Origin of the sequence: Acetobacter tropicalis, from assembly GCF_001580915.1 — a bacterium.
Classification (GTDB): Bacteria; Pseudomonadota; Alphaproteobacteria; order Acetobacterales; family Acetobacteraceae; genus Acetobacter; species Acetobacter tropicalis.
Map to the genome: position 1 here is coordinate 1 of NZ_LHZQ01000214.1, position 57671 is coordinate 57671.

Below are 57671 nucleotides of genomic sequence, written 5' to 3' on the forward strand. Positions count from 1 at the left end.
GCCCCTCCGCACTGGCTCGGTGGGAAAAAGCGGCGGCTGCCTCAGATGATCCGCTGCTGTTCATGGAGCTGATTCCGAACACGGAAACACGGGATTACGTGCACCGTGCCCTGTCCTATCTGTGGATTTATGCTGCAAAACTCAAACTACCCACGCCTTCCCTGACGGCGTTGACACTCAACAAATGGCCTGACTTTGCGGATGAACAGGCGCTGGCACAAACACTAAACCTGCGCGTCCTGCACTGAAGGCTGACGGATATCAGTTCGCCTCCTTGCCACAGCCTTTGCCCCGCTCTCCCCATCATCTCGCTTACCGCGCAGGCTGACCAGCCAGCGCGGTTTTGCATCCAGACTTCAGGAGCGAAGGGCCTGCACTTCTCTTATAAGAGTGTGGATGTAAGAAAGCTTTCTCACCACGCCATCCGTCAGCACAAACGGGTAGAAATCCGGCAGCCCCATTGAGCGATTCAGGCTGTTGACGGCATAGGTCAAAGGAAGCCAGGACTGAATGATGTCTTCAAATGAGGCATCCGTGTAAGGATTGCCGCGCTTGTCGGGCCAGGATGCCTGCCCTCCGGCAACACCCGGACTGATGGTCACGCCATAAGCCCATGCGGTTTCAAGCGTGGAGACAATATGCAGGTAGTGCGCCCATGTCTCGGCAAAATCCTCCCAGGGGTGAGAGGTCGCATACAGGCTGACATGCTGCTCCCGCCATCCCTCCGGCGGAGGACGATGGTAATGCCGCAGGAGGGCTTCCTGATAATCCTCCCGGTCATCTCCAAACACGGCGCGACACGAATCCAGCCGGCCACCATCGCGCACCAGCAGATTCCAGTAGTAATGTCCGCTTTCGTGCCGGAAGTGCCCTAGCAGCGTGCGGTAATACTCCCCCATTTCCACACGCATACGCTCGCGCTGATCATCATCCGCTTCTTTCAGGGCAATGGTGATAACGCCGTTACTATGGCCGGTCATGACATTGTCCGCCCCATCAGGCGGGTCATCCAGAAAATCAAACGCCAGTCCGTTCTGCGGATCCTCCCGCCGGGTCTTCATGGGAAGCTTGAGGCGCAGCAACGTATAGAACAGCCGGTGTTTGGCGACCTCCAGCTTGCGCCAGCGCTCCAGATTTTCCGCCTTTTCCAGATTGGGAATAATACGGTTGAACTGACAGGCAACGCAGAAGCTGGCCTGATGCGTCTGCGGGGCCGCCGTCAACCAGTTGCACACCCCATGCGCATGATTGGCGCAAAAAGCCAGTTCGGCCTTGCGCACCTGCCGCGCAAGCGGACGCCACAATCCGTTATCCAGCCGGTCCAGCGCTGTAAGCGTGAACAGACCGGGCAGATAGCCCAGCGTATGGTGGCACCCCTCACAAACTGTATTTTCAAAAAAGACAATCTGTTGGCAGGACTGGCAGGTAAAAAGCCTCATAAGACAGTACTCTCTGCGCCTGCATGGAAAAGAGCAACATATTTCAACAGTGTTTACACTGAGGCTTCAGACCTCGACCTGCCCATACAGCCGCTGTGCCTGCATGGAGACATCAAAAACTGCCTGACAATGATCAAGCAGGCCGGATACCGGCGCAGCATGTTCGGGTGAAGGCGTTGCCGCCAGAGGCACATGACCCTGCGCCGTCAACAGGCCAGACGTGGTATCAAACCCAATCCAGCCTGCACCGGGCAAAAATGCCTCGGCCCAGGCATGCAGATCGCAGGTAAGGATTTCCTCTCCTTCCCCGTTGCGGGTAGCCTGAATGAGATAGCCGGACACAAAGCGCGCCGCGAACCCCAGATTCCGCAACAGGGCAATCAGCAGCCATGCACTGTCCCGGCAGGAGCCACTGGCCTGCGCAAGAGTTTCTTCCGGTGTCCAGACACCGGGCTCAAGCCGAACTTGATAACCGACATGCGCCGCAACAGCCCGGTTAAGCCCAACCAGCATTTCCAGCGTCTCAACCGGCGCTTTCTGCACCCAGTCCTGTAGAAACGCCTGCTGGCGTGGCCCCGGCGCGGATGCCTGCCGGTAAGGCGCAAGGGCCGCATACTCCTGCGCCGCGCCATAAAAAGGTTGGTGCGGGACAGACCATTGAGATTGAGACTGAGACTGAGACTGAGACTGAGCCAGACTGCCATGTGGGTCTGCCGCAACCCATTGCCTCTGCCCTGCCATGGCAGGGGCTGACTGCACACGCCAGGAAGGCGGAACCCAGCGCGTCACATCCGGGCGGAGCACGAAGTCGAACGGGTTCCGTGGACTGATATCCGCTTCCATCTGCACGCTGATATCAAAATGGGTCACACGTTCCGCAAACGTCACGCATGCAACATCATTTCCGTATGCATCTCGCTGCCATGTCTGCTGTTTACACGGTGGGCCGATGCGGAGCGTATAGGACCGCACAGGCGTTTTTGCCGTGGCCACCGGGCGCAGACGAATGGTTTGTGGGCCGAGACATACCGGGCGATCATACTGATACCGGGTGTGATGACTCAGCATGACATGTGAACTCATGATGTCTGGTCTGAAAGTCCTCTGCACACGCTGATCTCTGCTTTCTTCCGCTCCGGCCTCCTTGCTCTGGGACGGGGAACCGGAAAAGCATGAAGCCCATTACGGTAACAGGATTATTCAGGACAGCAACAGCCTGCAATCATCTGATTCGAAAAAACAACAAATATGGGTTTTGCGACTTGGCAAAGCCGTGAATTCTTGCTCCGTTAGTAATTAATCGTAATGAACTGGCGTGCAGCCTGCGTGGTCTCTCTTCCACACAAGCCACCTGCCAGAAACAGGATCGGGAGGCAGGGGATGACTGACTCGCTAACACATGCACCCGCTCAGAAAGCTGGCATTTTTGCGGATTATTCCGTTCCGGATTTTTTCTGCGAACTCCTCAACCGCAAGGACGCGCCACCGCCTGACCTCACCCGTATCTACAACCGGCTGGCCAAATTTGATCTGGCGGAACTGCGGCACCGGGCCGCAGCAGTTGAAGCGCAGCTTTACCGCCTTGGCATTACCTTTACCGTCTATTCAGACAAGGAAGCCATAGACCGCATTCTGCCCTTTGATGTGATCCCCCGCGTGCTGACGGCACAGGAATGGGACCATGTGGAACGCGGCGTGCAACAGCGTGTCAAAGCCATCAATCTGTTCCTGCATGATATCTATCATGACCAGGCCATTCTGCGGGATGGGATCATCCCGGCGGATCTTGTGCTTAAAAACCCCAATTACTGTTCCGCCATGGTGGAGATAGACGTGCCGGGCGGCGTATATGTGCATATCAACGGCACAGATTTGATCCGCGATCAGGAAGGGCGCTTTCTGGTGCTGGAAGATAACGCCCGCACCCCGTCTGGCGTGTCCTACGTGATTGAAAACCGGCATATGATGCTGCGCCTCATGCCGGATCTTGCCTCCGGCCTTCCGCTGCGGTCTGTGGAGGAATATGGCCTGCGCCTGCACCAGAGCCTGTGTGACGTGGCCCCGGAGGGGGTAAGTGATCCGCAGGTGGTTCTGCTTTCTCCGGGCATTTATAATTCAGCCTATTTTGAACACGTCTTTCTGGCCCGTGAAATGGGCGTTCCCTTGGTGGAGGGGAAAGATCTGGTGGTGGAAAACCACCGTGTTTACATGCGTACGGTTGTTGGACTTCGGCCCGTTCATTCCATTTACCGCCGCCTGAATGATGAATTTCTCGACCCTCTGGCTTTCAACCCGGAAAGCCTGCTGGGTGTGCCGGGCCTGGTGGAGGCTTACAGGCGCGGTAATGTCACCATTGCCAATGCGCTGGGGACCGGCGTTGCCGATGACAAGGCCGTTTATGCCTACATGCCCCGTATCATCCGTTATTATCTGAACGAAGACCCTATTCTGGACAGTGTGCAAACGCACATCTGTGCTGAACCGGAAGGACTGGCCTATACGCTCGCCAACATGAACAAGCTGGTGATCAAACCCGTGGGAGAATCCGGCGGGTATGGCCTGCTGATCGGCCCGCAGGCCAGCGCGGCAGAACTTGAGGATTTTCGCAACCGGTTGCTGGAAAACCCCACAAATTACATCAGCCAGCCGGTGATCAATCTCTCTGTCTCCCCCACCTTGTGCGAGGACGGCGTGGAAGCCCGCCATGTTGATCTGCGCCCCTTTGCGCTGACAGGACGCTCCACCTGGGTTCTGCCCGGAGGGCTTTCCCGCGTAGCGTTGCGCAAGGGATCACTTGTGGTCAATTCCTCTCAGGGGGGTGGCTCCAAAGATACATGGGTGCTGGCATCATGACACAAATTGCCTTTGGTCTTTCCTCCGTTCTGCCGGGCCTGAATCATCTTCTTTCACGCTATGCGGAAAGCATGATGTGGCTGGCACGCTACATGGAGCGTATTGAAAACCTGGCACGCCTTCTGGAAGTTACAGAAGCCTTTGTGCGTGGACCGGATGGCCATACCGGCTGGGATTCCATTATCCAGTTGAATTCGGACGAAGACCGTTTTTTCAGCCTGCATGACAGCGCCACGGAAGAGGACGTTCTTGTCTTTTACGTGACGGAGCGCGCCAACCCCAATTCCATCAAGGCCATGGCACATTCCGTCCGGGAAAACGCTCGTGCCGTGCGCCCGCTGATTTCCACCGAGATGTGGATGCAGCTCAATATTTTTACACGCTGGGTTCTGGATCTTGAATTCTCAGATATCCGTCTGAATAGCCTCTCCAGTATCTGCAACCGGCTGAAGCAGGAATGTCAGACCCATTTTGGCGTTACAGAAGGCACACTCTACCGGGATCAAGCGTGGCTGTTCTATTTGCTGGGCAAGCATCTGGAGCGGAGTGACCAGATCACGCGCCTGATTGATATCCGTTACCATACGCTGCTTCCGCAAGACGAGAAAATTGGATCGGACATTGATATTACCCAATGGGCGTCCGTTCTTCGGTCGGCTGCCGCCTATCATGCGTTCCGGCGCTTGCAGCCTGTTACCACCACTCCGGCGAACGTCGTGGGTTTCCTGCTGAAAAATGAAGGTTTTCCACGGTCTCTGGCCACCAATCTCAGCCAGCTTGATTCAACGCTGGCGGCTCTGGCGGGCCATAGAAGCCTGCGCAAGCGATGCAGCTCTCTACAGGAACGGGTGGCCGATTTGCGGGTGACACTTCTGGATCAGACAGCGGATGACATTATTATTCGCGGTCTCCACGAATACATGACCTGGGTACAAAGCCAGCTTTCTCTCTTACAGGCTGAGGTGGCGGACGCTTTCTGGCCAGCTATGCCCGAAAAACCCTACGCACTGGAAATGCAGTCCCAGTCATAAGACACAGAAAGCGTGACATCTCTCCTTCTCGGAATGGTGTCACGCATGCTGGTCGACTCCTGCAAGATCGGGGCAGTACGTTACAGGCCGATCACTGGATAGGTTCTGTATGGTTAGAAAAATGTTTTGCTAGTTTTCAGCAAGCACCTGACGGCTGGCCCGCACACGGGAGACACGACGCCCTTCCATATCCACCACTTCAAACAGCCAGCCAGAGTAAGCCACCTTGTCCCCCACCGCAGGCACACGCCGCAAAAGGGCAAGCAGCAGCCCACCAAGCGTATGATAGCTACCTTCATCCGGCAGAGTACGCAGTCCCAGACGATCTTTCACTTCATCCGCTGAATCCGTGCCATCCAGCAGCAGCACATCGTCCTGCGTGGCTTCATGGTGGGTATGCGTTGCCTGTTGGGTTTCATGCACGCCTTCCCCAACAATGGCGTCAAACAGGTCCGAGGCCGTGACTATTCCCTCAAAAGACCCGTATTCATCAAATACGAAAGCAATGCCCAAAGGTATGCTGCGCATGCGTTCAAGCATGTCAAAGGCAGAGATACTGTCTGGCACCACAACCATCTGGCGCAACCCGGCTTCTATCGAAACAGGCATGCCATCAAGCGTGCGGTCCAGCATATCCTTGGCCAACACCACACCCACGGGATTATCCACGCCGCCTTCACACACCACCAGCCGCGCATAAGTTGTCTGTTTCAGCGCCTTGATCAGCGCCTCACGCCCCGCATGGCGATCAATCCAGTACAGTTCATTCCGGGGGGTCATGATCGCGCGCACAGGGCGGTCCGCCAGACGCAGAAGCCGTTCGATCATGGTGCGCTCTTCATGTTCCAGCACACCAGTTCTGGCCCCTTCAGCAATGTAAGCCTTGAGTTCTTCTTCCGTCAGCGTCTGGCTGACAGCATCGGCGGCTCCCATCAGCTTGAGCACCAGATTGGAAGACTGCCGCAACAGCCCCACAACGGGGCGGGTGGCGTAGGCCAGCATTTCCAGCGGCAGGGCCAGACGCGCCGCCATGATCTCGGGCTCCCGCAAGGCGAGCTGCTTTGGCACAAGTTCACCCAACACCAGCATGAGGGCTGTGATGATCAACACCACCAGCACCATGGAAACCTGACCGGCTATGGGGCGGATGACGTCAATTTTTTCCAGCAGCGGAGTCAGATGGGCTTCCACCTGCACACCGCCAAACGTGCCTTCCAGAATGGACACCAGAGTCATGCCAATCTGCACGGTCGGCAGGAAAATCTGCGGATCTTCAGCAAGCCTCATGGCACGGTCAGCACCCCGTAGCCCCTGTTCCCGCAAAATGGCGAGGCGCGGTGTCCTGACAGAAATAAGCGCCAGTTCCCCCATGGCGAACACCGCGTTCAGAAAAATCAGGAGGAAAATGACAAGTATGGAAACAGTCATGAAAAACGGAAGTCCTGCGTGACGGAATGTCTGGGACGCACGATAGGGGAACCTGCGCCGAGAAACCAGTTCGGGGCCAAAGAAACCCATCGGGCTTCATTTAGCTGCACAGCGTTTATACGCACATCAATACACTCAGGCTTTCTTATGCGGCGGCTGTATATCTGGCAGACCAATAAAACAACCTGATCTGGTCCTTTTTCACCCTGCGGACAAAAAGAAAGGGCGGTCCGTTACCGAACCGCCCTTTCTCCTCATGGAGTCGGAAAACCCGAAATCAGTCAGCCGCAGTTGCTTCAACCGGTGCCGCGTCCGTTTTAGCCGGGGCAGGCGCATCCGTTTTGGCTTCTGTGCGGATAACCTTCACACGCGGGGCTTTTGCGGGCTTGCGGGCCGCAATTTCCGCCATCTGTTCTTCAACCTGTTTGGAGAACACATACTGCGCCGGGCGCTGGTTGGCCAACGAGATTTCCGGAGCCATCGGCTTTTCTGTTTCCGGTCCGAACAGGGCAACCTTGGCAATGTGCCAGGGCCGACGAACGGCATCCATCACAGCGGTCGATTCGTAACCGGAGTGCACCATGCAGTCGGCGCATTTTTCGTAGTTACCGGTGCCGTAATCGTCCCACTTGGTGTCTTCCATCAGTTCCTTGAAAGACTTGGCATAGCCTTCACCCAGCAGGTAGCACGGGCGCTGCCAGCCAAACACGTTACGCAGGGGCTTGCCCCACGGCGTGCAGTGGTACTGCTCATTCCCGGCCAGGAAGTTCAGGAACAGCGGAGACTGCGTAAACCGCCACTTCTTGCCTTTACCCAGACGGAAGATGTCACGGAACAGCTGCTTGGTCTTCTGACGGTTCAGGAAGTGTTCCTGATCCGGCGCACGTTCATACGCATAGCCCGGAGCGGTCATGATTCCGTCCACGCCCATGGCCATCACTTCATCAAAGAAGGAGGCCACACGCTTGGGGTCTGCGCCATCAAACAGGGTGCAGTTGATGGACAGACGGAACCCGCGAGCCTTGGCCTTCTTGATGGCGGCAACCGCGCGTTCATACACCCCGTCCTGACAGACGGAGGAATCGTGCATGGACTTGTCACCATCCAGATGCACGTCCCACGAGAAGAAGGGTGAGGGTTCGTACTCATCCATCTTCTTTTCAAGCAGAAGGGCGTTCGTGCACAGATAGACGTATTTTTTCCGGGCGATCAGACCCCGGATAATTTCCGGCATTTCCTTGTGCAGCAGCGGCTCGCCCCCTGCCACGGCAATAACCGGTGCGCCTGCTTCCGCATCCGCATCCAGACATTCCTGCAGCGTCATGCGCTGGTTCAGGATAGCCGCCGGGTAATCAATCTTGCCACACCCGGCACATGCCAGATTGCAGCGGAAAAGCGGCTCAAGCATCAGCACCAGCGGGTAGCGCTTACGCTTCTTGAGATGCTGTGTGACGACATATTTGCCGACCCTGACGGCCTGCATTATCGGTACGGCCATAAACCCCCGCTTCCGGCGCTTCTCTTACGCCCGCATCATAAACTGGATGAGACTAGTAACGTGTCAAAAAACGTGGCCCTGCCAAGCACCGGTCTAGCCCGCTTGCCTTACGGCAGCCGTTCAGGACGGCGGGCACAGCCACGTAGGTTCTGTTGGCCTGCATATAGGTCGGCCCATTTGTCAAGCTCAAGCCTTTTTCAAATCATGTGACAAAAAAGACACATTCACAAGTTAGTTTTTTAGGAAGCCTTGCGTTCAGGCGAGAAACATTAAACCAAAATGGCGGATCGCAGTGTCCGCTAGACATTTTGCGCGACGTAAGACACGCAAAGGGCAGCAAGTTCCGACCACGACTCAGGACGGCATTCTGCTTGCCGCAAGCAAGAAGATGGAAACGATCGCATGGACAGTTCTCCTGACAAGAAACCGGCGCTTTCTGCCGTGACATCGCATTCTTCCGCCCCCCTCGCCACTGGCGGTGCGACCATTCCGACGCTGGGCCGTTTTCCTGCGCTGGACCGTGTAACGTATCCGTCTGACATGCGGAACTTCTCGGTTGAGCAGCTCAAGCAGGTTGCCGATGAACTGCGGGCCGAGACGATTGATGCCGTCTCCACCACCGGCGGGCATCTGGGGGCGTCTCTGGGGGTTGTGGAACTGACCGTGGCCCTGCATGCCGTGTTCGACACGCCTGAGGACAAGGTAATCTGGGATGTGGGCCATCAGGCCTACCCGCACAAGATCCTCACCGGCCGGCGTGACCGCATCCGCACCCTGCGCCAGCCCGGTGGCCTGTCTGGCTTTACCCGCCGGTCTGAAAGCACCTACGATCCGTTTGGCGCAGCCCACTCCTCCACGTCCATCTCCGCCGGGCTGGGCATGGCCGTGGCCCATCATCTGCGCGCCGAGGAAGACCCGTCCTACCGCGAACGCAGCGTGATCGCCGTGATCGGCGATGGCTCCATTTCCGCCGGCATGGCCTACGAGGCCATGAACAACGCCGCCGTGGCCGGCCCCGGTGCGGAACGGCTGATCGTCATCCTCAACGATAACGAGATGTCCATCGCCCCGCCTGTGGGCGCGATGTCCAACTACCTCTCCCGCCTGATGTCCTCGCGCAAGTTCATGGGCCTGCGCGAACTGGCCGGAAAAGTGGTGAAGAAGCTGCCCGCCCCGGTGGAACGCACGGCCCGCAAGGCCGATGAATATGCCCGCGGCATGATCACCGGCGGCACCCTGTTCGAGGAACTGGGCTTCTATTACGTCGGCCCCGTGGATGGGCATGATCTGCCGCAACTGGTGGCCATCCTGCGCAACCTGCGCGATACGGATAACGGCCCTATCCTGCTGCATGTCATCACCGAAAAAGGCCACGGCTACCGCCCGGCTGAAAAAGCGGGAGACAAGTATCACGCCGTGGCCAAGTTCAACGTGGTCACCGGCGAGCAGAAAAAAGGCCCCTCCGGCCCGCCCTCCTACACCTCCGTCTTTGCCCGTGAACTGGTGCGCCGCGCCGCCACGGATGACCGGATCACCGCTGTCACCGCCGCCATGCCTTCAGGCACGGGGCTGGATGCATTCGCCAAATCCTACCCTGACCGCTTTTTTGACGTGGGCATTGCCGAACAGCATGCCGTGACCTTTGCTGCGGGCATGGCCACGGAAGGGCTGCGGCCATTCTGCGCCATCTACTCCACCTTCCTGCAGCGCGCCTATGATCAGGTGATGCATGACGTGGTGCTGCAGAAGCTGCCCGTGCGCTTCGCCATTGACCGTGCCGGTCTGGTGGGGGCGGATGGCGCGACCCATGCTGGCGCGTTTGACCTCGCCTATCTGGGCTGCCTGCCGGGCATGACGCTGATGGCCCCCTCGGATGAGGTGGAACTGCTGCACATGACGGCCACCGCCACCGAATTTGATGAAGGCCCCATTGGTCTGCGCTACCCGCGTGGCGGCGGTCTGGGCCTTGATCTGCCCGCCGAAGGGCAGGTTCTGGAGATCGGCAAGGGCCGGATCATCCGGGAGATGGGCCGTCAGGCCGGCGGCGAGAAAGGCGGCATTGCCATTCTCTCGCTTGGCCCGCGTCTGGCTGAAGCCCTGAAGGCTGCGGACATGCTGGCCGCCCATGGCCTGCCGCCCACGGTGGCCGATGCCCGCTTTGCCAAGCCGATTGATGTGGAACTGGTGGAAAATCTGGCCCGCAACCATGCCGTGCTGATCACGCTGGAAGAAGGTTCGATTGGCGGATTCGGCACACAGGTCGGCCATCATCTGGCCCGCACCGGGTTGCTTGATAACGTCCGCTTCCGTCCCCTCACCCTGCCCGATATCTTCATCGATCATAATTCGCAGGACGCTCAATACGAGCAGGCTGGACTTACAGCGCCACACATCACAAAAACCGCTCTCAGCGCATTGGGCATCGGAGACATGCTTCCAATGAACTTGCCAAACAGCTCAACGGGAACAAAATCATGAGCATGAAACGTATTTCTCTTCGTGCAGGGCTTGTGCTCGGTCTGGGCATGGCACTGCTCCCCGCTGCTGGAACGAGCATTCTTGCTCCGGCAGCCGTTGCTCAGTCTGCTCCCGCCAGTGCTGTCAGCGCACCAGTGCAGACCCTGTATGCCGCACTGGACAAGGCTCAGAATTCAAGCGCCAGCTTTGCTGAACGCTCCCAGATTGTCGGGGCTGCAGTTGATCAGGCCTATGATCTGGACGCCGTGCTGAAGGCCTCCATCGGCCTGCGCTATCAATCCCTGGCGGCGGAAGACAAGCAGAAGCTGCTCAGCGCGTTTCGTGATTTCACGATCGCCCGTTATGTTTCCAGCTTCAAGCCGGGTTCTGGTGCACGCTTCACCGTAAAACCGGCCATTGAAAATTCACCTGTGGGTGATAATAAAGTCGTGAACACGTATATCGGGTCAGACGACAGCATGCCGGGCACCCCCGTAAGCTACATCATGCATAACGGCACCTCCGGCTGGCGCATTACTGATGTGCTGCTGGGCGAATCCCGCATCAGCCAGGCCGCGGCCCAGCGTTCCGATTTCAGCTCCACGCTCACATCTGGTGGCGTACCGGGCCTGATCAACGTTCTGGAACGCAAAGTTAAAACCTTTTCTAAAGATTGAGCAGGAAGAGGGACGTGAAACCAAGCGGATGTATCGACAGCCCATATCTGGGCCGCGTGACGGCTGAGCTGTAATGTCCGCTTTCCCTTTTCTGGCTGCCGCAAGCGCTGTGCTGGCGGTTAGCGGGTGCGTCCAGTCCATGGCGGGCGCACTATTGCTCCGGCGTTTCCGCACGCAGGAGCGTAAGCCGGTCACGCTCACGCCGCTCCCTCCAGTAACGGTTCTCAAGCCCCTTTATGGGTCCGAGCCGTTACTGGAAGAAGCGCTGGAGAGTTTCTGCACGCAGGATTACCCTGGCGGGGCCGTACAAATTCTCTTTGGTGTGCGGGACGATGATGACCCCGCGATCACCATTGTCAGGCGTCTCCAGCAACGCCACCCGCATCTGGATATGCAGATTGTGATTAATCCCGCCGTACATGGGATGAACCGCAAGATCAGCAACCTGATGAACATTCTGCCTCAGGCGAAATATGACATTCTGGTCATTTCCGACTCGGATATTCATGTCACCCCCGATTATCTGCGGCATATTGTCAGCGCGCTGAGCAAACCCGGCACGGGGCTGGTCACCACCCTGTATGCCGGGCTGCCAGCCAAATCGACCGTGGTGCAGATGCTGGCCGCCTGCCAGATCAACCACAACTTCCTTCCGGGCGTCATCCTGTCCCGCTATCTGGGGCGACAGGACTGTCTGGGCGCCACCATGGCGCTGAAGCGTGAGATGCTGGACGCTGTGGGAGGGTTTGAAGCCCTGCTGCCCCACGTAGCGGATGATGCCCTTCTGGGTCGGCTGGTGCGGCAGCGGGGTTATGACATCACCATTGCCGATTGCCTGACCTGGACCACCATTGCGGAACGCAATACATCTGAACTGCTTTCACACGAGCTCAGATGGGGCCGCACAGTCTGCACCCTTGCCCCCGCCGGGTATGCGGCCTCTTCCATCCAGCTTCCGCTTTTCTGGGCGACTCTGGTGTTTCTGTTCCAGCCTCATGCGCTGTGGGCGTGCCTGCTGTTCTTCAGCGTATGGGCCATACGGGCCGTGACCGCCCTGCTCATAGACCGGACGGTCGGCACCCGCCCCTTGTGGCCCCTGCTGCTTTTGCCCATGAGAGACTGGCTTTCTGCGGCCATTATGGTGGGCAGCGCCAGCGGCACACGTGTGGACTGGCGTGGGCAGACCATGCATGTCGCGCCACACCCCATTCCCCCGCCGTCTCCGGGGCATTTGTCAGCAGAGCGCTGATACTGCTTGTCTCGCCCCTCCCTCGGCGGTAAGTCCCTACCCATATTTCCTGAGTTTCTCAGAACACCTTTCAGCCTTGTCAGGATAAGACCCATGATGAGAACCCTTTTTCTCCAGCCTCCGACCTTTGATGGTTTTGATGGCGGTGCTGGTTCCCGCTATCAGGCGCGACGTGAGATCAAATCCTTCTGGTATCCAACCTGGCTTGCGCAGCCGGCCGCCATGGTTGAAGGCAGCCGTCTGATTGACGCACCGCCTGCTGGCATGGGTATGGACCCCATTCTGGAAGACGCGAAGAACCGCGATCTGGTGGTTCTGCACACCTCCACCCCTTCCTTCGCGAAGGATGTGCAGGTGGCCCAGATGCTCAAGGACACCAACCCCAACCTGAAAATCGGGATGGTGGGCGCAAAAGTTGCCGTTCAGCCGGAAGAAAGCCTGCTGAAAGGTGCTCCGATCGACTTCGTGGCCCGTAACGAATTTGATTACACCATCAAGGAAATTGCTGAAGGCCGCGATTTCAAGGACGTGGACGGCATTACATGGCGCAACAAGGATGGCGTGATTGTCGCCAACCGTGACCGCGCCATGATTGAAGACATGGACAGCCTGCCCTTCGTGACCGAAGTGTACAAGCGTGATCTGCGGATTGAAGACTACTTCATCGGCTATCTCATGCACCCGTACATTTCCATCTACACAGGCCGTGGCTGTAAATCCCGCTGCACCTTCTGCCTGTGGCCGCAGACGGTGGGTGGCCATCGCTACCGCACGCGCAGCCCGCAGCATGTGGCAGCTGAAATCCGGCTGGCACGCCAGTATTTTCCGCAGGTGAAGGAATTCTTCTTTGATGATGATACCTTCACCGATGACCTGCCCCGTGCGGAAGCCATTGCGCGTGAGCTCGGCAAGATGGGCATCACCTGGTCCTGCAACGCCAAAGCCAATGTGCCGCGTGAAACCCTGAAAGTTCTGCGTGACAACGGCCTGCGCCTGCTGCTGGTAGGATATGAAAGCGGCAACCAGCAGATCCTGCACAACATCAAGAAGGGCATGCGCGTTGAAGTGGCGCGTGAGTTCACCAAGAACTGCCATGAACTTGGAATCAAGATTCACGGCACCTTCATTCTGGGTCTGCCGGGCGAAACCAAGGAAACCATTCAGGAAACCATCAATTTCGCCAAGGAAATCAACCCGCACACCCTTCAGGTGTCTCTGGCCGCTCCGTATCCGGGCACGGCCCTGCACAAGCAGGCAACCGAGAACGGCTGGCTGGATGAAAGCAATGCGGAACTGATTGACGAAAACGGCGTGCAGATGGCGCCGCTGCATTATCCGCATCTGTCCCACACGGAAATTTTCACCAGCGTGGAAGAATTCTACAAGAAATTCTATTTCCGCGCCCCGAAGATTGCGTCCATTGTCAGTGAAATGGTTCGTTCTCCGCAGATGATGAAGCGCCGCCTGCGTGAAGGTGTGGAATTCTTCCACTTCCTGCGCGACCGTAACGCGGCCTGATAACGCTCCACTTCCTGTTGGGTTGGAGAGTATGATCTGGCTCCTGTGTCTGGCCATACTCTCCCCTCCGCGACGGGAAGACAGGGTTTACCCATGAAACGCGCCATTATTTCCGCTGATGATTTCGGCCTGTCGGTTGAAGTGAATGAGGCCATTGAGATCGCTCACCGCGAAGGTGTGCTTTCTACCGCCAGCCTGATGGTGGCGGGCCCCGCTGCGGAAGATGCCGTTGAACGGGCAAAACGCCTGCCAAACCTTGGGGTCGGGCTGCATCTGGTGGTGATTGAAGGGGCTTCTGTTCTGCCCCACACCCGTCTGCCACTGGTCACCCAGCCCGATGGCTGGTTCTCTTCCTCCCAACTGGGCCTGGGGATTGATTACTTTTTCCGCCCCGAAGGCCGTAAGGAACTGGCAGCCGAGATCACGGCCCAGTTTGAGGCTTTTCGGCGTACGGGGCTGGTTCTGGACCATGCAAACGCCCACAAACACATGCATCTCCATCCCACGGTTGGCCGTCTGCTGATTGATATTGGCAAGCAGTATGGCCTACGGGCTGTGCGCACACCGCTGGAACCCCCGGAACCGCTTTACGCGGCTGGCACCTACACGGATACGCTGGGAGACTCCGCCCTCCGCCGGTGGACCAACCTGCTCCGCCACCAGATTCTTTCCGCAGGGCTGGTGACCAATGACTGGTGCTTCGGCTTGGCATGGAGCGGACATATGACCGCCGACAGGGTGGCCGCCCTTGCAGCGCATCTGCCCGAAGGTGTGTCTGAAATCTATTTTCACCCCGCCACCCATAAAAACGCCCTGCTGCAAAAGCTGATGCCCACCTATGAGCATAAGGCAGAATTTGAAGCGCTGTGTTCTTCGGGCTTTCGGGCAGGGTTAGAGCATTCGCATGCTGTGTTGTCTGGATGGCGGGATCTGATCCCTTCATAAACCGACAGGTTTCTTTGCAAGCTATGATATAATTATCACATTTTTGGTAATTTTCTTTCGTTTTCGCTCATATTTCTTGTTATAACTTACTCAATTGTTGACGCTGTTTTTCCTTTCTGTTTCAACTTCTGCCTGACCACTCAAAAAACAAAAACGAAATGGTCCACGCATTATGAAAAACAGCGCCTCTTCCGCAGCAACGTTCCGCCAGCACTCTCATCACGCCGGCTGTTTGACTGATACTCTTCTGTTTTCTCCCGTTTCTCAGAACGCCCTTGGCCTTGCAACGGCATGGCGAAAAGCCGTTCACGTCCGCGCAGGACGTTACAGCCCTGTAGGCTTTACCCTGCACGGTTAACGGCTAGAGGCCCCGTGAGCCTCAGCCTCAGGCATCGCCATTTTTTCCTACAAAACGAGAATTCAGGTATGAGACTGTCAGAAGCCCGTTGCGATAAAACGCAACGCCCGCTGTCGTACACCAGATCCCGTATAGATACAGGCTATCTGGCCCTGGCGCTTATAGTGTCCTGGGGAGCAAGCCCGCACAAAGCGGCGGCTGCCCCCCAGACACTGGAAAAACCCGTAGCCCCCGTAACGGACGCCATTGTCAGCCCGAGCGCCAAGGTCCGCCCGAATATTACGGCAGCCACGCGCCCGCTGAATACGGGCATGATGGATGCTGGCAGCCTTGGGCCTGATCCGGCTGCCATCAAGCGCCCGCCCAACACACCTATTCCGCCAAGCGGCGTACCGGTTCTGCCAACCCCCGGTTACGCAACCATGAGTGTGCAGTCTTACGCACCGGCGGGGGATCAACAGGGAGCGGCCCACACGCTGGAGCTGGATGCCCTGACATCATGGGAAGGACCATCAGGACTGCTGCCACCACGGCTGGACGCCCTCCGCCGCATGGACATGAACGACCCCTATTACGTACCCACGGCGGGCTCTGGCCATCTGGTGCCACAACTGACCGGCCCCAGAAACTGGCTGCATGACCGCGGCTTCACGTTCTCCTTCACTTACAAGGGAGAAGCCATGGGCGTGATGACGGGGGGGCTGGAGAAAGGGGTCAGCTATGTGCATGAACTCACCCTGCAGGGCGTATTTGACCTTGAACGGATGGCACATCTGAAAGGATGGTCCGTGCATGCACTGGTCATGGAACGGGCAGGCAAGGCACTGCAAAACGGGCGGCTGGGCGAATATTACGTTGCTATGCAGGAAGTCTATTCTCTTTCTGGCAACGTGGCGGCGCATCTGGTGGATCTGTATGCCGAAAAACGCTTCATGCAGAACCGCATGGACGTCATTTTCGGCCGCATGTCCCTCACCCATGTGTTCGCGACCTCTCCGCTGCTGTGCTCCTTCATGGTCACATGCTCCGCGCCTGTTGCATTGAAGCAGAATCCGGGTTTCAGCGTTTACCCCAAAGCCACATGGGGCGCGCGGGTGCGCCTGCGGCCAACGCGCGATACAGCGCTGCAGGTGGGCGCGTATTCCGTCAGCGCCCTGACCGACAACCCGAGCGGCTGGGCGTGGGGGGCAGAAAATACCACCGGCCTCTCTCTGCCGATCGAATTCACGTGGCAGCCCTTTCTGACCCGCAACCGTCTGCCAGGCCACTATGTGATCGGCTATGCGCATGACACCACACGCTATGCGGACAAGATTTCCTCCGCACTACCTGAGAAGGTTGCCGAAACCATTCCCGGAAAACGGTCTGCCCCGTCAGACATGTTCTGGGTGGAAGCAGATCAGATGATCTATCGGCGTGGCGGGCGTAACATGATGGCTGGCGGCTATCTGATGGCAGGTTACGTGCATGTCACCCCACGCGTGGTCAATCTGTCTGATCAGGCCTATGCCGGGTTCTCTCTGGTGGGGGTCATCCCCTCCCGTCTGACAGACCGTCTGGGGGTTCTGTATTCCTGGTATCATGTCAGCCGCCGCAGGAGGGAAAGCCAGATTCTGGCGCAGGATGCAGGCCTCTCTCTGGGCTCCACCCTGCATGGCGTGCAGAACGATTCCCATATCATTGAGGCCTATTACGCCATAGATGCCTTTCCCGGCGTGCTGATCCAGCCCACGTTCCAGTACATGATCCATCCGGGCGAGACACACCACATTCCGGATGCCTCCATCATGGGGCTGAAACTGATCGCCAATCTCTGACCATTATTCCCCTGTATGGAATGCATCTGAAGGCGTTCCATGCAGGCGTCGCGCGCGCTTTGACGCGCACGGCACCTAGGCATGGCAGCGCCTCTCTGCTAGGCAGCAGAGGATACTTTAACATTCTGACGCTGGCATGACTGACACGCCTTCTTCTCCCTCTTCCGGCCCTTCTGTAACGCCCAAGGCAGCAGACGCAAAAGCTGACCGTGCAGCACGGCAGGCCGCTGCGTTGCGCGCCAACCTGCGCCGCCGCAAACAGCAGGCCCGCAGCAGGCAGGAACAGGAAGCGGATACTCAGCCCGCCATATCCCCAACAGACCCCGCCAATGGAGAAACCCCGACATGCCCGTGATGCCCGATACTTGGATCCGCCAGATGGCACAGGATCACGGCATGATCGAACCGTTTGTAGAAAGCCAGAAACGGGAAGGCGTGATCTCCTACGGTCTGTCCTCCTACGGGTATGATGCGCGCGTAGCGGATGATTTCCGTATTTTCACGGATGTGAACAACGCCATTGTGGACCCCAAGAACTTCAGCCCTGAAGGATTTGTGTCCCGCAAGGCAGATGAATGCATCATTCCGCCCAACAGCTTTGTGCTGGCCCACACCATTGAATATTTCCGCATCCCGCGGGATGTGCTGGTGGTGTGCCTTGGCAAATCCACCTATGCCCGCTGCGGTATTATTGTGAACGTCACACCGCTGGAACCCGAATGGGAAGGCCAGGTAACAATCGAGATCAGCAACACCACCCCGTTGCCTGCGCGCATTTATGCCAATGAAGGCATCTGCCAGTTTCTGTTCTTCAAGGGTGAAACCCCGTGTGAGACCAGCTACGCAGACCGCGCAGGCAAATATATGGGCCAGCGTGGCGTTGCCACGCCCCGCATGTAAGCAGAACCCATGGACAGATTCATCATCCGGGGTGGCCGCCCCCTTCACGGCGAAATCACGATTGGCGGGGCCAAGAATGCTGGCCTGAAACTGCTTGTGGCAGGCCTGCTGACTTCTGAACGTCTGGTACTGACCAATGTGCCGCACATTGCGGACATTGCCACCATGTGCGCCCTGCTGACCCAGCACGGCCTGACGGTTGAGGCTGTAAACGGTGACAAGACCACCCTTTCCGTAGGGGGCGAAATCACCAGCACGGAAGCGCCTTACGATATTGTTTCCAAGATGCGGGCCTCCATCCTTGTGCTGGGCCCACTTCTCGCCCGCTGTCGGGAAGCCCGTGTTTCCCTCCCCGGCGGCTGCGCCATTGGCACCCGCCCTGTGGATATGCACCTCAAGGGGCTGGAAACACTCGGCGCTGTCATCACGCTTGAAAACGGCTACATCCATGCCCGCGCTCCAGAGGGCCTGAAGGGCGACCGCATCGTGCTGCCGTTCGCCTCGGTCGGGGCAACCGAAAACCTGATGATGGCCGCCACCCTGGCCAAAGGGCGCACGGAAATTGTCAACGCGGCGCGTGAGCCGGAAATGGCTGATCTGGCAAGCTGCCTGAACGCCATGGGTGCCAAGATTACCGGTGCGGGCACAGGCCACATTATTATTGATGGTGTGGAAGCCCTGCACGGAACCACGCACCGCATTATGTCTGACCGCATTGAATGTGGCACATACGCCTGCGCTGCGGCCATTACCGGGGGTGACCTTCGTCTGATTGGTGGTCAGGTTGAACATCTGGGCGCTGTGGTGCGCGCATTTGAAGAAGCGGGCGTGGAAGTAACGCAGGAAGGAAATGCCATGCGCGTGCGCCGCACCGGTGCGCTGCGTGGCATTGATATCATGACAGAACCCTACCCCGGCTTCCCGACAGACATGCAGGCCCAGTTCATGGCGCTTCTTTCTGTAGCGGAGGGGGCATCCATGATTACGGAAACCATTTTTGAAAACCGCTTCATGCATGTGCCGGAACTCAACCGAATGGGCGCACGCATCAATGTCCATGGCTCTTCCGCCATTATCCGGGGCGTGCATAGCCTTTCTGGCGCACCCGTCATGGCAACAGACCTCCGGGCATCTTTCTCGCTGATTCTGGCGGGGCTGGCAGCTCATGGAGAAACCATTCTAAGCCGTGTCTATCATCTGGACCGTGGATATGAAGCGGTGGAACGCAAACTGGCTGCCTGTGGCGCCCAGATCGAACGTGTCAGCAACTGACATTTTCAAGGCCGGGCTTTTTATAGCCCGGCCCCTGTTCAGCATGCCTGCATAAGAAACAGACACGTAAAAACCACTCAGCCTTCAGCTTTTTTGCAAAACTGGCTGCATTTTCCTGATACAGGTTGGCCCCTATAGGCGCTTTGCGTGCCTGATGACGTGTCGTGTGCCAACACTCATCAAACCTTGGCAAAAAATTGAGAAATACAGCAAACAAGCAAAGCGGCTGTCTGTTTTTCCGACCACTCAAGCATCGTTACAGAGTACTGGCAGAGATCTGCCCTTCTCTCTTTTTTGCTCAAGCCTGACATTTTCCTTCTGCCCCGGAAAATTTTCACGGGGCAGGAGGATTACGCCTTATTGCGGCTGGTTTGCCGCATCAATTTCCAAAGCAAGCTGCGCCATTTTCAGCGCCCCTTCCCGGCTTTTGGCACCGCAGATGAAACGGGCCGGATGCGCAAAAACGGCGTCTTCCACGCCAGAGACCTGCGCCAGCGTCTCTTTTTCCAGTCCACCCCATGCTTCCGGCAGGGAAACCCGTTGGCCGAAATCCCCACGCACGGGCGGGATTGCCTTTACATTCCACTGATCCGGACCAGCCGGAGACACAACATACACAACCGGAAGATCATGCTCGAAGATCACCTTTTCGGTCGGCATGCCGGTTTCCATGAGCAGAATCCGTTTGTCTTCGGCTTTTTCATAGGCTTGCAGAACGCGGTCTGTTGCCTTCAGGCTTGCGCGCACACGGTCAACCGTGTTGACCAGATGACCCGCCGCCGCTGTCGCCGCATTGGCAAAACCCAGAGCTTCCCGTGCCAGCGCTTCCTGCCGACCATACAGTTCCGTTGTGTCCCATGCAGGGCCACAGGCGGAGACAATATCCGCCAGAGAAAGTTTGCCCATTTTGGCAACGCCATTGTCATCCTGATCAATGGGCAGAATCAGGGATTTGTCGATTGTCCGCCACATTGCCTCCAGTGTGTCATCATCCACCGGGCTGGTCAGAATATTACGTAGAGCAGCGCGGCCATAATCTTTCCACAACAAACCTGCCGCGCTGTATGGCACCCCATCTTCACGCAGGGGCTTTTCCTTCATGTGGTGATCATACCGCCCCTGGGCAGGATCATGACGACCGCCTACGTCAAAAACAATATCAGCCTGAGCAATCTGGTCTGGGGCACGGGTGCGGACCAGTTCCAGCCCGTCAGACGCTGCACGATCAATCACGCGCGCGCGCAGATCTCCTTTGGGGGCAAGAGCGTAATGAAGAATGACATACCCCATTGTCTCATCAAGATGGAAATTTCCTGAATGGGTCAACGCTCTGATGGATCGACGCTCTTGTTCAAGACCAATGGGAGTATGTTCTGACATCTAAAAACCTGCTGACAAACGGAAAGAAGAGTTTGGAGTTCCGCCCTTTCATGCCTGACAGCGCGGATACAGACAATGCGTTCTCACCATTCCTGCGTCCTCCGCACATTTTCCAGCCATCACAAAGCGGATTGTGAGGCTCGTTTTCGATCACGCCCCCCTGTAAGACGCAACCTTACGCGACAAGATATTCACAGGCTGTTTGAGCAATCTGTGTGGGCGGTCTACGGGCGTTTTTTGTAGCTGAACCGTTTGGATTTACGCCCTGATCGTGCCGCATCCGGGCTGATAATCTCTCTTTTCACTTTCTAGAATGCCGCTGCCTTCGATAGCTGAATTTTCAAGCCGACTTTAAAATCAGACTTACAGTGAACATCTGGACGAAACAGGATTCTTCCGACGCAGGCTTTCCCCATAAAAAAGCCGGAGCGGGATGTATCCCCTCCGGCTTTTTCGTGGCTCTCAAGCCGTGTTTATTCCCACCAGATCGACAGGGAGCGAACGCCCTGTGCCCCGCGGATCAGAACCCCCTGAATATCCGCTGTCGCGGAAGGGCCGCTCATCAGCACGCCATAGTTGGCGGTGTGAAATTCCGGACGCTCCAGATAGGCCGTGTGCATATTGGCGGTCAGATTTTCCTCAGACAGGATCACCACAATATGCTGGGTCAGATGCGCGGCTGAATTAAGGTTATTCAGTTGCGCTTCGCTTAGATAGATGGACCCCATTTCCGCAATACCGAAGGGGCTGCGCACAACCAGCACATCAGTGGCCGCTGCCTGCTGCGGAGATTCAATCTCTTCAATGCGAATGGTGCCTTCAAAATCAGGCACAGCGGAGCAGATCACCTTGGCGTCTGGAAAACGGCGGGCAATGGCCGTGGCCAGTGTGTCACCTTCCTGAGGCATCAAAATCTGACCACCCAGAATCTGAAGGGAATTTTCAAACCGGTCACGCCCCTTATCCATATCCCCCAACATAGCCACGGGTGGCAGTGGATGGGCAGCGGGGTCTGGACGGTTGGCGCGCAGGGTGGCCAGAATGGTATCGCGCGAGCTCATTGTGCCTTGTCCTTCTTCAGACGGTTCTGCTTGTACCAGCTATGGAAAGTCTGCTTCACCGGGTGCGGCAGTTCCCTGTGTTTGCCCCACGGGTTGAGCCAGTTATACAGCACAAAGCGCGGCATGGTGCTGAGCGCGACCTCGGTCCCGTTAATGGCTGTGCGGTACAATTTGGGCTGACCCATCAATTTGCCAGCCATATGCATGATCTCCCGCTTCACAAACGGCAGTTCATGATGTTCGGCCAACACGCGCCGCCATTTGTAAAGCTGCTCATGAATATTGATCTTCACGGGACAGACGTTGGTGCAGCTTCCGTTCATGGTGGAGGCAAACGGCAGGGTGCTGTATTTCCGTTCATTGAAGGTGGGATCGATGATTGCGCCAATCGGGCCAGAATACACGGCACCGTAGGACAGACCACCGGAACGGCGATAGACCGGACAAGTGTTCATGCAGGCACCGCAGCGGATACATTTAAGAGACGTCCAGAACTCTTCCATGCCCAGCCGGGTGGAGCGTCCGTTATCCACCAGAATAATATGCATTTCCCCACCCTTTTGCGGGCCACGGAAATGGGTGGTGTACTGCGTGATGGGCGAACCAAGCGCGCTGCGTGACAGCAGCCGCACAAACACGCCAAGGTCAGCCATACGCGGCACAAGGCGTTCAATCCCCAGCGTAGCAATATGTAGGTTTGGCACTGTAGAGCTTAGATCTGCGTTGCCTTCGTTTGTGCAGACAACAAAGGTTCCGGTTTCCGCCACAAGGAAGTTGCCGCCCGTCATGCCTGCATCCGCCGTCAGAATAACGGGGCGCGCCGCCATACGCTGTGCTTCCGCCAGGGACTGCGGATCGTTATCGTTCGGGTCCGTATGGTAGTTTTTGGCAAAAATCTTTGCCACATCCGGCACAAGTTTGTGCACAGCGGGCACAACAATATGGCTGGGAAGCTGATCATCAAGCTGCTGGATGCGCTCGCCCAGATCCGTTTCCGTCACGGTTACACCGCGCGGCTCCAGATAAGCGCGCATGTCACATTCTTCCGTGACCATGGACTTGCTCTTGATGAGCGACTTTGCACCGTGCTTTTCCAGAATCTCGCCAACAATGCGGTTATGTTCCGCACCATCAGCCGCCCAGTGCACATGAATGCCGTTCTTTTTGGCATTGGCTTCAAACTGCTCCAGATATTCGGGCAGATTGGCCAGCGTGTGTTCCTTGATTTCAGAAGCACGTGTGCGCAGATCTTGCCATTCCGGCAGCAGGTGCATCTGCTGGTCGCGCTTCTGACGCATGTCCCACAGCCTTTCATCATGAAAGGTCAGATGCGGGGCGTCTTCCAGAAACTCTTCCGCCGCCTTGGCGTGATTGACTGGTTTGACCTTCATGCCCGTGCTCCGTTCAGGATTTCAGCAATATGAATGAAGCGAATGGGCACGCCATTCCGCTCAGCACAGCCCTGCTGATGCATCATGCAGGACGTATCGGCCGAGACAATATATTCCGCCCCGGCATTGTGATGGTCACGCACCTTGTCCAACCCCATACGGGCGGAAATGGCTTCTTCCGTTACGGAGAACGTGCCACCAAACCCGCAGCACTCATCAGGCCGCTTGGGGGTTGCAAAGGTAATACCCTTTACTTTTGACAACAGATCCATGGGTTTGGAGAAGAACGGCTCTCCCAGTTCGGACATGCTGGCCGTGCGCAGGGCGCGCAGGGTGCCGCAACTGTTGTGCAGGCCCACCTTGTGCGGAAACTCTGCCCAGGGGAAAGCATCAACTTTCAGAATATCGTGCAGAAATTCCACCAGTTCGTAGGTATTCTTGCGCACATGCTTGACGTCTTCCGTCTGCGGAATGGCGTCAAAATTGTCGCGCACATGATGGGTGCAGCTACCGGAAGGCATGACGATGGCATCATATTTGGCAAAATTGCGCACAAACAAAGCCTCAGCCGCGGCGGCATCAGAGTTGCAGCCGGAATTCGCCATGGGCTGACCGCAGCAGGTCTGATCCATTGGATACTCAACATCCTGCCCAAGTTTTTCAAGCAGTTCCAACGTCGCTATCCCGGCGTTAGGATAAAACGCATCAATATAACAGGGAATAAACAGACCGATCTTCATCAAACCCTCCGGTATAAAACAGGCTTACCCTGCCGCAATCATGATTTCGACAAGCGATGGACCACCGGAAGCCAGAGATGCTTCAATGGCAGGTGCGATATCCGCAGCCCGTGTAACCTGACACGAAGGTACACCCATAGACCGCGCCATAGCCTGATAATCTATGGTCGGATCAACAATATCCATGGCTGGATATGTTCCATCACGTGCAGAAATGTAATCTTTCTGCTGCCGCATGAAATTTTTGAGAACATTATATTCGCGGTTGTTCATGACCACGAATGTGACAGGCAGCTTTTCATGCGCTGCCGTCCACAAGGCCTGAGGCGAATAAAGCGCCGCACCATCCCCCACCAGAGAGACAACGCGGTCACGCCCCAAACCAAGAGAAGCGCCCACCGCAGCAGGCATGCCCCAGCCCAGCGCCCCACCCCGCAGGAAAGAGTATTGGCCAGACCATGAACTTTCCAGAAACAGCCGCACATCGGAAGACGTTGCAATAGCTTCATCCACAATCGCAACATCGGGGCCGATGGCCCGCACAGCTTCCCACGCTGCCACCCGTGGCAGAATGACCGCTTCGTTCTGGCGGCTCCGGGCTTCCTGAATAGCCTCGGCCCGCAACGTCCGGCGCTGTTGCGCCACCGTGGCAGCATTGGCTGCATAGGCATCCTGCCGCCCGGCTGTTGCAGCCTGCAACAGCGGAAGCAACGCCGAGAGAGAAGCCTTGATATCCCCCACCACGGAAAGCGGCGTATAGAATGTACGCCCCAGATCCTTCACATCGGAAGACATCTGATACACGGCGCATCCCGGCGGCACAGCCGGGCCTTCCGTATAGAGAATGGTAATCAGGGATTTCCCACCCAATGCAAAAATGGCGTCATAATCACTCAGCCGTTCGGCAATCGCTGTGGCCTGGGTGGGCAGGTTGCCGCACCACAACGGATGTGCCGTGGGAAAAGGCACGCGAGAGGGCCACGATGAGCCATAAACCGGTGCACCCAGGCATTCCGCTGCTGCTGCCACTTCAGCCGCAGCATCCGATGCATAGACTTCATCGCCCGCAATAATGGCCAATCGGCCTGGGGAAATGGCGGCTAATGTTTCCGCCAGTTGGTCCAGCCCGCCAGCCACAGCATTCCGATTGATGACTGAGGGAGTGCCAATATCCACGCTGCTCATTTCTTCCATGACATCCATGGGAAGAGAGAGGAAAACCGGACCAGTTGGGGCGGCCATGGAATCATGGAACGCGCGGCGCATCAGCACAGGAAGTTGGTCGGCATGCGCCACTTCCTGCGCCCATTTGACTGCCGGGCGTGCAATCTGAACCAGATCACCAAACAAAAGAGGGTCTGAGATGGTGTGGCGGGAATCCTGCTGCCCGGCCGTAACCACCAATGGCGTTTGAGACACGCTGGCATTCAGCAGATTGCCCATGCCGTGCCCCAGACCGCCCGCAGTGTGCAGATTAAGGAAGCCCGGCTTGCGCGCTGCCTGTGCGTAACCATCGGCCATGGCCACCACGCTGGCTTCCTGCAAGCCAAGGATATACCGCACATCCTGCACTTCCAGCAGGGCGTCCATTAACGGCAGTTCCGTGGTACCCGGGTTACCGAAAATATACTCTACGCCTTCGCTACGCAGAATTTCCAGCAAGACCGCGGCTCCCCGGCGTGTGCCGCCGTTGCCTGCTGCATCCACAGATGAGACCTGCATTCCTCTTTCCTTCACCAAAACATCCACGGGCGGCCCGCATGCGGTGAACGCCCTTTTATCTGTAGACGTTCCGGTGCTCTGGCGCGTCCGTCAAGCCGGATAGCCAAGGACACGCCAGCAACACAGGGGTTTGCTGGCCTGCAAGGAGAAGCAGGAAAATGCTGTGTGAAGTCGGGGGGCGACATCTGCACGGATCAAGGTCTTTCATACTACGCAGCCGGGCGCAGGAAAGACATCAGGGAGAGGTATTCTCTCCCTCAATGCATTTAAAAACACCGCAGCGCTGTGTGTTATAACAGGAAGCGCTGCGGAGAAACAGTAAAACAATATGCGTTTGGGCCAGAACAGGCTTTACGCTGCCGCAGAGGTTTCCCCCAACTGGGCCAGCGGCTGCATGAGCAGATGGTTGTGGGAGTAATCAACCGGCACGGCAATCACCACCGGACCCTGAACATCCATGGCGTCACGCAGGGCTTTGCCGACACCGTCCGCAGAATTGACGGTAATGCCTTTGGCACCGCATGCTTCTGCAAATTTTGCAAAATCAATCGGCCCGAAATCCACGCCAGAGCCACGACCGTATTTTTTCTTTTCCTGCATTTCAACCATGTTATAGGCCTGATCAATCCAGACCATATGGATGAGATTGCACTTCAGCCGCACAGCGGTTTCCAGCTCCATGCTGGACATCATGAACCCGCCATCACCGGAAATGGAGATCACTTTTTCCGCAGGATTAACCAGAGAAGCCGCAATCCCCCACGGCAGGCCGACCCCCATGGTCTGCTGGCCGTTGCTGATCAACACCTGCCGCGCCCGGAAGGACAGCAGATAACGGGCCAGCCAGATATGGAACGTGCCCATATCCAGACAGAGCGTCATGTCCGATGTGACGAACTGTTCAAGTTCACGTACAATCTGGAGCGGATGCACAGCATTGTTGCTGGTGCTGCGGGCGTTCAGCAGCGCAGAACTGCGAGCAGCCTTGTAGCCTTCCAGAATGGTTTCCAGTTCCGGCGCACGATCCAGCTTCCCGGTTTCCTTGGCCAGAGCTTTCACTGTCGGGGCAATATCCCCCACCAGTTCAACAACAGGCACAAAGGCGTTGTCCAGCTCTGCCGCGACAATATCAATATTGATAATCTTGCGGGCATCATTCACGTTCCACAGCCACGGATCATATTCCACCGGGTTGTAGCCAATTGTCACCACAACATCGGCTTCATGCAGAAGCTGATCACCATGCTGGTTGCGGAACAGACCAACACGCCCGCCGAACCGGTCCACCAGTTCATGAGAAACCGCACCCGCCGCCTGATAGGTGCCCACAACGGGAACACCGGTTTCCTTCACAAACGTTCTTATGGCCTCTGCAACATCCGGACGGCTGGCCAGCATGCCCAGCAACACGACCGGGCGGGCTGCATTTTTCAGAAGTTTAGCTGCCTCAGCCACAACATCTGCCGAGGCCGGACCCGTTTTGGGCACGGCCCGATCTGCCAGAACAGGTGCATCAGCAGGCATGGACAGAACATCCATAGGTGTGCTGACAAAAGATGCGCCCGGCCGACCACTTTCCGCAAAACGGAAGGCATTGGCAATGACTTCTGAAATAGCCGTCGGTGTCGTAATTTCCGCACTGTATTTGGTAATGGGCTTGAACAGGCTGACCGTATCCATGGTCTGGTGAGTCAGCTTCAGGCGATCCGCCAGTTTGACGGCACCGCCAATAGCCAGAACCGGGTCCCCTTCTGAATTGGCAGTTGCAAGGCCGGTTACAAAATTTGAGGCGCCTGGGCCGGATGTTGCAATTGCTACACCAGCCTTGCCCGTCAAACGCCCCAGACCACCCGCAATAAAAGCAGCGTTCTGTTCATGCCGGGTGACCACCGTAGTAATGGGGGAATCGACCAGCGCATCAAACAGGCGGTCAACCTTGGCCCCTGGAATACCAAAGACATGCGTAATGCCGTGGGCCACCAGATTTTGGACAATAAGCTCCGCGCCGCATTGTGCAGCGTGATCAGATTTTTTCGTCATGACTGTAAGATCCTGAAAGAATAACCACCAGAACTTGCTGTTTTGCAGATTCCGGTGGTTAGAAAAGGAAGTTAGCCGCCTTCAGCAATCCGAATGGCTTCGCTCAGGTGCTCAGGATTCAGATTGGCCTGAGCAAACTGCTCGGTGCGAGGCAGCTTGATTTCAAGGTCGGAGATCGTGGCAACTTCCAGTTGCCCACGCACCAGCCGATATTCGGTAACATGCCCGCCACGTTTCTGATCTTCCGTCAGAAAATGCAGGTGGTAACCAGCAACGTTCACACCCTGCATGTAAACAGGCGTGCGGAAACCGATCATGGTGCCGGTTACAGATTCCATGGTGAGGGTCGGCTGTTTCTTCACCACTTCAAGCATATGCGGGTATGGCTTGCACTGGCAGAAGACCGTCCGGGTATCCACCCGCTCAAACTCACCGGTAAAACGCACGGCGGCAAACAGGTTGGGGTTCCCAACCAGACTGTCCACCAGGCCTTCAAAACTTTCCTTGGTCTGCGGACGATCAATGTTGAACGTTTTTTCCGGTTCGAAATAGGTGACGCAGGCAAAGGGTGTTTTCAAAGAACCAGGCACTTCCGCTGCCAGACCCTCAGCCCGGAACTGGCGCACCACCCCTTCCGTGACAATCATTTCGCCATCAAGCGCGTTGAACGTCCCCAGCCCGAAATTGCCGTATTGAAGCAGTTCATCCAGAGTGGTTTCGCCATCATAAACAGCATCCAGCAACGCTGCCATGGTGGAGGTCTGATACAGGCGGTTTGCCACGGGCTTTTTGCTGACACCATTTCCCAAGGCGGAAGACCGGACATCCATGTCGGTCACCGGGCTGTTTTTCATGCTTCGCACCGTCTCACACTCTTGCTGATTAAGATTTGTGAGAAAAAGTTATAACAAGCCAACCAAGTGTTCCAATATATATTGAACCCATTATCCATACATATTATATATGCGACATGAACATCCGACACTTGCGTTACTTTGTAACAGTAGCTGATCTTGGCAGTATTACCCGTGCTGCTGAAGAACTGGGTATGGAACAACCCCCATTAAGTCAGCAAATCCGCCAGTTTGAACAGAAATTGGGCGTAAAACTGTTTGAACGGCAGACACGCGGTGTAAAACTGACGGAAATTGGCGCAACCCTGATTCCGCGCGCACGCGCCATTCTGGAATTGCAGCACCAGTTTCAGGTCACAGCCGAAGGACTCGCCCGCGGGGAAGTCGGGCACATCCGGCTCGGGCTAGCGGGAGCAGTACCGCTTCTTCCGGTTATCCCTCTTGCCATCAGATCTTTTCGGGATATTGCCCCGGATGTCACCCTCTCTCTGGAAGAAAGCAATACACCGGCCCTGTGTGCCGCACTGCACGAGTCCAGTACGGATATTGCCATTGTTCGCCCTCCCGTGCCTGATCCCGCGCGCCTTTCCGTTTCGCATCTGCTGGATGAACCGACTGTTATCGCCCTGCCCCGTGGTCATCGGCTGACAGAAGAGCCTGTTATCAGTCTGGACATGGTGGCGGATGATCCTTTGATCATCTTTCCCCGTGAACTAGGCCCCGGTTTTCATGATGCCATTCTTTCGGCCTATCAGTTGGCCGGGGTCACACCCATCCTGGGGCAGCAGGCACCGCAGATTGCCGGCACGGTTCCGCTGGTTGCCGCTGGGATGGGCGTTTCAGTTGTGCCGCGTTCCCTGTGCCAGATTCATGCGGGCGGGGTCACGTTCCATACCATCAGCGAACCCGCACCACGGGCCACCCTTGCCGTCGCCATTCGGTCTGGCCAGAACATGCCTATTGTCAGCCGCTTTGTGAAAATTCTGCGCACAACTTGCCGAGAATGGGAAAAAATGAGCCCGGAAGCACAGTTTCCCGCTTCCGGTTTCTAAAACACGGAACATCACCCATTCCGCCTCTTACCGAAATGGGGGCTTAAATGACCTGCTCCAGCAAATCAGGACGTGCTGCCTCAAAACAATTTTCAACCTGCCAGAGTGATCTGACAGGTTCTCATCGCTTTTCCGAGTAAGCATTGAAAAGTCAGCCGTTACGGGATGGCGAAGGATTTTTGAGACGAAAGGCGGATTAGTCTGGCGGCACGATGCAGTGCCATCCAGCTGACACCCCAGATCATTCAACCCCAAAAGACTCGCCAGACCTAACTTGGCAGACTTTTCAACAAGCAGCCTCTTATTGACGGTGATACGGCACGGAAGCGCGCGGCAGACCGTCCTCTATCGGCATGCTTTCATCGCGGGACCATTCATTCCAGGACCCCATGTAAATGCGCAGTTTCTGGAAACCCGCAGACGCCAGCGCCACATAAGTATTGGCTGCGCGTGCTCCTTTGAAACAATAGATGATAATATCATCTTCAGGGAATAGATTACGCGATGCCGCCAGTGCACGAATATCCTCGGCAGACCTGAAAGCCGACTGCTCTGCGTCAACACGCATGAAATCGTACCATTCTATCCAGACCGCACCGGGAATACGGCCTTTGCGCGGGGCAAAATCCACGCCGTAAGGGGAGGAACTTTCGCCCAGCCATTCCACTTTGTCACGGTTATCCAGCAGTTTGATGCCAGGGTTTTCCAGAGCGGCAAATACGTCTTTCCGTGTTGCCATCAATGCCGTGTTGACCTTCAGGGGGAATTGGGAGGGCGTAATAACCGTACGCTCCGCCGTCAGAGATCCTCCCTGCGCACGCCATGCCTGCAACCCGCCATCCAGAATACCAACCTGCGGGTAACCCAAATAACTGAGAATCCAGTATCCACGGCATGATGCGCCGTAGCGGGTATGAAGCGCATCTTCATACACTATGGCCTTTTTGCTGCCATCCAGCCCGTAATCCGCAAACAGAGTGGAAAATGTCTGCTGAAGCTTGCTGAGCCCTTCCTCTGACGTTTCTGCCAGATAGGTGAAAATATCCGGCATATTGACTGCACCCGGAATATGCTCCTTGGCAAAATCTTCTTCTGCCCGCACGTCAATCAGCAACGCATCATTCTGGCTGATCAGAGCGCGAACATGCTCAGGAGAATAAAGAACCTCTGCTGGCATCGCGCTTTTCCATCTTCATGTGAAAGGAGGCTTTATCCCTATAAGATGTCTTCTTCGCCCGGCAGGGGGGCGATCACAAAGCCGCTATGCCCGCACTTGGCTGTACAGTTTCATCATAAAAACAGAAGGCAGGATCAGGGGCGTCCGGAACGATGATAGGGATGCCCTGCGGCAATGGCCTGCGCACGGTAGATCTGCTCCACCAGCATGATCCGTACCAGCATGTGCGGCCATGTCAGTGTGCCAAAAGACAGTTTTGCATCAGAGCGTTCAATAACAGCGGCATCCAGCCCCTCAGCACCGCCAATGACGAAGCATAACGGGCGGCCAAGAGCAGACCACTCCGCCATTGCTTCTGAAAAACCCGGACTACTGAAGGAGCGTCCGGCTTCATCAAGAACGATGAGAAATGCCTGAGGAGGACACGCCGCAAGAATGGCCTGTGCTTCCCGGCGTTTGATTTCATCAGGGCTGCCGCGCCCGTCAGCCAGTTCCACAATATCCAGCCGGGGGCGCAGGCGCTTGAGGTAACGCTCCACAAGCGCCAGTTCGGCCTTGTCCTTCATGCGCCCAACCGCAACAAGCCTCATGGAGTGCTCCCCAAGGTTGGTTGGGCGTCAGGCGCATGAAGCAACAGGGTCGGAAACATCTGGTCACACGTCACAGAAAACAGACTCAGGCTGTGGGGACAGCCTCTGCGTTGCCGTCATCCAGCTCCGCGCCCCACATTTTTTCCAGACCGTAGAGTTCGCGTGCTTCTGGCTTGAACAGATGCACAATGATGTCGCCCGTATCCAGCAACACCCAGTCTGATCCGTTAGCCCCTTCGATCAGCACACGCTTGATGCCGATTTCCTTGAGCTTGCGTTCGATATGCTGCGCCATGGCGGCAATCTGACGATCAGCCAGACCGGTAGCAATCACCATCTTGTCCGCAAATGAGGCCCGACCGGCAAGATCGATGACCACAATGTTTTCGGCCTTATCATCATCCAGACTGGTGGTGATGAGGGTGAGAGATTGCGCCAGAACGTCGGGAGAGACAGGCTCACGCTTGACCTTGCCCTTAGGGCCGGAGGCCGCGGCTTTCTTGCGGACAGAGCCCGTGCTTGTAGCAGCACCAGCCACAACCGGGCTGGCGGACGGCGCCTTGGCGGCAGCGGCTTTGGCGGTTGCCGTGGAAGACCGTGTGCGTTTCGGTTTCTCGGCGGGGGGATTGGTGGTTATGATCGTTCTCCTGAGTGTGACCTGCCAGACGGGACGAGAGAGCCGACAGAGCTCCCAAATCCACCATTCTGACGAATTGATGTTGCAGATATACCGTTTTGTCGCCCCGGAAGAAAAGTCCATACTGGGGGGGGGAGATCAGCAAGCAATGCTGCGCGGCGGGCCGGTATGCGCCAGTGCGCCATATAATGCCCCGCTGCCCCATGCAAGGCGCGATTATTCTGCCCCGGTCTGGGCATAACGGCCAGGGGCACACACCGCACCAGTTGCCGCCAGCCTTTCCAGCGCGGCAGGGAGGCCAGACCATCTGCTCCGGTCAGCCACACAAACCGTGCATGGGGGAAACGCATCTGTAATTTGCGGATGGTATCAACCGTATAGCGCGTGCCGAGTCGGGCTTCTATGTCCGTTGCCACCAGCTTATGGCCATCCACCAGCCGCGCGACCGACTGAAGCCGCTGAACAAACGGCGCCATACCGGACGTTGCCTTCAAAGGATTGCCGGGCGAGACCATAAACCACACCTGATCCAGCCGCAGCGCCCGCAACGCCCGACGGGCAATGGCCAGATGCCCTTCATGCGCCGGATTGAAGGAGCCCCCCAGCAACCCGATACGCGCGCGCCGCAGATCTCCCGCAGTTGGAATAGCGTCCTGGCCGCCCACCCAGATCAGGTCCGAACCTGTCCTGTGCCGAGCACTTCGTACCGGAAGGTGGTCAGTTGCTCCACACCCACCGGACCACGTGCATGGAAGCGACCTGTGGCAATGCCGATTTCAGCGCCAAACCCAAATTCCCCGCCATCACAGAACTGGGTGGAGGCATTCCACATCACAACCGCGCTGTCCGTACCATTCATGAAGCGGTTCGCTACTGCTTCATCAGACGTGACAATGGCTTCTGTGTGAGAGGAGCCATAGCGGGCAATATGGTCCAGCGCTTCATCCACGCCGTCCACCACGGCAATATTCAACATGGCGTCCAGCCATTCGGTCCCGAAATCCTTCTCGGTCGCGGCAGGCAGATCCGGCACAATCTCACGCGCAGCAGCGTCGGCCTTGAAGCCACAGCCAAACTCAGCCAGATCAGCCACAATCAGCGGCAGCAGGCCGGGGGCAATGGCCGCATCAATCAGCAGGGTTTCCGTCGCCCCACAGATACCAACCCGCCGCATTTTTGCATTCAAGATAATCCGCCGCGCCATGCTGGGGTCTGCTGCAGAATGAATGTAGGTGTGGCAGAGGCCTTCTGCGTGGGCCAGCACGGGCACGCGGGCATCTTTCTGCACACGTTCCACCAGAGACCGACCACCACGTGGAATCAGCAGATCAACCAGCCCGGCAGCACCCAGCATCTCAGCCACATGGGCACGGTCCGCATCGGGGGCAATCTGCACGGCATCTTCGGGAAGATCGGCTGCCCGCAGGCCAGCTTGCATGGCGGCATGAATAGCCCGCGCACTGTGCAGACTTTCCGAACCACCGCGCAACAACACCGCATTACCGGATTTGATGCACAGACCAGCCGCATCTGCCCCTACGTTGGGGCGGCTTTCATAGATCACGCCAATCACACCAACAGGTGTGGCCACGCGACGAATACGCAGGCCATTGGGGCGCGTCCATTCTTCCAGAACACGACCAACCGGATCAGGCAGATCAGCCATATCCTCCAACCCGCGCGCCATGGCTTCCACGCGCTCCGGCGTCAGGGTCAGCCGATCCCGAAAGGCATCATTGGCCGTTGATGCTTCCAGATCGCGGGCATTGGCTTCCAGAATGGTGGCTGATGCCTCACGCAGGGCCGCGGCGGCGGCCCACAACGCCCGGTCCCGCGCGGAAGACGGGGTGGTGGCCAGAGTGCGTGCTGCCAGCCGGGCCCGCTTGGCCAGAACCGTCATTGGTCCCGGCGCAGACGCGGCCACGGTCTGCGTTATCACACTCTGTTCTCCGTCTTCATGCGCCTTCATGGCGTCCTTCATCCCCATTCCAGTGTTAGTCTCAGCCGCTTAACGTTACCGGATCACACGTTGAAGCGGAACAGCAGAACATCACCGTCCTGCACAACGTAATCACGCCCTTCAATACGCAGGCGGCCAGCTTCTTTTGCCCCGGCCTCCCCACCATACTGAACGTAATCATTGTACGCGACTGTTTCACAGGCAATGAAGCCGCGTTCAAAATCATTGTGAATGACGGCGGCTGCCTGCGGTGCTTTTGTGCCTGCGGTAATGGTCCAGGCCCGTGTTTCCTTGGGGCCAACCGTAAAGTAGGTGCGCAGCCCCAGAAGACCGTACCCGGCAGCAATCACGCGGTCCAGCCCGCTATCCTTCAGGCCGAGGCCTTCCAGAAATTCACGGCGTTCATCATCTGCAAGCTGGCTGACTTCGGCTTCAATAGCAGCAGACACCACCACAACCGCAGCGCCTTCCGCTTCGGCTTTAGCCTTGACCGCCTGTGAGAACGCGTTGCCCGTAGACGCCGAGTCTTCATCCACATTGCACACGTACAGCACGGGCTTGGAGGTCATGAGCTGCAGGCGACGAACGGCTTCTTCCTGCCCTTCGGGAATGGCTGTGCGGGCGGGGCGACCTTCCTTCAACGCTTCGATCAACGGTTCCGCCACGGCAATCTGGGCTGTGGCTTCAGCATCACGGTTCTTGGCGCGTTTCTGAAGAGCAGGCAGCCGCTTTTCAAGCGATTCCAGATCCGCCAGCATCAGTTCCGTTTCGATGATTTCCGCATCACGCACGGGGTCCACCCCGCCTTCAACGTGCGTGATGTCATCATCTTCAAAGCACCGCAGCACGTGGATGATGGCATCTACTTCGCGAATGTTGGCCAGGAACTGGTTACCCAGTCCTTCCCCGCGGGAGGCCCCACGCACCAGACCGGCAATATCCACAAATTCAAGGCTGGTGGGCACGGTCTTCTGCGATTTGCCAATTTCCGCCAGCTTGTCCAGCCGGGGGTCAGGCACGGCCACACGGCCCACGTTGGGCTCAATGGTGCAGAAGGGGTAATTGGCTGCCTGAGCCGATGCCGTTGCAGTCAACGCATTGAACAGGGTGGACTTACCCACATTGGGCAGACCGACAATACCGCAGTTAAACCCCATCAGCCCTTACTCCCTTCTGGCAACGCAACTTGCGTCATGAATTTTTCCGGCTGGCCATCCGCCAGCAGCGGCGCGGCGGCCGCCATTTTATCCAGCAGCGGCTCAAGCCAGTCCTGCCGGTCAGACTCCGTGAAATTACCCAGCACCCATCCATGCACACGCTCCTTGGCACCCGGATGCCCGATGCCAATGCGCACCCGCCAGTAATCCGGCGTGCCAAGCATTTTGTCCATGGAGCGCAAACCATTGTGCCCTGCGGCCCCGCCACCCCGTTTCACCCTCACCTTGCCTGCAGCAAGGTCCAGTTCATCATGGAAGGCGGTAATCTGATCGGGCGCAATTTTATAGAAAGCGGCGGCTTCCTGCACGCTGGTGCCGGAAAGGTTCATGTACGTCATGGGGCGCAGCAACAGCACACGCTGGTTACCAACGCGGCCTTCCGCCACCTCACCTTTGAACCGATTGCGCCAGGGGGAAAAGCCGTAGCGCTCTGCAATGGCGTCAACCGCCATAAACCCGACATTATGCCTGTGTCGGCGCATGGAAGGCTCAGGATTGCCGAGCCCGGCCCAGAGCAACATCACTGGTCCTGTATCTTGCAAGTAAAACGGGGGCACATGCGCTGTGCACGTACCCCCGCACCATCACTCCATAACAGAATGACTGCTATCAGGAAGCGGCTTCTTCCGTGCTTTCTTCAGCGTCATCCGCTGCATCAACACTCGGTGCCGCAACAGTGGCGATCACAAAGTTGGGCACGTGTACCAGCGGGGTCACGTTTTCCGTGCCCTTCAGGTCTTCCCAACGCACGTTGTCGTTGATGTCGAGCGTGGACAGATCAACACTGAAGAATTCAGGGATGTGTTCTGCATCGGCTTCAACTTCAACCGTGTGACGCACAATGTTCAGCACACCGCCGCGCTTGATGCCTGGAGATTTTTCTTCGCCAGAGAAGTGAACGGACACTTCAACCGTCACGCGCTGACCAGCAGCCAGACGCATGAAGTCAACATGTTCCGGCGTATCTTTTACCGGGTGCAGCTGAATGTCACGAATCAGGGCGCGTTCGGTCGCACCGCCTTCAATCTTGATTTCGTAAACGCGGGAACGCCAGCCAGAAGCCTGAATACCCTTGATCACGATGCGGGGGTCGAGGGCAATAAGAGCAGGCTCTTTCTTGCCACCATAAATCACGCCAGGCACCAGACCGGCACGCCTCGTCGCACGCGCTGCCCCCTTACCAGCCTTCGCGCGCGCAGAAGCTTCGATGGATGTAATCTTTGACACGGTGTACTCTCCTAGAAACCAGAACGTGCAGGCCTCCAGGGGTGCCTGCACGGTGCGGTGCCCTTAGCGGAAATCTGCCCTGAAAGCAATGCTTCCCTTGCCCAGGCCGGATTGACGCCGCCCCCTGCCCCATGCAAGCCAGAACACAGGCTGCCACCATGCAGCCCTGTGTCATACGCCCCGCCAGCGCAGGAATGCCGCCCATGCCTGAGACTCCTCCCCAGCAGTTCGCCAGTGACAATTATTCCGGCATCTGCCCGCAAGCACTTGACGCCATTGTTCGAGCCTCTGCCGCAGGCTCGGCCCCGGCTTATGGTGACGATCCATGGACTCGGCTGGCTGAAGATGCCATCCGCACCCTGTTTGACACGGATGCCGCTGTTTTCTTTGTCTTCAACGGCACAGCGGCCAACGCGCTGGCTTTGGCGACCCTGTGCCCGCCTTATTGCAGCATCATCGCGACCGACATTGCCCATGCCGATACATCCGAACGGGGCGCGCCGGAATTTTTTACGGGCGGCAGCAAACTCATGACGCCCCCGTGCCCGGATGGCAAACTGACATCCGCCGCCATCAAGCTGTGCTGCCGCAAGGCGCAAAGCCCGCAGGCTTCCGGCCCGGCGGTGGTCACCATCACCCAGCCCACGGAAAACGGACTTCTGTACACACCAGAAGAAATCCGTGCGCTGGCAGACACCTGTCACGAGCATGGGCTGAGCCTCCATATGGATGGCGCGCGTCTGGCCAACGCCGTTGCCGCGCTGGGATGTTCCCCCGCTGCCATAACGTGGCAGGCCGGGGTGGACGCCCTGAGCTTTGGCGGCACCAAGAACGGCATGGCGGTGGGAGACGCGGTGGTATTTTTCAATCGCAAGCTGTCTCGCGGCTTTGCGGAGCGTGCCAAGCAGGGCGGACAGATTGCCTCCAAAATGCGCTTTATCACGGCTCCATGGCTCAGCATGATCAAGAGCGGTGCGTGGCTGGAAAACGCCAGACATGGCAACGCCTGCGCCCGCCTGTTTGCCACAGAACTGGCAGGCGTGACCGGCCTTGACCTTGCGTGGCCCGTACAAAGCAACGGTGTGTTTCTGCTGCTGCCTGAGCAAAGCATGAACACGCTGCGCGTAAAGGGCTGGCGATTCTATACCATGTTTGGCGGAGTAGCCCGCTTCCTGTTCGGGTGGGATGCAAAACCCGAGACCGTAAAGGCACTGGCGGCTGATATCCGGGCCAGTCTGCAAGCTTGATCCACCTCTTCCCTTGACATCTGGGCGGCTCCCCGGCTTCCTCCCGCCCATATAGATAACAGACAAAGCGCCGGGCCTGTGTGATAGGCAGGCCGGGCCACAGTTCAGGACCAGACAATGCACCCTTACCGTACCCATAGCTGCTCGGCCCTTCGCGCCAAGGATGCCGGCACAACAGCCCGCCTGTCTGGCTGGGTCCACAGCAAACGGGACCACGGCGGGCTGCTGTTTATTGACCTGCGTGATGAAACAGGCATCACTCAGATTGTTATTCCGGCAGGCGCACCCGCACTGGCGCTGGCTGAAAACACCCGTGTTGAAAGCGTGATCACGGTCACCGGCGATGTAGTGGAGCGCGAGGAAGGCACCCGCAATCCGGATCTGGCCACCGGGGATATTGAAGTCCGCGCCCGTGAATTTGTGGTGCAGTCCGCCGCTGCCGTGCTGCCTTTTCAGGTAGCAGGTCATGAAAACTATCCTGAAGATCTGCGCCTGCGGTACCGCTACATTGATCTGCGCCGTGAGAGCGTGCACAGCAACATGCTGCTGCGTGCCCGCGTTATCCAGAGCATGCGCCGCCGCATGACGGATCTGGGCTTTGTGGAACTCCAGACCCCGATCCTGACCGCATCCTCACCCGAAGGCGCGCGTGACTTTCTGGTGCCTGCCCGCATGCACCCCGGCAAGTTCTACGCCCTGCCGCAGGCGCCGCAGCAGTTCAAGCAGCTTGCCATGGTGGCCGGGTTTGACCGCTACTTCCAGATTGCCCCCTGCTTCCGTGATGAAGCCTCCCGTGCTGATCGCTCTCCGGGTGAATTCTACCAGCTTGATTTTGAAATGGCCTTCGCCACACAGGATGAAGTGTTCGCCACACTGGAAGATGTGATGTCCGGCCTGTTTACGGAATTTGGCAAAGGCCGCACGGTCAGCCAGGCACCGTTTGAACGCATCCCCTACGCCCGCGCCATGAAAGTCTATGGGTCTGACAAGCCAGACCTGCGCAACCCGCTGCTGATTTCCGATGTAACGGAAGACTTTGCCAATTCCGGCTTTGGTCTGTTTGCCCGTATTGCAGCCGATGGTGGCGAAGTGCGCGCCATTCCGGCCCCCGGCGCTGGTGACAAACCCCGCGCATTCTTTGACAAACTGAACAACTGGGCGCGCGAAGCCGGTGCTGGCGGCCTGGGTTATATTGTGTTTGCGGAAGAAGGCGGCAAAGGCCCGATTGCCAAGAATCTTGAAGCTGACCGTGTGGACGCCATCCGCACCAAGCTGGGCCTGAAGGCTGGAGATGCCGTGTTCTTTGCCGCAGGCAAAGGAGATGAGGTTGCCAAGTTCTCTGGCCAGGTGCGCACCCGCATTGCGGAAGAGCTGGACCTGATTGAAAAGAACGCCTTCCGCTTCTGCTGGATCACCGATTTCCCGATGTATGAACTGAACGAGGAAACCGGCCGGATTGATTTCTCGCACAACCCGTTCTCTATGCCGCAGGGCGGCCTTGAAGCCCTGAACACCAAAGACCCGCTGGATATCACCGCCTACCAGTACGACATTGTGTGTAATGGTATTGAGCTTTCCTCTGGCGCAATCCGGAACCATCTGCCGGAAGTGATGATCCGCGCCTTTGAAATTGCCGGTTACCCGGAAAGTGAAGTGGAAGCCCGGTTTGGTGGTATGCTGAATGCGTTCCGTTATGGCGCACCGCCGCATGGTGGATCTGCGCCGGGTGTGGACCGTATTGTCATGCTGCTGGCAGATGAACCCAACATTCGTGAGGTTATTCTCTTCCCGCTGAACCAGCAGGGCGAAGACCTGATGATGGGCGCGCCCGCCACGGTGCCGCCCGAACGGCTGAAAGAACTCTCCCTGGCGCTGGACCTGCCAAAACCGAAACCCACCATCAAAAAAGTCTGAGACTGGAGATTCCCCATCCGGCGTGGTTGCGTCTGCCCGCCGGATGCTCTTTTGTATGAGGCATGACCAGATTCTGCGTTTCTCTGCCTGAGCCCGCCTCCCTTTTTCCTGCCAGATATTTTTTTCTGCGCTTGAGGGGCTTTTCTCTGAAAAACGGTCTGGCAATCGGCCTTCTGGCAGCCGCTCTAACAGCCTCTGAAACAGCCAGCGCGGCCCAGATGCCCCAGCCTGCCCCGCAGGCCACATCCCCCTCGATACCTCTGACTGCCCAACGCGCCACCTATGATCTGACACTTGCAGAATCGTCAGGAGGCAACACTCTCTCTGCCACTGGGTCCATGACTTACAACGTGCATGACGCCTGCACCGCGTGGTCCACCCAGCAGCATCTGGACATTCAAAGTGCAACACGCAGCGGCGGGGCTGTAGCTATGGAATCAGATTACACAACGCTGGAAAGCAAGGATGGACGGCATCTGATTTTTCGGACGGTGCAGAAATCCAACAATGCCATTTTACAAACCATAAGCGGAGAGGCCACTCTGGAGCCTAAAAATGCAGGCGGTGTCGTGCATTATGAAAAACCCATCCGTAAGACACTCAAGCTGCCACCGGGCACTCTATTCCCCATGGCGCACACTGCCGCCATTATCTCTGCCGCAGAGCACGGCACCTCAAGCTTTTCTCCCCTCCTGTTTGACGGTACGGGAGAGGACGGTGCCCAATACACCTACATTACGGCATTTCACTGGGGAAAACCTGAAAGCACACCATCCTTTCCGGCCTTACAAAACATGGAGGCTGGCCGGGTCCATGTTGCCTTCTTTGGTCATGCGCAGGATGCCATTCTCCCCGATTATGAAATTGGCATGCGTTATTTTGCCAATGGCGTTTCAGACAAACTTGATATGGACTTTGGCGATTTCAGAATGGCGGGCACCCTTCGTAGCCTGACCATTCCCTCCAAGCCTCATCATTGCTGACCCCTACCCCAACAGCAATTTCCGCCCTCAAAGACGACGTGAAACATCCATACGGTCAGCGTAAGATTGGTTATAGCGCCTGAAAACGATGATACGAACCCAGAATCGCCTTACTGAACCTTGCGGCGCACCATTTTAATCGAAACACGAACAGAACGTTCAATAGCAAAACGGGCCACCTTGCGGCAGCCCGTTCAGTGTGGTCTTAAAGAACGTTACCACTTAACGCTTGGGCTGCTCCGTGCGCAAAACGCCAATCAGAGCCTGTAAGTCTGCTTGATTGGCCTTCAAGAGCGCAACATTCTCAGGCTCCGGCGTGGGCATCTTGCTGGAGGCCTGGCCGGGCGGCACGTTCATCAAGCTGCCTGTCAGACCCACGCATGTCAGGCTCATAACAAAATCACGCGGCGTAAAGCCATTGGCTTTCAGAATGGGCGGTAAGCCTTGCACTTTGCTGACCATGGCAATCTGATCATCCAGCGACATACCAAGATGGCCAGGCGGCTGAAGATTGGCGGCGTGAATGGCTTTCAGTGTATTTGTCAGACGCGGCAGAACACCCGGAGCCAGTTTGTAATGCAGCGCGGTATCCATATCATGCCGCATGGTGGCCATCTGCTCAGCGGTCAAGGCAGGCTGCTGCTGACCATTTTCTGCCGGGGCGGTCTGCGCTACGGCAACCTGCCCCGCTGCAACAAAAGCAACGGCGGCCAGAGCCATCATTTTACCAGAAGCCAGAACAGTTTTTGTTTTAGTAAGCATGTTTTTCAAATCCGTATTTATGCAGAAATAACCCATTCACCCTTACGCATCAGGGGCACACGCCCGCCTTGAGCATCAAGTCCATCCACATCAATGTCACCTGAACCAATCATCCAGTCGATATGGATCATGCTGCTGTTGGCCCCACGTGCAGCAAGAGCCGCTTCATCCTGCCCTGCGGTATCCTGCATGCATTTGGTGTAAGCCTGCCCAAGAGCAATGTGGCTGGCAGCATTTTCATCAAACAGTGTGTTCTGGAACAGGATACCGCTGCTTGAAATGGGGGAGGAATGCGGCACCAACGCAACTTCACCAAGCCTGCGTGCGCCTTCATCCGTATCCAGCACACGGGCCAGAACGTCTTCACCTTTGGCGGCGTGCATTTCCACAATCTTGCCGCCTTCAAACCGCACCCTGATCTGATCAATCAGAGACCCCTGATGAGAAAGCGGTTTGGTGCTGGCCACGTACCCGTCCACCTTCAACCGATGAGGAGTAGTGAACACTTCTTCCGTTGGAATATTGGGGTTGCAGATCACGCCGTTTCCAGCTTTTTCAGCCCCCCCGGCCCACTCATGCCCCTCTGCCAGACCGACGGTAAGATCCGTTCCCGGCCCGGTAAAATGCAGGGCATCATAACGGGCATTGTTCAGGAAAGCCGCACGCCGATGCAGGGTGGCGTTATGCTCAGCCCAATCCGCTACCGGGTCAGCCCCCGTCAGGCGGGACGCCTCAAAAATGGCCTGCCACAATCGCGCAACAGCCTGCTCTTCTGGCAGATCGGGAAAAACAAGAGTGGCCCATGCGGGGGTGGCAGTCGCCACAATGTTCCAGTTCACATCGAAATTGGTGATAATTTCCATGGCGGGTTTGTTTGCGCGGGAGGCCGCACGGCTGGCGCGGGAAATCCGCTCTGGGTCCTGCCCCGCCAGCAAGGCAGGATCTGAACCGGTAATTGCCATACGTGCGGCCCCTGCGCGGAACCCTTCCGTCATGCCTTTGGCCAGCCAGTCCGCCGCCGTATCAAAGGTTTCATCCTGCGCGTAACGGTAGCGGGCCAGTGTGGTCTCCGCATCGGAATAAAAGGTGGTCACCAGCGAGGCTCCCGCTTTGTAGGCGTGCTCTGTTACCCGGCGGACCAAAGGAACAGCGTCAAGGGGGGCGGTGATAATCACCTGCTGACCTGGCGCGACATTCAGGCCTGTGCGCACAGCGACTTCCCCCAGACGGTCCAGCATAGTGTCCAGTTGTGCACTGCCAGAGGCGTAGACCTCAGCGCTTCCTGTTTTCTGCTTATGTGCAGCGTCTGACATGCCGATCCTTCCTGCTGCGGGAGGAACTCCTCCCTTTACCTATTATGGCACCCACACCGCAGGGGTGAAGGGAGCCACCTTTCTTCCCTGATCGGATACTGAAGCAGGTCATCCGTCAACTCCCGGAGAGCACACGTCTGCCTTCCGAGCCGTGATCCGCACCCAAAACGGATAGTTATTGCCCCCCTTTCGCAAAGACGGAACCTGAGCAAAAACTCAACCCGGCAGGAGAACACGCTTGCAGGAGCTCAAGAAAAAAGGATGAGACAGGCAAGACAGAGGAGAAAGGCGCGTAAAAACCTTTCACGAGCTTTAGGAAGCCCTCTTCAGGCTTCGGGCAACAGCACCGGCTTAAGGGCAGCGGGCAAATAAAGAGGATGACACGGACGCCCATTGGCTCCCACCCGCATGGCATAAACCGGAATACCGTGCTGCTGAAGCATGCGCACTACCTCCGGCCCCCGCTCCCATAACGCCTTGAGATGAGGCGAGCCATACGCAGCAATCACCATATCCGCCTCTCGCGCCATGGCCAGCAGAGCAGCATCATTCTCCGGCCCGACCGGATCAGGCGTTTCGAGCAGGCGTTTCTGATCCGTGCAACGATAGGCAAAGGTATTGCCCACCAGAATACTGCCATACCCCCATGCCCGCGCATAACGCTGACACTTGGCCACAGTACGATCATCCCCATACTCTGTTGCAACGGACGGATTCATCATGAGCCACATGACGGAGGGACGACTGGCATCCCACACCCGTTTGAGCTGATAACGGTAACAGCGCTCCGGGCCACCATACGTAGCGGTGCTGACAACATCATCAGACAAGGTGAGTGGGCGGGATTCCCCCACATGATGGGCGTCAAAAAGGTCCGTCATAGCTTTTCCGGTTGGTCATCACACAGCGTCACAGCGCGCTGGCCCCCGTTTTACCCGGAATGCAGACTGATAAAAGCCACTTAAAGGCTGGGTGTAGGCAAGCAGGCATAAAAAAACCGCCTCACGGGCGGCAAAACCGATGCCGGACTGGCGTCATTCTCACAGGAATGACGGTCCGGGCACTCCCTGCACTGCCATAGGGCAGCCGGGACAGTGCATCTGGTCAGATAGGAAACCCCACCTGCTCAGGCAACGCGGTCTGACACAGCGGTGGCAACCATCAGCGTGGCAACAACCGGCAGGAAAGCAAGCATAGGAGCAACCGCGGCAAAGTTCACAACGGCGGCAACCATTTCATTTACAATTTGCATAGACATTATTCTGTTTCCTTAGATTTACTCGGTGAAGGGCTACAACCACACTTCCACCGGGCTCGACAACAGAAAAGTAGACGCTGCCTGCCATCGAAAAAACGCATGATGAATACTTAATTTTTTTGCTGTTTTTAAAGTAATCAGATGGCATTTATTGCGTATCAATATCCTATACACCATGAAAACCCGTAGTTTAAAAAAGATGCAAGGAGTAGAAAGAGACTACCCTCGGTCATCTTTTTTGATTATTTTTTGAGCATTTGCTTATTTGGGGATCATCACATTTTTATGATGAAAAAATCAGGTTTTTTGCTCTTTTTGAACCTTCAGCCCACCCATTCTGCCAGGTTCAGGCAGACCACTCACACTGCTTTTTCCGAGAAACCTCCCGATTCGAGTCTGACAAGCCCCTGCGGATGGCCCCAGACCCACGGCTCCCCCACCGCTTGCTTCCCACCGCATTTCATCCCAAGAACCATGCTCTTCTATGTCATGTAAGTGCGTAATGGATCAGCGATACCGCATTCCCCCTTTGGCAGCCCTGAATGCCTTTGCCGCCTTTGCCCGCACAGGAGGGATACGCCGTGCGGCGGCAGAACTGCGGGTGGATCACGCGGCTGTCAGCCGCCATCTGCGCGATCTGGAACAGATACTGGGCATTACCTTACGCGATCGCGCGACAGGAAAACTGACTCTGGCAGGGCACACCTATTACAACCAGATCGCCCCCCTCCTGGAGGGGTTGGCCCGTGCCACAGCCGATATCCGTCAACAGACACCTCATCTGACCGTAACGTGCGTGCATGGGTTCGCCTATCACTGGCTGGTGCCCCGGCTTGCGGCCTTCCGGCGAAACCACCCGCATATTGACCTGTTGCTGCGCCCGGTTGATGCCAACACGGCGTTTCACGGCACCGGTATAGAAACAGATAGCCATGCGGATATTTTCTATGCACGCGATGATGCCCCGCCCGCAGCACTCCGCACCTTGAGAAGTGTCGCTATTGCCCGCCCTCCGGTTTTTCCCGTGGCGTCTCCGGCATGCATAGCCGCTATGGGCGGTCAGCCCGCCAGACTGACAGACCTGCTTCAGGCCCCCCTCTTGCAGGAAGAAGATGATGCGGAATGGCGGCTATGGTTCAACGTGCAGAACGTGGACATCTCTCATGTTCCCAGTGCTGGCCGGTTATGGCAGGCACATATCACGCTTGCTGCCGCCCGGGCTGGGGAAGGTATAGCCTTGGGAAATGCTTTTCTGCTGGGGGACGATCTGGAAACAGGCCGTTTGGTGCGCATCCTCCCTACTAGGGAACCGCTCCGGGAAACGCCTTTGGGATCTTATGTCCTGCGCGCCACGGAACGCGCATGGGAGAAACAATCCCTTTCTATTTTCCGCGCATGGTTACTGGAACAGGTGGCAATACAGACAGTCAATACACCTGCCTGACGCGGCTTATTCAAACACGCCCCCCTTTAACGCCATCACGCACTCCGGCACGGCACGTACTGGTGTTTTTTTATCACCAGAAAGGCAAGAAAAAATCGCCTCCTCTTGCATCTATGAATCCATTACGAACCAAGCATGACCACATTGGCCCCGCATGCTGGCCTTTGTTTTTTGCACCATAAGGAGCCTTTACGGCATGAGCATCACCAACAAGGATCTTCTCGCCCGCCGCGCCAATGCCGTGCCACGCGGTGTTGCCACATCCACACCTGTTTTTGCAGATCGCGCTGAGAATGCGGAACTGTGGGACGTAGAAGGCCACCGCTACATTGATTTTGCTGGCGGGATTGCCGTGCTGAATGTGGGCCATCGTCACCCCAAGGTGCTGGCGGCTGTCAAAGACCAGCTTGACCGTTTCACTCACACGGCGTTTCAGGTTTCAGCCTACGAATCCTACATCGAACTGGCCGAAAAACTGAACGCCCTTGCGCCTTTTTCTGGCCCGGCCAAGACCATTTTCTTCTCCACCGGCGGGGAAGCGACGGAAAATGCCGTTAAAATTGCCCGCGCCGCCACCGGCCGCAACGGGGTGATTGCTTTCTGTGGCGGGTTCCATGGCCGCACGCTGCTGGCCTCTGCCATGACAGGCAAGGTTCTTCCCTACAAAGCACCGTTTGGCACCTTGCCGGGACAGGTTTATCACCTCCCCTTCCCTGATGGAGACGTAACAGTAGAAGACAGCCTGAAAATGCTGCACTTCCTGTTTGCGTCAGACATTGGGCCGGAGCAGGTTGCCGCCATTATTATTGAACCCGTGCAGGGTGAAGGTGGCTTCCGCATCGCGCCGCCTGCCCTGCTGAAGCATCTCCGCAGCCTCTGCGATGAACACGGCATCAAGCTGATTGCGGATGAAGTGCAGACCGGTTTTGCTCGCACCGGCAAAATGTTTGGCATTGAGCACTCCGGCGTTGAGCCTGATCTGGTATCTGTCGCCAAGTCTCTGGGCGGTGGCTTTCCCATTTCCGGTGTGATCGGACGGGCAGACCTGATGGATTCCGTGCCGCCGGGGGGCCTGGGCGGCACCTATGCCGGGGCACCGCTGGCCTGTGCCGCAGCGCTGGCCGTGCTGGATGTGATTGAAGAAGAAAAGCTGATTGACCGTGCAAACACCATGGGCGAACGCCTGAAGGCACGAATCAATGGCTGGCACAAACGCAAGGATATTCTCCCCGTCAGCACCGCACGCGGACTGGGCGCCATGATTGCGTTTGATATTCTTGAAAACCACGCTGGAGAAGAACAGTGCGCAGGCTTTGCCAGCAAAGTCTGTGCCAAAGCCTGCGAAAAAGGGTTGATCCTGCTCTCCTGTGGTGTAAAGGGCGCAACCATTCGTATTCTCACGCCGCTCACCGCTTCCGATGCGCTGGTGGACGAAGGGCTGGATGTGATTGAACAGGTTCTGGTTGAACTGGCCTGACCGACACATTCTCCTTTGAGACAAAAAAAGAGAGCCTCCCGTGGGGCTCTCTTTTTTGCTTTTGAACTCTCTGCGTCAGACAGATCCGCTCAGGCAGGACGGTCCGCAAGCCAGCAATCAAACCAGCGATAACGAGGGCAGCTTAATTATAAGAGGGTAGAAAACCTTCCTGCTCAGTCTTTCTGCCTTGCCTGATGAAGAGGCTGCATAGCCCCTTCTGCTTTTACGCTTGCTCTGCTGACTTGCCGGAAAACAGCCGGAACAGAGGGCCTGTAAGAGAGGTGGAAATAACTGCCAGCACCATCAGAGCAGCAAAGGCGAACTCCGAGATCATACCTTGCGCGTGAAGAATGGTCGCAGCCACAATTTCCATTAGCCCTTTACATTGCAACAACGCCCCTACACTCAGCCTCTGGCGCGATGTCAGCCCCGCCGCCGGAGGGAAAAGATAGACCGCGCCCATCTTGGTCACAATGGAAACTGCGACCAGCGCCAAAGACGCAACCAGAGAGGGCCATGTCAGGGCATCGCCATCAATTTTCAGGCCACTATGGCCAAAGAACATGGGAGCAAGCCAGATCAGGGCAAAGGTTCCCACTTCTTCCACCGGCAGGCGACGTACCCAGCTTGGCGGCATGATAGCTCCGGCAAAGTAAGCCCCGATCAGTTCATGCAAACCAAGCTGCATGCTGGCCCATGATCCGGCAGCCAAGTAGATGGGCACAGCCGCCCAGATCACAATAAGGGGCGGATGCCGGAAGTGGCGCGCAGCCCACCCTCCTGCTGATGCCAAGGCAACCAGCATGAGTACCGCCAGAAATTCCAGCCACGACCAGCTATGCAACGCGGACGGCCCTTTGGCTACAAACTGGAGAATAGCCAGCCCGATCCACAATGCGGCGTCATCAACCACAGCCAGTTTCAGGGCCAGTTGGCCTACGGCACGATGCGTGGGTTCAAGCTCACGCACAATACCAATCAGCACCGGCAACGCGCTGACGGCAATACACAACCCGAGGGAAATAGCGCCCAGCAGCGGCGAAACTTGCGGAGCTGCCCAACCGTGAAGAGGCAGAAAAAACTGATAGATCACCACAGATCCAATCAGAAACGGTCCACCGAGCGCCACAGCGGCGCCACCCAGCAGCCGGCCAAGCGAAGGAGCGGGAATAGCATCCTCTCCCTCTCCATGATTGGGGTTCAGCCACATTTCCAACCCGGCGGTAAATGCGAGCACAAGCACGGCAACCCAGCCGATATCATCCCCATAGACAGAGGGAATGCCCCAGCTTTCTACCGGCACATGCCAGACCGCCATCAGAATACCCAAAAGTATTGGCAGAACAACTATTGGTAATACTCTGCGTGTTACACGCCATAAAACCCACGGAAAGAGAACAAAAACACCAAAATCCGCAAAAAGAGATATTATTTTTTCCATTCTTGCCCTCCCTTTCGGATTAAAAAATATACATTTTCTTGCTTTTTATCATTATAAATTGATATTTCCAACCAATACCATCCTATCCCTAAATTTCGTTGATTTTTACCTAGTGTGCATGTTGTATCATTGAGCTTCGCCGCGCCACTCCGTTTTGCGGTTTTTTTGCGTGTTATCTTTATAATTCACTGTATTAAAAGAGGAATTTCCGCATCCCTCGTGCTTTACCCACACAGCAAAGGGAGCGGAAAGAAGGGAAGATAATTTTTCTTTTAATCCTCAAAGCCACCCAAGACCGGAATGGATATATCACCGCCATCCACTCTTGCGCGATAAAGCGTCTCTCCACCCTTGCCCTCGGAGGATTTCCCTACCCCCTTCAGAACACGCCTTCGTCATTGTGCCCATCTGACACACACGAGGCTTGAGAAAGAAACCGGGTCATACAACTCCAGCGAAAAGCCTCCTGCAATAATGAACAGGAGCACATAAAGCGCCATAGGCTAATGTGCGGCTGGATCAGAGAGTGCGCCTTCCCCCAAAAACCGCACTGCATGAAAAGGAAAGACGCGCGGGAGCTACCCCCTCACACGGGCTGACGCAAAATTCTCCAAACGCCGGACAAAGCTCTGTAATTCATCATGGTGCAGCAGAAATATCTTGTTTGTTTTCGCCAGTTGCTGCGCGGGAATGGTGTAAGGCGCATTTGAAACAACGGCTGCAAAACGGCCTGCATAATGATGCTTGGCTGCCGCCACCTGTTGCACAGCATCATTCCCCACGGCTTTGGAATAAAGTTTGCACTGCAAGACCAGGCGCAGGCCTTTTTTTGATGCGACAATATCCGCCCCCTGATCCCCACATTCTGAGGTAACAATTGCCTCCCACCCTGATTTTCTAAGAAGCTTTGCACAGTACCGTTCATAATCAAACGGATCCATGTCAGGGGAATAAATATCAGGATTACTGCTTTTAACCGGAACAGCGCGGGGTTCTGTAAAAGCAACCTGATCTAGATATGTCAGCAATAGAGGCGTGGCTTTTTCAAAATATTTTTCATACCCAGCCTTTGCGAAGCAGGCATACACCTCCCGCTTCATGAAGTCGGATTTTTCCTTGTTCCATTTATCATAAATAGTGGTGCCATAGGCATTCTGAAAGACTAATTGCTTCCGCCGGATTTGAAGACGATCAGCCAAACTATCAATCAGCCGCTTGCCAGTTTGCAGCGCCTTTCGGAACGCTCTCCGCCGACGATATGCTCCGCCAATTTTAAGCAGAACATACAACCCGGCACCCCACTCAACAAATTTTACAAGCCCATTCTGCCATCCCATCCGTTCAGACAGGATGTGTATTTTTTCCCGAAAAGTATGAATGGTATTTTTAAAAATATCTGTTTCTGGCAAAGCACTCGCCAAGCCGGGAACAAACGCGTCATTCTGTTCCTTGTGAACCGGACGGGACGCAGATGACTTCTGATTACTGCCATGGTGGTCTACCCGGAAAGACTCAACAGTTTGAACAAAATCCTGCTCGGCAGATGATGTATCACCACGAGACGTGACGGCGCGCCGGACAAAATACAAAGGGGGCAAGCCGGGTGTTGGGGGTGTTTTGCGCAGAAGCAGCACGTCCCCATTTTCAGCTATTTCATCCCACTGTCCGGCATCATTTATAACGTGGCAATCATAGAGTTTCTCAAATTTTGTGAGATCATGACCATGCTGCATCGCCTCATTGGCATCACGCGTGGCAGCAGGAGCCGCACAGGCAACTGTAGGGGCCGTTAACCGATAAACCGTTTCCGCTTGCGCCGGGCTTACCACAAGCGCGGCAACGCTGACGATATACCGGATCTTCACCTTGTTGCATCCCTTCAGTCTTGGAACCCGCAGTGCGGCACAACGGAGACGCAAAAAGGCGTTATCTCACAGGCTGCAACAGGATCGGGTAAATTCAATGTTCATTTTGGCTCAGATTACAGAAAAACTAAAGCCGCAAACCGCATAACATCTTGTAAAAACGGCTTTTCTTGGAAAAAGAGCCGCTCACTGGAGCACTTTCTTAACTTTCCACTCTCCTCAGAAGCCGTTTTCCTGATGGAAGAGAAAGAGAATCGGAGAAACAGCGCTCCTCCTCACATTCACACCATGGCGTGGCGTGGCGTGGCGTGGCGTGGCGTGGCGTGGCGTGGCGTGGCGTGGCGTGGCGTGAAATATGCTGCCTTCACTATCGTCTTTTCCAAGCTTGGAGGCACTCAGTCACTACCTGTTAGAAATCGGACAATAAAAAGCGAGACTGCTTCTCTTTCAATCTGCACATGTGACAAACACTTGGCAAAACGCCTGCTCCCCCATAGCAGCCTCAACACCTGCACCTTTTCCCCGCTGAGGGCGCGCCACAAGAACCAGTCTGACCCCATAGCCCGTCCTCAAATCAGGGGGGGAGTGGGCACACCCAACCGGCTTGAAACAGGCCGCTTATTGCCACGACCTATTCGTGCAAAAGTGGGACTGACCAAACGGCATGTCAAAAAAAAAGTCTGGTCGCAGGGGGAAGCAAAGCCGCTACGGAACAATCTTCTTCCTCAGGTAAGGGCAATAATACCCTTGAGGGTGGCGCATCAGCCACCAGGAGAAAGTGAGAAGGAGCGGTACGCCGTCCACACATCATGAGGATAGCCAGCCGAAGAGGCGAAACACACTCTAACGCGCTGAAAAAAAGGGGCACGCCACCCGCCCAGAGAGCCGCAAATACAGCCTTACGTTTCTTATGCTTGAAAAGGAGGATTGGCGGAGGGGAAGGGATTCGAACCCTCGATACAGTTTAACCCGTATAACGGTTTAGCAAACCAATCGTTTATGTTGTTTTTCATATGGTTAGTTTTATAATCACGCCAACGATGCAATCTCGATGCACTTTGGATACGCTATGAGCATTTACAAGCGAAACGATACCGGGATGTGGTTCGTTCAGGTCAGAAGGAAGGGGTTCCCTCCCCTTAATCGTTCATTTGCCAAGAAGTCAGATGCGACAATGTGGGAGCGGAATGTGCTGGCTGAGATAGACGCCTGTAAAGCAAACCCGCACCGGGTTTTCGATTACACAAAATTTACAACCGTCGAGACTCCCAACTTCGAGGTGTTCGAAGTTGGCATGAACGCGGAAATCGTCGAATTCGATGAACGCGGGAACGAAATCAGACGAGAAACAGAAGTCAGAAAAGACAGACCTTATCCTCTGTGGTCATGCGTTGACCGATACATTGAAGAGGAATTGCACAAATTCAAATCGCATAAATCAATGTTTGACCGACTCAATATGTGGAAAAACTCAGAGTTCGGGCAAGAGTCACTTTATGACATTTTGCCGGAAATGCTGTTCCGCTGGATGAAAAACAGAAAGAAAAAAGACGGCACCCCTGCTTCGGCATCTACTGTCCGAAACGATCTGTTTCAACTGTCATCACTCTATGAAACAGCACGAAAACCTACCACGAAAGGCGGATGGAATATCACTGACCTGAAAAATCCAGTGAAGGATATTCTGTTGCCACCACCGCCAAATGCCAGACAACGGCGGTTAAACCGGACAGAAGAACATGACCTGTTCTCAGCGTTATCAGATAGCCCGCGCTCACACGAAATCATCCCTTTCGTTATCATTGCGCTTGCCACCGGCATGAGGAAATCAGAGATTCTGGAAACAACAGTCCGGGAAATTGTGGACGGACAACAAGGATACTCAATCCAGAAACAAGATACGAAAAACGGACATCCTCGCCTTATTCATCTGTCAGAAAATGCAACAGCTTCTGTTCTTCAGTTAATGCAAGGCAAACGACATGAAGACAGGCTTTTCTCTATGTCTGAATCGGACGTGTCTAACGAATGGACAAGAGCAAGAGAACGAGCAGGATGCAAAGATTTGCGGTTGCACGACATTCGACATGAAGCCATTTCCAGACTGGCAGATGTCGGGCTTTCCATTGGTGCCTTGGCGTCTATGTCAGGACATCGCACCGCTCAGACGTTGCTAAAATATGTCAACGCATCCGAAACCGATATACGAGAAAAATTGTCTAAAATTTCAAAAAATCAGTAAACGCAAAAAAGCCGGTAAAAATTACCGGCCTTTTTTATTATTCCCATGATATAATGTTAACGACCAAGAAAACAACATCAAGGAGACTCTGATGTTTTTATAATATCACAAGTCTCCTAAGTCAAGAAGTTCTTTGGCAAAGGAGACTATGAATTATGATATTTTAGAGAGTCACATATATAAAATCGACGTTTCAACTTACGACATTTTAGCCACTCTCATACCCTTCTATCGCTACAAGCTTTATCAGAAAATAGCAGAAAACAGCCGATTAAACGATGATTGTAACCCTGAGATATGGGCTGATGCTGTCGTCAGAATGTTGCCAAGGCTACGCCGGGAGATTGTGGAATCGTTCGAACTCGTATCATATTCATACTTAAAATTATTAGAGATTCAACGAATCACAGGAGGCAGATTAACCAGAAAAGCAAACCGAGCACGCACAAATCTCAGGAAAGCCCTGGGCCTTTTAATTGATGAAGATAAGGTTCAACAGCGTTTTGATAACGACCGCCGGGATCATTATCGCAGATTAAAATTCAACGGTGTCAATGTTCTGGATTCCCTCGAACGGAAACAAAAGCAGGCTTACGCACGCGATTGGGCTATATCTCAATGTCTGGACCAATCCGCCCGGCTCCTATGGTTGACGCCCTCGCAAGGTGATAGCGGTTATTTTATATCACTCACATTACCGCCACGGTTTCATAAAAGCACATTCGAGACTGCAAACAATGAAATCAACCGCAGATTAAACAGCATAAAAAAGGATGCTGACCGGCAGGGCATCACATTGCTCGGCATCTATAAGGTTCACGGGCATAAAGATGAAACACAGCACCTTCATATAATTTACTATGTGAACAATCGAGATAGAGAACGTCTGAATCAGATATTTTTCAAATATTTTCAGAATGAAGAAGAAAGATACGAACAAAATTCGTCGATCAACCAAAGCATATGGAACTTCGATGGATGTTTAAGATATCTCTTCAAAGACCACGGGGAACCAAATGTAAGAATTGGATTTATCGGATTAAGACGGGATATTAAAAAGGTCTGGCACTCGTTATATACAGGGGATTACGGCAATAAATCGCTGTCATATCTGTCAGATGATCGCATATGGATGTTCCGCAAACTTATTCGAAAAACTTCGACTGACGATTATGTGAGTCATATTCCCGGTTACACCCTGTTTTGTATTCGTGGTTTTCGTGATTCACGAATTAACCAGCTTGCCGATAAGCAGACAGATATCAGCCGGACAGATTTTGCAGATGCATACGTGTATCTAATTGGAATGTGGGAATATCTGAACCCTGAAAAATCAGTATTCAAAGTCGAAAAACCACGGAAAAACAGGAAGAAAAGAAGTTATGTTTGGGAATATGGTTATATTTATTTATATAGTAACCAAGATAGTAAGAATGCGGTCTTCTTCTGTTGGGAATGCATCAAAAGCAGAGGCCAACCCCCTCCATGACAGAGGGGGAAACAGCTTAATCAGTCACATGCAGACACATCATAGCGATAATTTCAGCAGATTGGCACAAAAATAATCAAACATATGCGACAGGTGCGGAATCTTATGAAAATCAATGATAATGATTAAGCTGAAAAAATACAATCAAATCAGAATCATAAGGAAACCTGCCGGAAATCCGGCGGGATATCAGATATAATAATTCCAGTTGTTACAGGAGTTATTACAATGACAAAAAATCCTATTAATAAAAATGATGATTTTGAAGAACCAAAATTTGAAGTGACTGACGATGATTCCGATAGTCATTATAAGTCGATTTATAACGACGATGATGATGATGATGACGATAATAAGAGCGACATAAAAGATGATGATAGAATTTCTGTATTCTCTCCAAACGTAAGAGATGAAATTAACAAATATCTCAACAAGCAGAAATCTTACTACACAAACTATTTCAGGGATAAAAACATTACATATGAAGATTTAAAAAAAGAAATGTTAATGCGTTATTTCTACGACAACTACGTCGAAAAGAAAACGTTACAGGATAGATTTGAACAAATAGGAAGAACCATAGAATCATCAAAAGGTCTTATCAAGTTTATCGCAATAGCATCTCTTGTATCCGCCAACGCCATAGCATCCTTGAAAATATTAAGAATGAAAAATCATTAAATATCACGCGACAATCTGACAGCCGGACCGGTATTTTTATACATTGTGGCTGTCTGTTTCTGTTGAAATTCTTTCATATCTTTCATTTTTTGCAGTGCATAGACAGGATTTGTCAAAGCTGTCTGCAATAGCTCTGTATTCTGAGTTTCCTTTATATAATCAAACAACTCAGAAAAATCTTTTTTCGCTTTGATATAGCTCTGGACAGACAGGTCTTCAGCCCATTCTTTTCGCGTTCTTTCACGCCCCGAAACATACAAATCAGCCATATGATTCAGAGAATAATTAAAATGATCGTCATTGTTCAGAATATCGAGATTCTTAAAATCGTAACGTAGATTTTTAAGTGCATCATTGAATTCAGATAATGCTTTTCTCGTCGATGAACCATTAAACCATAAAGCTTTTTCCTCGTGATATTTGTTCCTGAGCGGTCTCAGGCGGTTTTCATGTTTCTCACGAACGATGATAGGGTTTCTGTCTTTCTCATCCGGAAATGGCTCTGGTTTAATATGACGCCAGCAGGCCATGAATTTCTGTTCAAGCTCCGCCAGTTTTTTGTGAAATTCTTCCTGAGATGCAAGAGCCTGCTGTATCGTCTGACGCGCTTGAATTCTATCGGAATTCTGGCTGTTAACCGCCATTTTCTCATCCGCAGACATCGCGTCCGTTGTCTGGCTGGCATCTTTCGCCAGATCAGCATGAACATGACCGCCGATAACAGGGGCAGGAGCCGGTTTCCGGGGTTCTGATGGCCGTGTCTGGTCATGGCGGGTATTTGCCGAACTATCAGCGGAAACGGACTGTGCAGACTTCTCCGGGGATTTTTTCGCTTCAGACGTTACATGCTGAAGCCCATGAACTGGCTCCCGTTTCGTATTCTGGCCATTCATATGGAATTCATACTGCTGACTGAATTCCTGCTTTTTCATATTGAAAAGACGATTAGCAGACCCAAGAATATGTTTATCGTGAGTCACAATAATATATGTGTTGGCCTTGTCCCCCTTTTTGATATGAAGACCCATGTCGTCAAGCTGTTCAATCATCTGGCCGAATGATTCAGACGATATACGCAGGTCTTTTAATGTCTGTCGAACCTCATTCAGATTGATGCCCCTAACTTTCGAACGTCTGAACTGCTTTTCAGAATATGATGAATCAGGTGCCTCTTTTGGGTCCAATGATGGTGTGTTTTTTCGAATAGTATCAGCATACGATTTCTGACCAGATTTTTCTAAATCTTTAATGACCGATGCGTTATGCTTTCCGACAACAGGAGCATGGCCGAAATCAATCTCAGCAATTCGAGCAATTTTCTCTTCACGTATTTTAGAAAATGATGAATCTAATATTTTTCCATTGGACATCACTTCCGGGAAATATGCGTGATAATGCTGATGTGATGCCTTTCTATCTGCTCGTTGCTTTGTGTGTTTTACAATGGTCGCTGTAGCAGGGTCGGTTCTGAATTCATTTGCATACATCCGCACGACTTCAAGTGCCTGCTGGTCGGTCATATCCTCATATGATGATATTTTTACATGTCGAACCGCATACTGAGAACCGACTGCTTTAGCTCTACCGAGTTCAGACCGGACATCAAATTCAGAACCTTGAAGAACCTCTATATTCTCATTGTCAGAACCATGAAAAACATGCCTACAGGTCGATGACATGCCTTGGCTTGATGTTTTCAATCGTGCTGACTTCACTATCATAGAAAAAACTACCGGCGGATAGTCGCAATCATGCTATCAATGTCAGACAGAATTTTCAGACATTGTTTCATGTTGTCATTCGCATCATTGTAGCCCTGACCACCATTCAGACGATGGGCAATCTGATTCAGATTGTTGCCTACCCGACTGACTTCTTCTCTTGTTGATTTCAATTCCGTGAGTAACGAAATCTTATCCCGGCTCAACATCGGCTCAGAATTCATCAGACTGCGAAAGTAGTTTGCAAGCGTCTTATATCCGGCCTGACGGGCTGATGAGTTCCATGATTGTAATTCATCTCGTGAGGCACGGACTGATAATCTTGTTTGTGTTCTGTTCAAATTCGGCTTCATAATAATTATCCTCAAATTGTAGAATTCTAAAAGCGGGTCCACGGGTGCAACCCTGGCCAGATGGCATTGGATAACCCTGAAAGGGGTAGCCGGATGCCACCTCTGGCATTATTATAATACTGTTTTCACATACCAATGAATTAAACAGACATACATGATGTAATATAGGGAATTTATACCGGTGCCATACCGGTATAACAACGGTATAAATATTGACACGGAAGGCTCTTTGTGGTATATAATAGAACATATACCGGAGCAATAAAAATGAGTGCTTACATTCTCAACAGAATTGCAGAAATAGAAAAAGAACGGGCTGACCGCATTCAGTCATATCGTGATGCCTGCTCTGCTACGTCGCACAGACAGCTTTTTAATAAGTTAAACGAAGATATCGACCGTCAGGCACAGGGATTGACGGGAACAAGACGTGCTGAATATGAAGCCATGAAATCTCGGAAACTGGCTGAGGCTGACGCAAGAGACCGAGAGAATGAAGCCTTCTGGGATGCGCTCGTATAATAGTGCATCCGTATAGTTTACATCGTCATATCTTTTGATGATTTCTGTTTCTGAATGATGTTGCCGTCAGGCGCAACATCAATTTTATCGAGCATGTCTTTTAATTGATTCCTGTCGATAGTCGATACTTTCTTTTTAAAGCTATCAGATTTATCAGATGACATGATCGCTTTGAATTTGCGAACGCAGTCACGAGCATCAAGGGCTTCCGGGCGGTTTTCCCATTCACTGAGTTCATTTTTCCGCCTCTCGTTACACATGACAATAGCAGTTTCTAAATTGTCCCTGAGCGAACCGTCTGAATTAATGACTTGCATGAGTTCATTTTGCTCATAATCAATTTCAAGCTCTCTTATCTGGTCGTCAGTAAGCATTGGACGATAAGGAGAAACAGAACCAACAAGACCAAAAGCATGAAGAATATTGTCCGCAATGAACCGACAGCATTCTAAAATTTGCGCTGATACTT

The 57671-nt window shown here is 54.9% G+C and carries 49 protein-coding genes and 1 pseudogene (1 of these 50 running past the window's edge); 22 read left to right on the forward strand and 28 right to left on the reverse strand.

Features of this window, described 5'->3' with window-relative positions:
• Positions 1 to 248: pseudogene (locus tag AD944_RS17090) on the forward strand (lytic transglycosylase domain-containing protein); the annotation flags it as partial.
• Positions 249 to 356: 108 nt separating this feature from the next.
• Here the strand turns inward: AD944_RS17090 and AD944_RS11135 are convergent.
• Positions 357 to 1439: a zinc-binding metallopeptidase family protein gene (locus AD944_RS11135; protein WP_006558123.1), complete on the reverse strand. Its 1083-nt coding sequence runs from the start codon at positions 1437 to 1439 to the stop codon at positions 357 to 359.
• A gap of 66 nt (positions 1440 to 1505) precedes the next feature.
• Positions 1506 to 2507, reverse strand: coding sequence for a transglutaminase family protein (locus AD944_RS11140; protein ID WP_052427083.1), 1002 nt, complete (start codon positions 2505 to 2507; stop codon positions 1506 to 1508).
• A 312-nt stretch (positions 2508 to 2819) separates the two neighbouring features.
• On the opposite strand from AD944_RS11140, the gene AD944_RS11145 reads away from it, so the two are divergent.
• Together AD944_RS11145 and AD944_RS11150 are read left to right on the forward strand one after the other, a co-directional pair.
• The gene (locus AD944_RS11145; protein WP_045541478.1) at positions 2820 to 4292 is read left to right on the forward strand and encodes a circularly permuted type 2 ATP-grasp protein; all 1473 of its coding nucleotides are present in this window, start codon (positions 2820 to 2822) and stop codon (positions 4290 to 4292) included.
• A complete protein-coding gene (locus tag AD944_RS11150; RefSeq protein WP_061474852.1) occupies positions 4274 to 5323 on the forward strand; it encodes an alpha-E domain-containing protein in 1050 nt (349 codons plus the stop codon). Before AD944_RS11145 ends, AD944_RS11150 begins: the two co-directional genes overlap by 19 nt.
• A gap of 129 nt (positions 5324 to 5452) precedes the next feature.
• Here AD944_RS11150 and AD944_RS11155 read toward each other — a convergent pair whose 3' ends face one another.
• Together AD944_RS11155 and hpnH are read right to left on the reverse strand one after the other, a co-directional pair.
• The gene (locus AD944_RS11155) at positions 5453 to 6751 is read right to left on the reverse strand and encodes a hemolysin family protein (RefSeq protein WP_045541477.1); all 1299 of its coding nucleotides are present in this window, start codon (positions 6749 to 6751) and stop codon (positions 5453 to 5455) included.
• Between the two features lie 277 nt (positions 6752 to 7028).
• Positions 7029 to 8249 (reverse strand): adenosyl-hopene transferase HpnH, encoded by a 1221-nt coding sequence (hpnH, locus tag AD944_RS11160; RefSeq protein ID WP_039903878.1) that lies wholly within the window; start codon positions 8247 to 8249, stop codon positions 7029 to 7031.
• A 402-nt stretch (positions 8250 to 8651) separates the two neighbouring features.
• Between hpnH and dxs the strand changes: the two genes are divergently transcribed.
• From dxs to murA, 9 genes are all read left to right on the forward strand, one after another.
• Positions 8652 to 10727 carry a 1-deoxy-D-xylulose-5-phosphate synthase gene (dxs, locus tag AD944_RS11165; protein WP_061474855.1) on the forward strand — a complete coding sequence of 692 codons (2076 nt, stop codon included), beginning with the start codon at positions 8652 to 8654 and terminating at the stop codon, positions 10725 to 10727.
• Positions 10728 to 10729: 2 nt separating this feature from the next.
• A complete protein-coding gene (locus AD944_RS11170) occupies positions 10730 to 11383 on the forward strand; it encodes an ABC transporter substrate-binding protein (protein WP_039904963.1) in 654 nt (217 codons plus the stop codon).
• A gap of 73 nt (positions 11384 to 11456) precedes the next feature.
• Positions 11457 to 12632, forward strand: coding sequence for a bacteriohopanetetrol glucosamine biosynthesis glycosyltransferase HpnI (hpnI, locus tag AD944_RS11175; RefSeq protein WP_045541472.1), 1176 nt, complete (start codon positions 11457 to 11459; stop codon positions 12630 to 12632).
• A 93-nt stretch (positions 12633 to 12725) separates the two neighbouring features.
• Positions 12726 to 14150 carry a hopanoid biosynthesis associated radical SAM protein HpnJ gene (gene hpnJ / locus AD944_RS11180; protein WP_006559363.1) on the forward strand — a complete coding sequence of 475 codons (1425 nt, stop codon included), beginning with the start codon at positions 12726 to 12728 and terminating at the stop codon, positions 14148 to 14150.
• Positions 14151 to 14243: 93 nt separating this feature from the next.
• Positions 14244 to 15095 carry a hopanoid biosynthesis-associated protein HpnK gene (gene hpnK / locus AD944_RS11185; RefSeq protein WP_045541471.1) on the forward strand — a complete coding sequence of 284 codons (852 nt, stop codon included), beginning with the start codon at positions 14244 to 14246 and terminating at the stop codon, positions 15093 to 15095.
• 426 nt (positions 15096 to 15521) lie between these two features.
• Positions 15522 to 17270, forward strand: coding sequence for a carbohydrate porin (locus AD944_RS11195; protein ID WP_236709127.1), 1749 nt, complete (start codon positions 15522 to 15524; stop codon positions 17268 to 17270).
• A gap of 136 nt (positions 17271 to 17406) precedes the next feature.
• Positions 17407 to 17625: a hypothetical protein gene (locus AD944_RS11200; protein ID WP_045541469.1), complete on the forward strand. Its 219-nt coding sequence runs from the start codon at positions 17407 to 17409 to the stop codon at positions 17623 to 17625.
• Entirely contained in the window at positions 17616 to 18170 is a 555-nt protein-coding gene (gene dcd, locus AD944_RS11205) for a dCTP deaminase (protein WP_035377510.1), read from the forward strand. The genes AD944_RS11200 and dcd overlap by 10 nt, the downstream gene beginning before the upstream one ends.
• A 9-nt stretch (positions 18171 to 18179) precedes the next feature.
• Entirely contained in the window at positions 18180 to 19442 is a 1263-nt protein-coding gene (gene murA / locus AD944_RS11210) for a UDP-N-acetylglucosamine 1-carboxyvinyltransferase (RefSeq protein ID WP_006559356.1), read from the forward strand.
• A gap of 357 nt (positions 19443 to 19799) precedes the next feature.
• On the opposite strand, the gene AD944_RS11220 is transcribed toward murA, so the two are convergent.
• From AD944_RS11220 to budA, 7 genes are all read right to left on the reverse strand, one after another.
• Positions 19800 to 20822, reverse strand: coding sequence for an MYG1 family protein (locus tag AD944_RS11220; RefSeq protein WP_045541467.1), 1023 nt, complete (start codon positions 20820 to 20822; stop codon positions 19800 to 19802).
• Positions 20823 to 21295: 473 nt separating this feature from the next.
• Positions 21296 to 21883, reverse strand: coding sequence for a LutC/YkgG family protein (locus AD944_RS11225; protein WP_035377503.1), 588 nt, complete (start codon positions 21881 to 21883; stop codon positions 21296 to 21298).
• Positions 21880 to 23274 carry a lactate utilization protein B gene (locus AD944_RS11230; RefSeq protein ID WP_006559351.1) on the reverse strand — a complete coding sequence of 465 codons (1395 nt, stop codon included), beginning with the start codon at positions 23272 to 23274 and terminating at the stop codon, positions 21880 to 21882. Before AD944_RS11230 ends, AD944_RS11225 begins: the two co-directional genes overlap by 4 nt.
• A complete protein-coding gene (locus tag AD944_RS11235) occupies positions 23271 to 24014 on the reverse strand; it encodes a (Fe-S)-binding protein (protein WP_006559350.1) in 744 nt (247 codons plus the stop codon). The genes AD944_RS11230 and AD944_RS11235 overlap by 4 nt, the downstream gene beginning before the upstream one ends.
• A gap of 24 nt (positions 24015 to 24038) precedes the next feature.
• Entirely contained in the window at positions 24039 to 25736 is a 1698-nt protein-coding gene (locus AD944_RS11240) for a thiamine pyrophosphate-binding protein (protein WP_045541466.1), read from the reverse strand.
• Positions 25737 to 26087: 351 nt separating this feature from the next.
• Positions 26088 to 27776, reverse strand: coding sequence for an acetolactate synthase AlsS (alsS, locus tag AD944_RS11245; RefSeq protein WP_045541465.1), 1689 nt, complete (start codon positions 27774 to 27776; stop codon positions 26088 to 26090).
• Between the two features lie 71 nt (positions 27777 to 27847).
• A complete protein-coding gene (budA, locus tag AD944_RS11250) occupies positions 27848 to 28630 on the reverse strand; it encodes an acetolactate decarboxylase (protein WP_006559500.1) in 783 nt (260 codons plus the stop codon).
• Positions 28631 to 28746: 116 nt separating this feature from the next.
• Here budA and AD944_RS11255 point away from each other — a divergent pair, with 116 nt between their 5' ends.
• Positions 28747 to 29682, forward strand: coding sequence for a LysR family transcriptional regulator (locus tag AD944_RS11255; protein ID WP_039905036.1), 936 nt, complete (start codon positions 28747 to 28749; stop codon positions 29680 to 29682).
• A gap of 301 nt (positions 29683 to 29983) precedes the next feature.
• Here AD944_RS11255 and AD944_RS11260 read toward each other — a convergent pair whose 3' ends face one another.
• The 8 genes from AD944_RS11260 to AD944_RS11295 all read right to left on the reverse strand — a co-directional run bounded on the left by AD944_RS11260 (position 29984) and on the right by AD944_RS11295 (position 36490).
• On the reverse strand, positions 29984 to 30859 hold the full coding sequence (locus AD944_RS11260) for a sulfurtransferase (RefSeq protein ID WP_045541464.1): 876 nt from the start codon (positions 30857 to 30859) through the stop codon (positions 29984 to 29986).
• 134 nt (positions 30860 to 30993) lie between these two features.
• The gene (locus AD944_RS11265) at positions 30994 to 31449 is read right to left on the reverse strand and encodes a 23S rRNA (pseudouridine(1915)-N(3))-methyltransferase RlmH (protein ID WP_045541463.1); all 456 of its coding nucleotides are present in this window, start codon (positions 31447 to 31449) and stop codon (positions 30994 to 30996) included.
• A gap of 85 nt (positions 31450 to 31534) precedes the next feature.
• Positions 31535 to 31987: a ribosome silencing factor gene (gene rsfS / locus AD944_RS11270; RefSeq protein WP_045541473.1), complete on the reverse strand. Its 453-nt coding sequence runs from the start codon at positions 31985 to 31987 to the stop codon at positions 31535 to 31537.
• A 95-nt stretch (positions 31988 to 32082) separates the two neighbouring features.
• Positions 32083 to 32751 carry a nicotinate-nucleotide adenylyltransferase gene (locus AD944_RS11275; protein ID WP_058987980.1) on the reverse strand — a complete coding sequence of 223 codons (669 nt, stop codon included), beginning with the start codon at positions 32749 to 32751 and terminating at the stop codon, positions 32083 to 32085.
• Positions 32752 to 32756: 5 nt separating this feature from the next.
• A complete protein-coding gene (locus AD944_RS11280; RefSeq protein ID WP_166443804.1) occupies positions 32757 to 34055 on the reverse strand; it encodes a glutamate-5-semialdehyde dehydrogenase in 1299 nt (432 codons plus the stop codon).
• 53 nt (positions 34056 to 34108) lie between these two features.
• Entirely contained in the window at positions 34109 to 35203 is a 1095-nt protein-coding gene (gene ychF, locus AD944_RS11285; protein WP_006559492.1) for a redox-regulated ATPase YchF, read from the reverse strand.
• Positions 35203 to 35784 (reverse strand): aminoacyl-tRNA hydrolase, encoded by a 582-nt coding sequence (gene pth / locus AD944_RS11290; protein WP_006559491.1) that lies wholly within the window; start codon positions 35782 to 35784, stop codon positions 35203 to 35205. Before pth ends, ychF begins: the two co-directional genes overlap by 1 nt.
• Positions 35785 to 35872: 88 nt before the next feature.
• Positions 35873 to 36490 (reverse strand): 50S ribosomal protein L25/general stress protein Ctc, encoded by a 618-nt coding sequence (locus AD944_RS11295; protein WP_006559490.1) that lies wholly within the window; start codon positions 36488 to 36490, stop codon positions 35873 to 35875.
• Positions 36491 to 36684: 194 nt separating this feature from the next.
• Between AD944_RS11295 and AD944_RS11300 the strand changes: the two genes are divergently transcribed.
• The 3 genes from AD944_RS11300 to AD944_RS11310 all read left to right on the forward strand — a co-directional run bounded on the left by AD944_RS11300 (position 36685) and on the right by AD944_RS11310 (position 40634).
• Positions 36685 to 37737, forward strand: a complete 1053-nt coding sequence (locus AD944_RS11300; protein WP_045541461.1) for a threonine aldolase family protein — start codon at positions 36685 to 36687, stop codon at positions 37735 to 37737.
• A gap of 117 nt (positions 37738 to 37854) precedes the next feature.
• Positions 37855 to 39651 (forward strand): aspartate--tRNA ligase, encoded by a 1797-nt coding sequence (gene aspS / locus AD944_RS11305; protein WP_045541458.1) that lies wholly within the window; start codon positions 37855 to 37857, stop codon positions 39649 to 39651.
• A 131-nt stretch (positions 39652 to 39782) separates the two neighbouring features.
• Positions 39783 to 40634 (forward strand): cell envelope integrity EipB family protein, encoded by an 852-nt coding sequence (locus AD944_RS11310; RefSeq protein ID WP_236709126.1) that lies wholly within the window; start codon positions 39783 to 39785, stop codon positions 40632 to 40634.
• Positions 40635 to 40856: 222 nt separating this feature from the next.
• Here AD944_RS11310 and AD944_RS11315 read toward each other — a convergent pair whose 3' ends face one another.
• The 4 genes from AD944_RS11315 to AD944_RS17590 all read right to left on the reverse strand — a co-directional run bounded on the left by AD944_RS11315 (position 40857) and on the right by AD944_RS17590 (position 43967).
• Entirely contained in the window at positions 40857 to 41396 is a 540-nt protein-coding gene (locus tag AD944_RS11315; protein WP_045541460.1) for a hypothetical protein, read from the reverse strand.
• A gap of 17 nt (positions 41397 to 41413) precedes the next feature.
• Positions 41414 to 42709 carry an aminopeptidase gene (locus AD944_RS11320; RefSeq protein ID WP_045541456.1) on the reverse strand — a complete coding sequence of 432 codons (1296 nt, stop codon included), beginning with the start codon at positions 42707 to 42709 and terminating at the stop codon, positions 41414 to 41416.
• A 326-nt stretch (positions 42710 to 43035) separates the two neighbouring features.
• Positions 43036 to 43590, reverse strand: coding sequence for a DUF1643 domain-containing protein (locus AD944_RS11325; RefSeq protein ID WP_045541455.1), 555 nt, complete (start codon positions 43588 to 43590; stop codon positions 43036 to 43038).
• Between the two features lie 245 nt (positions 43591 to 43835).
• Entirely contained in the window at positions 43836 to 43967 is a 132-nt protein-coding gene (locus AD944_RS17590) for a hypothetical protein (protein ID WP_254907078.1), read from the reverse strand.
• Positions 43968 to 44469: 502 nt separating this feature from the next.
• Between AD944_RS17590 and AD944_RS11330 the strand changes: the two genes are divergently transcribed.
• Together AD944_RS11330 and gabT are read left to right on the forward strand one after the other, a co-directional pair.
• Positions 44470 to 45411, forward strand: a complete 942-nt coding sequence (locus AD944_RS11330) for a LysR substrate-binding domain-containing protein (RefSeq protein WP_045541454.1) — start codon at positions 44470 to 44472, stop codon at positions 45409 to 45411.
• A gap of 196 nt (positions 45412 to 45607) precedes the next feature.
• Entirely contained in the window at positions 45608 to 46888 is a 1281-nt protein-coding gene (gene gabT, locus AD944_RS11335; RefSeq protein WP_045541453.1) for a 4-aminobutyrate--2-oxoglutarate transaminase, read from the forward strand.
• 223 nt (positions 46889 to 47111) lie between these two features.
• Here the strand turns inward: gabT and AD944_RS11340 are convergent, their stop codons facing one another.
• A complete protein-coding gene (locus tag AD944_RS11340; RefSeq protein ID WP_035377473.1) occupies positions 47112 to 48329 on the reverse strand; it encodes a cation:proton antiporter in 1218 nt (405 codons plus the stop codon).
• Positions 48330 to 48907: 578 nt separating this feature from the next.
• Positions 48908 to 50194, reverse strand: coding sequence for a restriction endonuclease (locus AD944_RS11345; RefSeq protein ID WP_052427081.1), 1287 nt, complete (start codon positions 50192 to 50194; stop codon positions 48908 to 48910).
• A gap of 1069 nt (positions 50195 to 51263) precedes the next feature.
• Here AD944_RS11345 and AD944_RS11350 point away from each other — a divergent pair.
• From AD944_RS11350 to AD944_RS11360, 3 genes are all read left to right on the forward strand, one after another.
• Positions 51264 to 52436, forward strand: a complete 1173-nt coding sequence (locus AD944_RS11350) for a site-specific integrase (RefSeq protein ID WP_169794902.1) — start codon at positions 51264 to 51266, stop codon at positions 52434 to 52436.
• Between the two features lie 148 nt (positions 52437 to 52584).
• Entirely contained in the window at positions 52585 to 53925 is a 1341-nt protein-coding gene (locus AD944_RS11355) for a replication endonuclease (RefSeq protein ID WP_045541451.1), read from the forward strand.
• 228 nt (positions 53926 to 54153) lie between these two features.
• Entirely contained in the window at positions 54154 to 54606 is a 453-nt protein-coding gene (locus AD944_RS11360; RefSeq protein ID WP_061474857.1) for a hypothetical protein, read from the forward strand.
• On the opposite strand, the gene AD944_RS11365 is transcribed toward AD944_RS11360, so the two are convergent.
• Positions 54603 to 56306 (reverse strand): hypothetical protein, encoded by a 1704-nt coding sequence (locus AD944_RS11365; protein ID WP_145912766.1) that lies wholly within the window; start codon positions 56304 to 56306, stop codon positions 54603 to 54605. The two genes, AD944_RS11360 and AD944_RS11365, sit on opposite strands and share 4 nt — an antisense overlap.
• 29 nt (positions 56307 to 56335) lie before the next feature.
• Positions 56336 to 56680: a plasmid mobilization relaxosome protein MobC gene (mobC, locus tag AD944_RS17730; RefSeq protein ID WP_045541448.1), complete on the reverse strand. Its 345-nt coding sequence runs from the start codon at positions 56678 to 56680 to the stop codon at positions 56336 to 56338.
• Between the two features lie 267 nt (positions 56681 to 56947).
• Here mobC and AD944_RS11375 point away from each other — a divergent pair, with 267 nt between their 5' ends.
• Entirely contained in the window at positions 56948 to 57202 is a 255-nt protein-coding gene (locus AD944_RS11375; protein WP_045541447.1) for a hypothetical protein, read from the forward strand.
• A gap of 17 nt (positions 57203 to 57219) precedes the next feature.
• Here AD944_RS11375 and AD944_RS11380 read toward each other — a convergent pair whose 3' ends face one another.
• Positions 57220 to 57671: the 3' portion of a hypothetical protein gene (locus AD944_RS11380; protein WP_146881216.1), read on the reverse strand. Its footprint extends 310 nt past the window's final position; the window shows 452 of its 762 coding nt (coding positions 311-762); its start codon lies beyond the right edge, outside the window; it ends in the stop codon at positions 57220 to 57222.

Bases quoted from the DNA above. Each gene is read 5' to 3' on its own strand.
- AD944_RS11255 (WP_039905036.1), top strand. From the start codon at position 28,747: ATGAACATCCGACACTTGCGTTACTTTGTAACAGTAGCTGATCTTGGC.
- AD944_RS11195 (WP_236709127.1), top strand. From the start codon at position 15,522: ATGAGACTGTCAGAAGCCCGTTGCGATAAAACGCAACGCCCGCTGTCG.
- AD944_RS11140 (WP_052427083.1), bottom strand. From the start codon at position 2,507: ATGCTGAGTCATCACACCCGGTATCAGTATGATCGCCCGGTATGTCTC.
- hpnH (WP_039903878.1), bottom strand. From the start codon at position 8,249: ATGGCCGTACCGATAATGCAGGCCGTCAGGGTCGGCAAATATGTCGTC.
- AD944_RS11235 (WP_006559350.1), bottom strand. From the start codon at position 24,014: ATGAAGATCGGTCTGTTTATTCCCTGTTATATTGATGCGTTTTATCCT.
- ychF (WP_006559492.1), bottom strand. From the start codon at position 35,203: ATGGGGTTTAACTGCGGTATTGTCGGTCTGCCCAATGTGGGTAAGTCC.
- AD944_RS11135 (WP_006558123.1), bottom strand. From the start codon at position 1,439: ATGAGGCTTTTTACCTGCCAGTCCTGCCAACAGATTGTCTTTTTTGAA.
- AD944_RS11320 (WP_045541456.1), bottom strand. From the start codon at position 42,709: ATGTCAGACGCTGCACATAAGCAGAAAACAGGAAGCGCTGAGGTCTAC.
- mobC (WP_045541448.1), bottom strand. From the start codon at position 56,680: ATGAAGCCGAATTTGAACAGAACACAAACAAGATTATCAGTCCGTGCC.
- dxs (WP_061474855.1), top strand. From the start codon at position 8,652: ATGGACAGTTCTCCTGACAAGAAACCGGCGCTTTCTGCCGTGACATCG.
- budA (WP_006559500.1), bottom strand. From the start codon at position 28,630: ATGAAAAACAGCCCGGTGACCGACATGGATGTCCGGTCTTCCGCCTTG.
- AD944_RS11340 (WP_035377473.1), bottom strand. From the start codon at position 48,329: ATGGAAAAAATAATATCTCTTTTTGCGGATTTTGGTGTTTTTGTTCTC.
- AD944_RS11260 (WP_045541464.1), bottom strand. From the start codon at position 30,859: ATGCCAGCAGAGGTTCTTTATTCTCCTGAGCATGTTCGCGCTCTGATC.
- murA (WP_006559356.1), top strand. From the start codon at position 18,180: ATGGACAGATTCATCATCCGGGGTGGCCGCCCCCTTCACGGCGAAATC.
- AD944_RS11315 (WP_045541460.1), bottom strand. From the start codon at position 41,396: ATGCTTACTAAAACAAAAACTGTTCTGGCTTCTGGTAAAATGATGGCT.
- gabT (WP_045541453.1), top strand. From the start codon at position 45,608: ATGAGCATCACCAACAAGGATCTTCTCGCCCGCCGCGCCAATGCCGTG.
- AD944_RS11300 (WP_045541461.1), top strand. From the start codon at position 36,685: ATGCCGCCCATGCCTGAGACTCCTCCCCAGCAGTTCGCCAGTGACAAT.
- AD944_RS11200 (WP_045541469.1), top strand. From the start codon at position 17,407: ATGACTGACACGCCTTCTTCTCCCTCTTCCGGCCCTTCTGTAACGCCC.
- AD944_RS11265 (WP_045541463.1), bottom strand. From the start codon at position 31,449: ATGAGGCTTGTTGCGGTTGGGCGCATGAAGGACAAGGCCGAACTGGCG.
- AD944_RS11360 (WP_061474857.1), top strand. From the start codon at position 54,154: ATGACAAAAAATCCTATTAATAAAAATGATGATTTTGAAGAACCAAAA.
- AD944_RS11225 (WP_035377503.1), bottom strand. From the start codon at position 21,883: ATGAGCTCGCGCGATACCATTCTGGCCACCCTGCGCGCCAACCGTCCA.
- AD944_RS11375 (WP_045541447.1), top strand. From the start codon at position 56,948: ATGAGTGCTTACATTCTCAACAGAATTGCAGAAATAGAAAAAGAACGG.
- hpnI (WP_045541472.1), top strand. From the start codon at position 11,457: ATGTCCGCTTTCCCTTTTCTGGCTGCCGCAAGCGCTGTGCTGGCGGTT.
- AD944_RS11230 (WP_006559351.1), bottom strand. From the start codon at position 23,274: ATGAAGGTCAAACCAGTCAATCACGCCAAGGCGGCGGAAGAGTTTCTG.
- AD944_RS11220 (WP_045541467.1), bottom strand. From the start codon at position 20,822: ATGTCAGAACATACTCCCATTGGTCTTGAACAAGAGCGTCGATCCATC.
- AD944_RS11355 (WP_045541451.1), top strand. From the start codon at position 52,585: ATGAATTATGATATTTTAGAGAGTCACATATATAAAATCGACGTTTCA.
- AD944_RS17590 (WP_254907078.1), bottom strand. From the start codon at position 43,967: ATGTCTATGCAAATTGTAAATGAAATGGTTGCCGCCGTTGTGAACTTT.
- hpnJ (WP_006559363.1), top strand. From the start codon at position 12,726: ATGATGAGAACCCTTTTTCTCCAGCCTCCGACCTTTGATGGTTTTGAT.
- AD944_RS11145 (WP_045541478.1), top strand. From the start codon at position 2,820: ATGACTGACTCGCTAACACATGCACCCGCTCAGAAAGCTGGCATTTTT.
- alsS (WP_045541465.1), bottom strand. From the start codon at position 27,776: ATGACGAAAAAATCTGATCACGCTGCACAATGCGGCGCGGAGCTTATT.
- AD944_RS11325 (WP_045541455.1), bottom strand. From the start codon at position 43,590: ATGACGGACCTTTTTGACGCCCATCATGTGGGGGAATCCCGCCCACTC.
- AD944_RS11330 (WP_045541454.1), top strand. From the start codon at position 44,470: ATGGATCAGCGATACCGCATTCCCCCTTTGGCAGCCCTGAATGCCTTT.
- AD944_RS11280 (WP_166443804.1), bottom strand. From the start codon at position 34,055: ATGAAGGCGCATGAAGACGGAGAACAGAGTGTGATAACGCAGACCGTG.
- AD944_RS11350 (WP_169794902.1), top strand. From the start codon at position 51,264: ATGAGCATTTACAAGCGAAACGATACCGGGATGTGGTTCGTTCAGGTC.
- pth (WP_006559491.1), bottom strand. From the start codon at position 35,784: ATGTTGCTCTGGGCCGGGCTCGGCAATCCTGAGCCTTCCATGCGCCGA.
- dcd (WP_035377510.1), top strand. From the start codon at position 17,616: ATGCCCGTGATGCCCGATACTTGGATCCGCCAGATGGCACAGGATCAC.
- hpnK (WP_045541471.1), top strand. From the start codon at position 14,244: ATGAAACGCGCCATTATTTCCGCTGATGATTTCGGCCTGTCGGTTGAA.
- AD944_RS11150 (WP_061474852.1), top strand. From the start codon at position 4,274: ATGGGTGCTGGCATCATGACACAAATTGCCTTTGGTCTTTCCTCCGTT.
- aspS (WP_045541458.1), top strand. From the start codon at position 37,855: ATGCACCCTTACCGTACCCATAGCTGCTCGGCCCTTCGCGCCAAGGAT.
- AD944_RS11155 (WP_045541477.1), bottom strand. From the start codon at position 6,751: ATGACTGTTTCCATACTTGTCATTTTCCTCCTGATTTTTCTGAACGCG.
- AD944_RS11240 (WP_045541466.1), bottom strand. From the start codon at position 25,736: ATGCAGGTCTCATCTGTGGATGCAGCAGGCAACGGCGGCACACGCCGG.
- AD944_RS11170 (WP_039904963.1), top strand. From the start codon at position 10,730: ATGAAACGTATTTCTCTTCGTGCAGGGCTTGTGCTCGGTCTGGGCATG.